The sequence below is a fragment of the Bradyrhizobium sp. BR 10289 genome (assembly GCF_019455385.1).
GTDB lineage: Bacteria > Pseudomonadota > Alphaproteobacteria > Rhizobiales > Xanthobacteraceae > Bradyrhizobium.
The window spans coordinates 389,616-444,478 of the sequence record NZ_JACOFR010000001.1 but is presented as its reverse complement, the minus strand read 5'-3'; the positions used below and the strand labels follow the sequence as shown (position 1 = coordinate 444,478).

The 54,863-nt window shown below is 65.4% G+C and carries 58 protein-coding genes and 1 pseudogene (2 of these 59 cut by a window edge); 29 read left to right on the top strand and 30 right to left on the bottom strand.

The window, feature by feature from the left end; genetic code table 11:
* The 13 genes and pseudogenes from pdxA to HYH08_RS02245 all read left to right on the top strand — a co-directional run.
* Positions 1–890 carry the 3' portion of a 4-hydroxythreonine-4-phosphate dehydrogenase PdxA gene (gene pdxA, locus HYH08_RS02300; protein WP_220008111.1) on the top strand. 139 nt of this gene lie to the left of the window's left edge, so only the last 890 of its 1,029 coding nucleotides appear in the window; its start codon lies off the left edge, out of view; it ends in the stop codon at positions 888–890.
* Entirely contained in the window at positions 887–1,744 is an 858-nt protein-coding gene (gene rsmA / locus HYH08_RS02295; protein WP_220008110.1) for a 16S rRNA (adenine(1518)-N(6)/adenine(1519)-N(6))-dimethyltransferase RsmA, read from the top strand. The genes pdxA and rsmA overlap by 4 nt, the downstream gene beginning before the upstream one ends.
* 22 nt (positions 1,745–1,766) lie before the next feature.
* Entirely contained in the window at positions 1,767–2,825 is a 1,059-nt protein-coding gene (locus HYH08_RS02290) for an alcohol dehydrogenase (RefSeq protein ID WP_220008109.1), read from the top strand.
* 124 nt (positions 2,826–2,949) lie between these two features.
* Positions 2,950–3,050, top strand: a pseudogene (locus HYH08_RS37770) (Flp family type IVb pilin); the annotation flags it as partial.
* A gap of 69 nt (positions 3,051–3,119) precedes the next feature.
* On the top strand, positions 3,120–3,350 hold the full coding sequence (locus tag HYH08_RS02285) for a hypothetical protein (RefSeq protein ID WP_220008108.1): 231 nt from the start codon (positions 3,120–3,122) through the stop codon (positions 3,348–3,350).
* A gap of 313 nt (positions 3,351–3,663) precedes the next feature.
* Positions 3,664–4,383: a Crp/Fnr family transcriptional regulator gene (locus tag HYH08_RS02280; RefSeq protein ID WP_220008107.1), complete on the top strand. Its 720-nt coding sequence runs from the start codon at positions 3,664–3,666 to the stop codon at positions 4,381–4,383.
* Positions 4,384–4,428: 45 nt separating this feature from the next.
* Positions 4,429–4,644 carry a DUF6894 family protein gene (locus HYH08_RS02275; RefSeq protein ID WP_220008106.1) on the top strand — a complete coding sequence of 72 codons (216 nt, stop codon included), beginning with the start codon at positions 4,429–4,431 and terminating at the stop codon, positions 4,642–4,644.
* A 132-nt stretch (positions 4,645–4,776) separates the two neighbouring features.
* Complete coding sequence (locus HYH08_RS02270) at positions 4,777–4,953, top strand: hypothetical protein (protein WP_220008105.1); 177 nt, start codon at positions 4,777–4,779, stop codon at positions 4,951–4,953.
* Between the two features lie 54 nt (positions 4,954–5,007).
* Positions 5,008–5,253 (top strand): hypothetical protein, encoded by a 246-nt coding sequence (locus HYH08_RS02265; RefSeq protein ID WP_220008104.1) that lies wholly within the window; start codon positions 5,008–5,010, stop codon positions 5,251–5,253.
* 79 nt (positions 5,254–5,332) lie between these two features.
* Positions 5,333–6,379: an alpha/beta fold hydrolase gene (locus HYH08_RS02260; RefSeq protein WP_220008103.1), complete on the top strand. Its 1,047-nt coding sequence runs from the start codon at positions 5,333–5,335 to the stop codon at positions 6,377–6,379.
* A gap of 156 nt (positions 6,380–6,535) precedes the next feature.
* Complete coding sequence (locus HYH08_RS02255) at positions 6,536–7,882, top strand: caspase family protein (protein ID WP_220008102.1); 1,347 nt, start codon at positions 6,536–6,538, stop codon at positions 7,880–7,882.
* Between the two features lie 24 nt (positions 7,883–7,906).
* Complete coding sequence (locus HYH08_RS02250) at positions 7,907–8,413, top strand: hypothetical protein (RefSeq protein ID WP_220008101.1); 507 nt, start codon at positions 7,907–7,909, stop codon at positions 8,411–8,413.
* A gap of 129 nt (positions 8,414–8,542) precedes the next feature.
* Positions 8,543–9,832: a hypothetical protein gene (locus HYH08_RS02245; protein WP_228747461.1), complete on the top strand. Its 1,290-nt coding sequence runs from the start codon at positions 8,543–8,545 to the stop codon at positions 9,830–9,832.
* Here the strand turns inward: HYH08_RS02245 and gmk are convergent.
* The 9 genes from gmk to HYH08_RS02200 all read right to left on the bottom strand — a co-directional run bounded on the left by gmk (position 9,765) and on the right by HYH08_RS02200 (position 18,493).
* Complete coding sequence (gene gmk, locus HYH08_RS02240) at positions 9,765–10,421, bottom strand: guanylate kinase (protein ID WP_220008100.1); 657 nt, start codon at positions 10,419–10,421, stop codon at positions 9,765–9,767. The two genes, HYH08_RS02245 and gmk, sit on opposite strands and share 68 nt — an antisense overlap.
* Positions 10,422–10,424: 3 nt before the next feature.
* Complete coding sequence (locus HYH08_RS02235) at positions 10,425–11,312, bottom strand: YicC/YloC family endoribonuclease (RefSeq protein ID WP_220008099.1); 888 nt, start codon at positions 11,310–11,312, stop codon at positions 10,425–10,427.
* Positions 11,313–11,486: 174 nt separating this feature from the next.
* Positions 11,487–12,761: an endolytic transglycosylase MltG gene (mltG, locus tag HYH08_RS02230; RefSeq protein ID WP_220008098.1), complete on the bottom strand. Its 1,275-nt coding sequence runs from the start codon at positions 12,759–12,761 to the stop codon at positions 11,487–11,489.
* A 125-nt stretch (positions 12,762–12,886) separates the two neighbouring features.
* Positions 12,887–14,152, bottom strand: coding sequence for a beta-ketoacyl-ACP synthase II (gene fabF / locus HYH08_RS02225; protein WP_220008097.1), 1,266 nt, complete (start codon positions 14,150–14,152; stop codon positions 12,887–12,889).
* Between the two features lie 108 nt (positions 14,153–14,260).
* Complete coding sequence (locus tag HYH08_RS02220) at positions 14,261–14,500, bottom strand: acyl carrier protein (protein ID WP_008130699.1); 240 nt, start codon at positions 14,498–14,500, stop codon at positions 14,261–14,263.
* A 326-nt stretch (positions 14,501–14,826) separates the two neighbouring features.
* Entirely contained in the window at positions 14,827–15,564 is a 738-nt protein-coding gene (fabG, locus tag HYH08_RS02215; protein ID WP_220008096.1) for a 3-oxoacyl-[acyl-carrier-protein] reductase, read from the bottom strand.
* 67 nt (positions 15,565–15,631) lie between these two features.
* The gene (gene fabD, locus HYH08_RS02210) at positions 15,632–16,591 is read right to left on the bottom strand and encodes an ACP S-malonyltransferase (protein ID WP_220008095.1); all 960 of its coding nucleotides are present in this window, start codon (positions 16,589–16,591) and stop codon (positions 15,632–15,634) included.
* A gap of 174 nt (positions 16,592–16,765) precedes the next feature.
* On the bottom strand, positions 16,766–17,791 hold the full coding sequence (locus HYH08_RS02205) for a fatty acid desaturase family protein (protein ID WP_220008094.1): 1,026 nt from the start codon (positions 17,789–17,791) through the stop codon (positions 16,766–16,768).
* 3 nt (positions 17,792–17,794) lie between these two features.
* Positions 17,795–18,493: a TetR/AcrR family transcriptional regulator C-terminal domain-containing protein gene (locus HYH08_RS02200; RefSeq protein ID WP_220008093.1), complete on the bottom strand. Its 699-nt coding sequence runs from the start codon at positions 18,491–18,493 to the stop codon at positions 17,795–17,797.
* Positions 18,494–18,831: 338 nt separating this feature from the next.
* Here HYH08_RS02200 and rpsF point away from each other — a divergent pair, with 338 nt between their 5' ends.
* The 4 genes from rpsF (at position 18,832) to rplI (ending at position 21,301) form a co-directional block, all read left to right on the top strand.
* Positions 18,832–19,299 carry a 30S ribosomal protein S6 gene (gene rpsF, locus HYH08_RS02195; RefSeq protein ID WP_220008092.1) on the top strand — a complete coding sequence of 156 codons (468 nt, stop codon included), beginning with the start codon at positions 18,832–18,834 and terminating at the stop codon, positions 19,297–19,299.
* Positions 19,300–19,304: 5 nt separating this feature from the next.
* Entirely contained in the window at positions 19,305–19,544 is a 240-nt protein-coding gene (rpsR, locus tag HYH08_RS02190; RefSeq protein ID WP_007592020.1) for a 30S ribosomal protein S18, read from the top strand.
* 131 nt (positions 19,545–19,675) lie between these two features.
* The gene (locus HYH08_RS02185) at positions 19,676–20,653 is read left to right on the top strand and encodes a YybS family protein (RefSeq protein ID WP_220008091.1); all 978 of its coding nucleotides are present in this window, start codon (positions 19,676–19,678) and stop codon (positions 20,651–20,653) included.
* Between the two features lie 48 nt (positions 20,654–20,701).
* Complete coding sequence (rplI, locus tag HYH08_RS02180) at positions 20,702–21,301, top strand: 50S ribosomal protein L9 (protein ID WP_220008090.1); 600 nt, start codon at positions 20,702–20,704, stop codon at positions 21,299–21,301.
* 36 nt (positions 21,302–21,337) lie between these two features.
* Here rplI and HYH08_RS02175 read toward each other — a convergent pair whose 3' ends face one another.
* The 3 genes from HYH08_RS02175 to HYH08_RS02165 all read right to left on the bottom strand — a co-directional run bounded on the left by HYH08_RS02175 (position 21,338) and on the right by HYH08_RS02165 (position 23,448).
* Positions 21,338–21,805: a PaaI family thioesterase gene (locus HYH08_RS02175; protein ID WP_220008089.1), complete on the bottom strand. Its 468-nt coding sequence runs from the start codon at positions 21,803–21,805 to the stop codon at positions 21,338–21,340.
* Between the two features lie 11 nt (positions 21,806–21,816).
* Positions 21,817–22,413 carry a TetR/AcrR family transcriptional regulator gene (locus HYH08_RS02170; RefSeq protein ID WP_220008088.1) on the bottom strand — a complete coding sequence of 199 codons (597 nt, stop codon included), beginning with the start codon at positions 22,411–22,413 and terminating at the stop codon, positions 21,817–21,819.
* A gap of 108 nt (positions 22,414–22,521) precedes the next feature.
* The gene (locus tag HYH08_RS02165) at positions 22,522–23,448 is read right to left on the bottom strand and encodes a hypothetical protein (protein ID WP_220008087.1); all 927 of its coding nucleotides are present in this window, start codon (positions 23,446–23,448) and stop codon (positions 22,522–22,524) included.
* Between the two features lie 278 nt (positions 23,449–23,726).
* Here HYH08_RS02165 and HYH08_RS02160 point away from each other — a divergent pair, with 278 nt between their 5' ends.
* On the top strand, positions 23,727–24,977 hold the full coding sequence (locus HYH08_RS02160; protein ID WP_220008086.1) for a cyclopropane fatty acid synthase: 1,251 nt from the start codon (positions 23,727–23,729) through the stop codon (positions 24,975–24,977).
* Between the two features lie 3 nt (positions 24,978–24,980).
* On the opposite strand, the gene HYH08_RS02155 is transcribed toward HYH08_RS02160, so the two are convergent.
* On the bottom strand, positions 24,981–25,187 hold the full coding sequence (locus HYH08_RS02155; protein WP_220008085.1) for a transcriptional regulator: 207 nt from the start codon (positions 25,185–25,187) through the stop codon (positions 24,981–24,983).
* Between the two features lie 555 nt (positions 25,188–25,742).
* Here HYH08_RS02155 and HYH08_RS02150 point away from each other — a divergent pair.
* Both HYH08_RS02150 and alr read left to right on the top strand, forming a co-directional pair.
* Positions 25,743–27,254, top strand: a complete 1,512-nt coding sequence (locus HYH08_RS02150) for a replicative DNA helicase (RefSeq protein WP_220008084.1) — start codon at positions 25,743–25,745, stop codon at positions 27,252–27,254.
* A gap of 63 nt (positions 27,255–27,317) precedes the next feature.
* Positions 27,318–28,565, top strand: a complete 1,248-nt coding sequence (gene alr / locus HYH08_RS02145) for an alanine racemase (protein WP_220008342.1) — start codon at positions 27,318–27,320, stop codon at positions 28,563–28,565.
* A 150-nt stretch (positions 28,566–28,715) separates the two neighbouring features.
* Here the strand turns inward: alr and HYH08_RS02140 are convergent, their stop codons facing one another.
* The gene (locus HYH08_RS02140) at positions 28,716–28,937 is read right to left on the bottom strand and encodes a cysteine rich repeat-containing protein (RefSeq protein ID WP_220008083.1); all 222 of its coding nucleotides are present in this window, start codon (positions 28,935–28,937) and stop codon (positions 28,716–28,718) included.
* Between the two features lie 40 nt (positions 28,938–28,977).
* On the opposite strand from HYH08_RS02140, the gene HYH08_RS02135 reads away from it, so the two are divergent.
* Entirely contained in the window at positions 28,978–29,754 is a 777-nt protein-coding gene (locus HYH08_RS02135) for an exodeoxyribonuclease III (protein ID WP_220008082.1), read from the top strand.
* A gap of 146 nt (positions 29,755–29,900) precedes the next feature.
* Here the strand turns inward: HYH08_RS02135 and HYH08_RS02130 are convergent, their stop codons facing one another.
* The 3 genes from HYH08_RS02130 to HYH08_RS02120 form a co-directional block, all read right to left on the bottom strand.
* Positions 29,901–30,716 (bottom strand): hypothetical protein, encoded by an 816-nt coding sequence (locus tag HYH08_RS02130; protein ID WP_220008081.1) that lies wholly within the window; start codon positions 30,714–30,716, stop codon positions 29,901–29,903.
* Between the two features lie 96 nt (positions 30,717–30,812).
* On the bottom strand, positions 30,813–31,181 hold the full coding sequence (locus HYH08_RS02125; RefSeq protein ID WP_220008080.1) for a GFA family protein: 369 nt from the start codon (positions 31,179–31,181) through the stop codon (positions 30,813–30,815).
* A gap of 74 nt (positions 31,182–31,255) precedes the next feature.
* On the bottom strand, positions 31,256–31,573 hold the full coding sequence (locus HYH08_RS02120; RefSeq protein ID WP_220008079.1) for a hypothetical protein: 318 nt from the start codon (positions 31,571–31,573) through the stop codon (positions 31,256–31,258).
* A 188-nt stretch (positions 31,574–31,761) separates the two neighbouring features.
* Between HYH08_RS02120 and HYH08_RS02115 the strand changes: the two genes are divergently transcribed.
* Positions 31,762–32,487 carry a sulfite exporter TauE/SafE family protein gene (locus HYH08_RS02115; protein ID WP_220008078.1) on the top strand — a complete coding sequence of 242 codons (726 nt, stop codon included), beginning with the start codon at positions 31,762–31,764 and terminating at the stop codon, positions 32,485–32,487.
* A gap of 6 nt (positions 32,488–32,493) precedes the next feature.
* Here the strand turns inward: HYH08_RS02115 and HYH08_RS02110 are convergent, their stop codons facing one another.
* Together HYH08_RS02110 and HYH08_RS02105 are read right to left on the bottom strand one after the other, a co-directional pair.
* The gene (locus HYH08_RS02110) at positions 32,494–34,551 is read right to left on the bottom strand and encodes a putative bifunctional diguanylate cyclase/phosphodiesterase (RefSeq protein WP_220008077.1); all 2,058 of its coding nucleotides are present in this window, start codon (positions 34,549–34,551) and stop codon (positions 32,494–32,496) included.
* Positions 34,551–35,699 (bottom strand): ABC transporter substrate-binding protein, encoded by a 1,149-nt coding sequence (locus HYH08_RS02105; protein ID WP_220008076.1) that lies wholly within the window; start codon positions 35,697–35,699, stop codon positions 34,551–34,553. Before HYH08_RS02105 ends, HYH08_RS02110 begins: the two co-directional genes overlap by 1 nt.
* A gap of 200 nt (positions 35,700–35,899) precedes the next feature.
* On the opposite strand from HYH08_RS02105, the gene radA reads away from it, so the two are divergent.
* The 6 genes from radA (at position 35,900) to HYH08_RS02075 (ending at position 43,098) form a co-directional block, all read left to right on the top strand.
* Positions 35,900–37,348: a DNA repair protein RadA gene (gene radA, locus HYH08_RS02100; RefSeq protein ID WP_220008075.1), complete on the top strand. Its 1,449-nt coding sequence runs from the start codon at positions 35,900–35,902 to the stop codon at positions 37,346–37,348.
* 170 nt (positions 37,349–37,518) lie between these two features.
* The gene (locus HYH08_RS02095; RefSeq protein WP_220008341.1) at positions 37,519–38,148 is read left to right on the top strand and encodes a CvpA family protein; all 630 of its coding nucleotides are present in this window, start codon (positions 37,519–37,521) and stop codon (positions 38,146–38,148) included.
* A 28-nt stretch (positions 38,149–38,176) separates the two neighbouring features.
* Positions 38,177–39,688 carry an amidophosphoribosyltransferase gene (gene purF / locus HYH08_RS02090; protein WP_220008074.1) on the top strand — a complete coding sequence of 504 codons (1,512 nt, stop codon included), beginning with the start codon at positions 38,177–38,179 and terminating at the stop codon, positions 39,686–39,688.
* Positions 39,689–39,739: 51 nt separating this feature from the next.
* Positions 39,740–40,480: an SDR family NAD(P)-dependent oxidoreductase gene (locus tag HYH08_RS02085; protein WP_220008073.1), complete on the top strand. Its 741-nt coding sequence runs from the start codon at positions 39,740–39,742 to the stop codon at positions 40,478–40,480.
* Positions 40,481–40,558: 78 nt separating this feature from the next.
* Positions 40,559–41,704, top strand: a complete 1,146-nt coding sequence (locus HYH08_RS02080) for an NHL repeat-containing protein (protein WP_220008072.1) — start codon at positions 40,559–40,561, stop codon at positions 41,702–41,704.
* A gap of 167 nt (positions 41,705–41,871) precedes the next feature.
* The gene (locus HYH08_RS02075; RefSeq protein ID WP_220008071.1) at positions 41,872–43,098 is read left to right on the top strand and encodes an ABC transporter substrate-binding protein; all 1,227 of its coding nucleotides are present in this window, start codon (positions 41,872–41,874) and stop codon (positions 43,096–43,098) included.
* A 102-nt stretch (positions 43,099–43,200) separates the two neighbouring features.
* Here the strand turns inward: HYH08_RS02075 and HYH08_RS02070 are convergent, their stop codons facing one another.
* The 8 genes from HYH08_RS02070 to HYH08_RS02035 form a co-directional block, all read right to left on the bottom strand.
* Positions 43,201–44,457 (bottom strand): TCR/Tet family MFS transporter, encoded by a 1,257-nt coding sequence (locus HYH08_RS02070; RefSeq protein ID WP_220008070.1) that lies wholly within the window; start codon positions 44,455–44,457, stop codon positions 43,201–43,203.
* Positions 44,454–45,836 (bottom strand): ribosome biogenesis GTPase Der, encoded by a 1,383-nt coding sequence (gene der, locus HYH08_RS02065; protein WP_220008069.1) that lies wholly within the window; start codon positions 45,834–45,836, stop codon positions 44,454–44,456. The genes HYH08_RS02070 and der overlap by 4 nt, the downstream gene beginning before the upstream one ends.
* A 47-nt stretch (positions 45,837–45,883) precedes the next feature.
* Complete coding sequence (locus HYH08_RS02060) at positions 45,884–46,435, bottom strand: hypothetical protein (protein ID WP_220008068.1); 552 nt, start codon at positions 46,433–46,435, stop codon at positions 45,884–45,886.
* Between the two features lie 34 nt (positions 46,436–46,469).
* Positions 46,470–47,123 (bottom strand): tetratricopeptide repeat protein, encoded by a 654-nt coding sequence (locus tag HYH08_RS02055; protein ID WP_220008067.1) that lies wholly within the window; start codon positions 47,121–47,123, stop codon positions 46,470–46,472.
* A 166-nt stretch (positions 47,124–47,289) separates the two neighbouring features.
* A complete protein-coding gene (locus HYH08_RS02050; RefSeq protein WP_220008066.1) occupies positions 47,290–48,882 on the bottom strand; it encodes a class I adenylate-forming enzyme family protein in 1,593 nt (530 codons plus the stop codon).
* Positions 48,883–48,953: 71 nt separating this feature from the next.
* Positions 48,954–49,538 carry an NnrU family protein gene (locus HYH08_RS02045; protein WP_220008065.1) on the bottom strand — a complete coding sequence of 195 codons (585 nt, stop codon included), beginning with the start codon at positions 49,536–49,538 and terminating at the stop codon, positions 48,954–48,956.
* 71 nt (positions 49,539–49,609) lie between these two features.
* Positions 49,610–50,188, bottom strand: a complete 579-nt coding sequence (locus tag HYH08_RS02040) for a UCP034077 family protein (protein WP_220008064.1) — start codon at positions 50,186–50,188, stop codon at positions 49,610–49,612.
* A 241-nt stretch (positions 50,189–50,429) separates the two neighbouring features.
* Positions 50,430–52,052 (bottom strand): peptide chain release factor 3, encoded by a 1,623-nt coding sequence (locus HYH08_RS02035; protein WP_220008063.1) that lies wholly within the window; start codon positions 52,050–52,052, stop codon positions 50,430–50,432.
* A 157-nt stretch (positions 52,053–52,209) separates the two neighbouring features.
* Here HYH08_RS02035 and sugE point away from each other — a divergent pair, with 157 nt between their 5' ends.
* Positions 52,210–52,524, top strand: coding sequence for a quaternary ammonium compound efflux SMR transporter SugE (sugE, locus tag HYH08_RS02030; protein WP_220008062.1), 315 nt, complete (start codon positions 52,210–52,212; stop codon positions 52,522–52,524).
* On the opposite strand, the gene HYH08_RS02025 is transcribed toward sugE, so the two are convergent.
* The 3 genes from HYH08_RS02025 to HYH08_RS02015 form a co-directional block, all read right to left on the bottom strand.
* Positions 52,517–53,524, bottom strand: a complete 1,008-nt coding sequence (locus HYH08_RS02025; protein ID WP_220008061.1) for an inorganic phosphate transporter — start codon at positions 53,522–53,524, stop codon at positions 52,517–52,519. The two genes, sugE and HYH08_RS02025, sit on opposite strands and share 8 nt — an antisense overlap.
* A 9-nt stretch (positions 53,525–53,533) precedes the next feature.
* Positions 53,534–54,178 carry a DUF47 domain-containing protein gene (locus HYH08_RS02020; RefSeq protein ID WP_220008060.1) on the bottom strand — a complete coding sequence of 215 codons (645 nt, stop codon included), beginning with the start codon at positions 54,176–54,178 and terminating at the stop codon, positions 53,534–53,536.
* Positions 54,179–54,333: 155 nt separating this feature from the next.
* A protein-coding gene (locus tag HYH08_RS02015; RefSeq protein ID WP_220008059.1) for a branched-chain amino acid ABC transporter permease crosses the window boundary here: on the bottom strand, positions 54,334–54,863 show its 3' portion. It continues 439 nt past the right edge of the window; only the last 530 of its 969 coding nucleotides appear in the window; its start codon lies beyond the right edge, outside the window; its stop codon occupies positions 54,334–54,336.

The following is a 54,863-nucleotide window of genomic DNA, read 5'->3' as shown; positions in this document are numbered from 1 at the left end:
GCGACGAAGCTTTCATGGCCCGCCGCGCCAAGGCGCTGGGTGCCGATGTCAGGATCGCTGGCGTCGACGCGTGCGAGGCCGTCGCCGCCTTCGCCGACTCCCTGCCCGTGGTCGCGACCGGCGAGCCCGCGACCGCCGAGCCCGGCAGGCCCGATGCATCGAGCGCGTCGGCCGCCCTTGCCTCGATCCGCCAGGCGGTGATCGACGTCCGCGCAGGCCGCGCCGGTGCCGTCGTCACCAATCCGATCGCCAAGAGCGTGCTCTACCGCGCGGGCTTCCGCCATCCGGGCCACACCGAGTTCCTCGCCGAGCTCGCAGCCGTGGACGGCCGCGTGCCGCAGCCCGTGATGATGCTATGGTCGCCGCGGCTCGCGGTGGTGCCTGTGACCATCCACGTCTCCTTGCGCGATGCGCTGGGCCAGCTCACCAGCGAGCTGATCGTCTCGACCGTGGGCATCGTCGCGCGCGAGCTGAAATCCCGCTTCGGCATCGAGCGGCCCCGGATCGCAATCTCCGGCCTCAACCCGCATGCCGGCGAGGACGGCTCGCTCGGCCATGAGGAGCAGACGGTGATCGCGCCGGCGCTTAAGGTTCTGCGCAACGACGGCATCGAGGCCCGTGGGCCCTTGCCGGCCGATACCATGTTCCACGACGCCGCGCGCAGCTCCTATGATTGCGCGGTCTGCATGTATCACGACCAGGCGCTGATCCCGATCAAGACGGTCGCCTTCGACGATGCCGTCAACGTCACGCTCGGCCTGCCCTTCATCCGCACCTCGCCCGATCACGGCACCGCCTTCGACATCGCCGGCACCGGTAAGGCAAACCCTTCGAGCCTGATCGCCGCGCTGAAGCTCGCCGGCCGCATGGCGGCTTCGACACACGAATGAGCGCGATCGACGACCTCCCGCCGCTCCGCGAGGTCATTCGCCAGCACGCGCTGTCGGCGCGCAAATCGCTCGGTCAGAACTTTCTGCTCGACCTCAATCTCACCGCGCGTATCGCGCGCGCGGCAGCGCCGCTCGAGCACGCCACCATCGTCGAGATCGGCCCCGGCCCGGGCGGGCTGACGCGCGCGCTGCTCGCGCTCGGCGCCAAACGCGTCATCGCGATCGAGCATGACGAGCGCGCGATCCCGGCCCTGCAGGATATTTCCGCGCGCTATCCCGGCAGCCTCGAGATCGTGCATGGCGATGCCATGACCTTCGATCCGCGCCCGCTGCTTGGCGGAGAGCGCGCCAAAATCGTCGCCAATCTGCCCTACAACATCGCGACCCAGCTGCTGATCAACTGGCTCACGGTCGAGCCCTGGCCGCCCTGGTACGACATGATGGTCCTGATGTTTCAGCGCGAGGTCGGCGAGCGGATCGTCGCGCGCGAGGACGAGGAGGCCTATGGCCGGCTCGGCGTGCTTGCCAATTGGCGCTGCGAGACCAAGATCCTGTTCGACATTGCGCCATCGGCGTTCGTGCCGCCACCGAAGGTGACCTCCTCTGTCGTCCGTCTGGTGCCGCGCGCAGAGCCGCTGCCTTGCGACCGAAAGCTGCTCGAGCAGGTCGCGGCCAGCGCCTTCGGCCAGCGCCGGAAAATGCTGCGGCAAAGCCTGAAATCACTCGGCGTCGATCCCGCGCGGCTGGCGCAAGCGGCCGGCGTCGATGCGACGCGGCGCGCCGAGACCATCCCGATCTCGGGCTTTGTTGCCATGGCTCGCGAATTGGCCGATATACGCAGCGAGGCCGAGTAACAGGAATTTCGGAGGAAGGAATATGGCGTTGATGCGTCGGCAGTCGCTGGTCAAGTTCGATGCCCCCCTGTGCGAGACCATCGTCGAAACGCCAAAGCCAAAGGGACGTGAGGTGCTGGTGCGCATCGAGCGCTGCGGCCTCTGCCACTCCGATCTGCACATCCAGGACGGCTATGCCGATCTCGGCGGCGGCAAGAAGCTCGACACCACGCGCGGCATGACGCTGCCCTTCACGCTCGGCCACGAGATCGCCGGCGTCGTCGACGAAGTCGGCCCGGACGTGCCGGCGGACCTCGTCGGCGCGAAGAAGGCGGTGTTTCCGTGGATCGGCTGCGGCCAGTGCCACGACTGCGCCAATGGCGACGAGAACCTCTGTGCGAAACAGCGTTTCCTCGGCGTCTCCATCGACGGCGGTTTCGCCACGCACGTGCTGGTGCCCGACGCCAAATACCTGCTCGACTACGATCCGCTGCCCGTCAACCAGGCCGCCACGCTGATGTGCTCGGGCGTCACCGCCTATGGCGCCCTCAAGCGCCTGGTGGACCGTCCGCGCCAGCGCAACCTGCTCCTGATCGGCCTCGGCGGTGTCGGCATGATGGGCCTGTCGTTCGCGCAAGCGATGTTCAAGCAACCGATCACGGTGGCCGATCTCTCGTCGGCCGCGCGCGAGACCGCGCTGAAGAACGGCGCCGCCAACGCCTATGATCCGTCCGAGCCCGATGTGATCAAGCGTATCCTGAAGGAGACCGAAGGCGGTTTTGACGAGGTCGTCGATTTCGCCGGCAATGAGAAGTCGATGGCGTTTGCGGTCGCCGTTGCCGCGCGTGGCGGCAAGGTCGTGGTCTCCGGCCTGATGGGCGGCCAGTTCACGCTGCCAATGGTGCAATGGGTCTACAAGCGCCTCACCGTCGAGGGTTTTATGGTCGGCACGCTTGCCGAGGCGCACGAATTGATGGCGCTCGCCCGCGCCGGCAAGATCAAGCCGACGCCGATGCGCGAAGAGCCGATGGGCGATGTCCAGAAATGGATCGACGAGCTGCGCGCCGGCAAGGTGGTCGGCCGCATCGTGCTGAAGAATTGAAGCGCACGGCGGCCCGCCTCCGTCGCCGCCGCGCATTCGCTCGCGCAATCGACTCGGAATTGGCGCAAGGCCCGGTTCCGCATAGAGGAACCGGCATCCCGCGGACGATGGTTCTCGCCAGCGCCTGATCGCAGCCGGCATCGCGCTCGCGATCATCGCCGTGGTCAACAATCCCGGCTCGACGCTGAAGGTCAAGTCGGCTCGATCAACACCTCACTGAAGTAGCGCCGCCTCCACGGTCGCGCCACTTCATCCCTGCACGGAACGCCGAAGCGTGGCCTGCGTTGGCAGCGCATGTCCATTCGCAGCACCGTCGAGAGCGCATTCTTCATTGCCTGGAGCTATCTGGAGCAAACCGGCGAGCTCGGCCCTCCCGACGAGACCGCGAACTTTCTCCTCGACGCCATCGAAGCGCAGCTCAGGCGCGGCGAGCGCCGGCAGCTGATGCTCGCCAACAAGGCGATCGAGGCCTGGCGCGCGCATGCGAGCACAAGCCTTCAGTCACAGAAATCGCGCTTCGGGTAATGGGCGATGCCCTCGGACCCGCCGGCCCGGCGGCGTATGAGAGATAGGGGCCGGCGGTCGTCGGGCAAACGCGCACGGGGTACGGCGCTTTGCAACCTGAGGCTACGCCGATCCGCCCGCACGTTGTGTTCACTCCTGAACAGAGCTGACGGCATTGAGGGCAGTTCGCGCGGCCTCGCGCCTTCCGAATTTCCGCACTCCCGCCGTCCAATTTTCAACGCCCGGAAAGGCCTTGTGTACACTTTGGAACGGTCGGTTCCGCTGCGGAAACGTAGGCTTCTGGCCGGTGCCGATTCCCGGCCAGAGAAAACAAGTGACCGGCCGGCCCCAGAACGACCTCCTTCAACTGCTCAGCCGTCACGATTTCGAGCTGCTCGCGCCGCATCTCCAGCCGGTCGACATGGCCGCCGGTCACGTCCTGCATCACGCCGGCGACACCGTCACGGCGGTGCATTTTCCCTGCGGTCCGGCGCTGGTGTCGTACGCCGTGCCGGTCGAGGATGACCGCGAAGTCGAAAGCCTGCTGATCGGTCGCGAAGGCGCGGTGGGCATAGCCGGCGGGCGCAGCCCCCAGCTCGCCTATTCGCGCGTCGTCGTCAAACTCGGCGGCACGCTTCTCCGGCTGCCGCAGCGCGCGCTCGAGCAGGCGCAGCAAAGGTCGGCAGCGCTTTCCGACGTGCTGTCGCGCTATGCCGATGGCCAGTTCGCACAGCTGCTTCAGAGTGCCGCCTGCAACGCCGCGCATTCGATCGAGCAGCGCGCCGCCAAATGGATCATGTCCGCGCACGAGCATATCGGCGAGGCCGAGATTCCCCTCACCCACGAACAGCTCGCCGGCATGCTCGGCGTCTCCCGCAGCTATGCCAGCCGCGTCATCCAGATGTTCAAGGCAAGGCGGATCCTGGCAACCCGCCGCGGCGCCATCCTAATCCTCGACGCGCCGGCGCTCCAGGCTCGGGCCTGCGGTTGCAACGAAGCGGTGACGAGACATTTTGGTGAGGTGCTACGCGGGACCGCATCGGCTGACGGCTAGCCGCGTTCCGCGCGGAACATATTCCGGCACGCCGCATTGCCCGGCATGCCGCGGTATTTTTTTCACTTCGAGGGGCAACAGCCCTACACCGACACAACAGGCGAAACGCTGGCCAGCGACGAGGCGGCCTGGCGCGAAGCGGTTCGGCTCTCGCGCGACGTCGAGCACGCGCTCCGCCCCGGCGATAGCTGGACGCTCGGCGTCTACGACGGCAGCGAGCCGGTGTTCATGCTGGCGATGGTGACGCGGCGGTTTCGCTGACGTGCACGATCACGTCATATCCGGCATTGGAACGACGCGCGGCGTGTGCGCGTTTGTCCCTCGTGAAGTCACTGGCAACAGACGCATGGGTTAGACGACAACCGGCGGGGGATCGACAGAGGAGACACGCGCTTGATCACTCTCGGCAAGTGGTACGATCCCATCTCGGAACGCTGGATCGCGCCGCGTGAGCCCCGCCCTGAAGCCACCTCTTCCCGTGGAAGCGAAAACCACGTCCTCGAATTCGAGAGGACGATCGAAGTCCAGCGCATCTGGCGTGCTTTGGTCGATTGCTGCGCGCGTGACTGATCGTCTCGCGCGCGCCGGCGAAACGCACCGCCAGCCGCATTGTTGGGACGCTGCATGAACAATCCCACATCGCCCGCAAGATCATCGGCAAGATCATCAGCAAGCCCGGTCGCTACCGCGATCCGCTATCTCTCCATCGCCGTTGGCAGCGCCTGCCTGCTGCTGGCCGCGATCTGCTTCGCCATCGCTTGCCAGGTCTTCATCCAGACCGGCGTGTTCGCACAGTCCTACGCGATGGTCTGTCTCATCAGCGCAGCGCTGGGATGTCTGGCACTGACGCTGGCGCGGACATGGAAGTAACCCATAGCGGTCAAGGCCTCCACGAAACACTCGATTGAGTGTTCGATGAACCACCTGAACTCGACCGGAGCGTTCGACCATGACGGACCCGTTTGAACCGATCGGTTCTGGAGCGCGGCCGACGCTCAACCCACGCCTTTTCAGCTCGCATCGTCATACAACGCACTACCTCGCATGCGGGCCGGCCGACGGACCGTTGATGATCTTCCTCCACGGCTGGCCAAGCATCGGCTTGATGTGGCGCGCTCAGATGGATGCGTTCGCCGCCGATGGCTGGCACTGCGTGGCTCCCGATCTGCGCGGCTTCGGCGGCTCTTCCGCGCCCGCGGCCAATGACGCCTACGCTATCGAGGAAGTCGTGACGGACATGGCCGAACTCCATGACCACCTCGGCGGCAAGCCTGCGATCTGGGTTGGCCACGACTGGGGCTGCGTCGTGGTCGGTGAGCTGGTCGCGCATCAGCCCGGGCGCAGCCGTGGCGTCGTGCTGACTTCGCTTGCGTATCAACCCGACGGGCACGCCCTGCGCACCATCGTCCCGCTGGTCGACCGGACGATCTATCCGGCTGACCAATATCCGGATGGTCAATGGGACTACTACCGCTACTACACGACGCACTTCGAAGAGGCGGTCGCCGACCTCGATGCGGACCTCGCAGCATCGCTGGCGTCGATCTTTCGACCAGGCAACCCCGCCGGCATCGGCAAGGTTTCGCCGAATGCGATGTTCACGCGCAACGGCGGCCGCTTTGGCGCCGCGCATCGCGCCCCGCCGACGGAGCCTGATCCGGCGCTCTCGCCGCCGGCCGATTTCGACGTGCTGGTGCGCTCGTTCGAGGCTCACGGCTTCCGTCCATCCTGCGCATGGTACCTGAACGACGACGCCAACATCGCCTACGCTCGCAAGGCGCCCGATGGCGGCCGCCTGTCGCAGCCGGTGCTGTTCGTCAACGGCGACTTCGATCAGATCTGCAGCATCACCGGAAATCGGCAAGGTGAGCCGATGCGCGCGGCCTGCCCGGACCTGACCGTGACAAGTCTGCCCGCCGGGCATTGGCTGCCGCTGGAACGCAAGACGGAACTCATCGCGGCCATCAGGATCTGGCTCCGAAGCAAACAGCTCTGATGGCATCACGCCGCGACTTGCTATGGCCGCCTTAAATTCCGCGCCGTCATGACCGGCCTTGTCACGGCCGTCCAATGACGCCCCCGAGGGCTGCCGCACCGCTTTTCCCCAACGCACGCAACTGTTAGACTGACGGCATTATTTTGGGGAATTTTGATGCGCGCGAGTATTTTCAATCGCGTCTTGGGGCTGGCGACGCTGGTCGCAGCCTTGCTTGTCACCGCTATCGCACCGGCCTCGGCCGAGAAGCGCATTGCGCTCGTGGTCGGCAACTCCGCCTACAGGAACATCACGCCGCTCGACAATCCCTCGAAGGACGCGAGCCTGATGGCGGAGACGCTTGGGGCGCTGGGCTTCACGCTCGTCGGCGGACGCGCGCAGCTCGATCTCGACAAGGCCGCGATGGACATCGCGGTGCAGAGTTTTGGCCGGCAAGTGCAGGGCGCAGATGTCGCGCTGTTCTATTATGCCGGCCATGGCGTGCAGGTCGCCGGCTCCAACTATCTCGTGCCTGTTGGCGCCAACCCGACACGCGAGGCCGACGTCGATTTCCAGATGACCGACGTCAATCTCGTGCTGCGGCAGATGCAGGGTTCCGGCACGCGGCTCAACCTCGTCATCCTCGATGCCTGCCGCAACAACCCGTTTGGCTCGCGCGGCTTGCGCTCCTCCGACGGCGGCCTTGCGCAGATGCGCGCGCCCGAGGGCACGCTGATCTCTTACGCGACGCAGCCCGGCAATGTCGCGCAGGACGGCAGCGACGGCCACAGCCCCTACACCAAGGCGCTGGCCGCGACGGTGCGCACCGCCGGCCTCGACGTGTTCCAGACCTTCAACCAGGTCGGTCTTGCGGTGAAGCGCGCCACCGCGGGCGCACAGCAGCCCTGGGTATCGTCATCGCCGATCGACGGCACCTTCTACTTCGTGCCACCAACGCAAACCGCGCCGCCGCAGGTCGCGGCGATGCAGCCCGATCCGCTGCCGGCCGATCGCCTGCGCGCTGATCCCGACCGCGTCCCCTTGCGCGATGCCGCGCTGCTGAGCGAGCTCAACGAACGGCTCTACGAGCTCAATTTCGATCCTGATACGTCTGATGGACTGACCCGCGCGATCACGAAACTCCAGCAGCGGATTTCGATGGCGCCGACCGGGGAAGCCACCGAAGGCCTGCTGCTCCGGATGCGCAAGATGGAGGACCTGAGGCCCTGGGGCTCGATCGTCTACGGCCCCGACAGCAGCAAATGGGGCATCTCATGGAATCACGCCTCGCGGCGCGCGGCGGTGGCGGATGCGCGTGGCAATTGCGGTGGCGCGAAGTGCCCGATCGAGCTGTCCTTCTATGGCAAGAGCTGCGGCGCCTTCGCGATCTCGGACAAATCCTGGTCACTGGTCCAACGCGACAACGTGCAGCGGGCAAGAGACGCCGCGCTTGACGAATGCGGCAAGGCTGGCAAAGCTTGCCGAATTATCGGCTCCGTCTGTGCCGACGGCTCCGGCCGCTGACATTTTTCATTTGGGATTTTGCTCATGCTCCATGCCGTCCCGCGCGCGTGTGCGCTCGCCGCCCTCCTTACCGCCGCCCTCGCCTCGTCATCCGCGCACGCGCAGTCCGGCAGTGCCGGCGGCGCGATCGGCAATGACGAGAAGTCACTGTCCGGCTCGCGCCAAGGCTCCTCACCAGACCGCTCGGCCGAGCCCGCAGCGCCCGCCCGCCGGAGCAAGCCGGCCGCCGAGGAGCGCTCCTCGCCGCGGCGAAGCGGCAGCGGAGGTGGCGGCGGAAGTTTTGACGGCGCCTGGATCGTCACCAGCGTCGGCTGCGGCGGCTCGACCTCGGGCGCGGTGGTGGTGAGCTCGGGCCGGGTGATCGGCGAAGGCGTCACCGGCAGCGTGAGCGCGAACGGGACGGTCAACACCTCCGGCGCGGGCAATGGCACGACCTTCACGGGTGCCGGGCGCCTCTCGGGCCGCAGCGGGTCCGGAACCTGGCGCCGCTCCGACGGCTGCGGCGGAACATGGACCTCGGCCAAGCAATAGCGCGGGAAATCGCCTGATTCACGGCGGAACGAACGCCGGGCAGGCCCAATTCAGGCCACATCCTCTCCGGATTTGCGGCTCATTGCCACCCAAGTCTTTGATGACAAAGGGACGGTAAAGAGTTGCGTCATGCGTAACCGGGAGACCAGGATGGGCAACCGCACCGCAAAGTTCATATCCGCGCTGGTCGGCAGCATCATTGCCGGGGCGCCGCTGGCCGCCGTGTCGCAGAATGCGCCGAGCGCGGCCAGCACGGCGAGCGACTGTCTCGCCTCGCCAAAGGGCGCCGCGCCGCAGGGCCAGCACTGGTTCTATCGTCTCGATCGCACGACCAAGCGGAAATGCTGGTATCTGCGCGCCGAAGGCGCCAAGGCACCGCAAGCGACACAGGCGACAGCCGATGCGCGCAATACAGATCCCACGACGCCGTCCGCGGTGCAGAATGCGCGCGCCGAATACATCGCGCCGCAGACCGCCCCGAACGTGACCGCGCCGGCGCCGGCCGCGACAAGTGCGCCGCCGGTCCCGCAGCAACCGTCGAGCACGGACGCGGACAACGATGCGCAGCAGCCCGCCGTCGCCACGCGCTGGCCTGATGCGTCCGCAACGACCACGGCGCCCGCACCTGTCGCGGCAGCTACGCAGCCGAGTGCGAAGCCGGCGAAGCCCGCAGCTCCCGTGGCGCTCGCCGCGGCCGAAGCTCCCGCCGACAAGCAGGACGGCTCGCTGCAAATGCTGCTGCTCGTGATCGGCGGCGCGCTGGCGCTCGCAGGCCTCCTCGCCAGCGTCATCTATCGCTTCGCCGGCGGGCGCGTCCGCCTCCAGACAAGCGACCAGCGCCGCGGACATTGGGACGATTGGGACCCGCAGGATCTCGACGACAGCCGCGCGCCCTGGCTCAATGCCGCGCCGGCGGAGACGCCGCGCGCGCAGCCGCCGCAGCCCGTGGACTTCGACGCGGTACGTCCGCAAGACTCGCTTCCACAAGCCTCGCGTCCACAAGCCCCGCACATCGCGGCGTTCAGCGACGAGATCGGCCGGATCGCGGCACAGTCCCGCTCCCCCCACCTCGAGGCCGCGCAAGGCCTTGAGCATGACCTTGAGCAAGATCTCGACCAAGGCCTCGACGAGGCCGACATCTTCAACGGCGAGTTCGAGATCGAGACGTCAGCACCGCGGCTCGCGGCCAATGATGCTCACGACGAGGAATTTGTCGAAGACGCGTCCGCCGGGCACGACGAAGACGATCGCGAGAAAGACGTGGAGAGCGAGGACGCCGTCGACATCGACGTCGTCACGGCGATGCTGGAAAAGCTGGCCCAGCAAGGGCCGCGGCTGTCGCAGTCCGAGCTTAACCCTGAAGCTGTCCTTGTAGACCTCGCACGAAGCCCACGAGCCCAATCCGCCGCTCGCGCTTGAGACGCTCGGCCTTCAGGATCGACTGCACTTCGGCGAAGGCTTCGTCCACATCGTGGTTGATCACGATGTAGTCGTACTCGGCCCAGTGGCTCATCTCGTGGCTGGCGCGGCTCATGCGCTTGCGGATCACCTCGTCGGAATCCTGCGCGCGCGAATGCAGCCGCTTCTCGAGATCGGCCGCCGACGGCGGCAGGATGAAGACGCTGACGACGTCGGCGCGCGCTTTCTCGCGCAGCTGCTGGGTGCCCTGCCAGTCGATGTCGAACAGTACGTCCTGCCCGGCCGACAGCGCAGCCTCGACGGGCGCGCGCGGCGTGCCGTAGCTGTTGTCGAACACGGTCGCCCATTCCAGCAGTTCGTCGCCCTTCACCATCGCGTCGAACCTGGGCTTATCGACGAACAGATAGTCGCGGCCGTCGACCTCGCCCGGCCGCATCGAACGCGTGGTGGCGGAGACCGACATCCGCAGGCCCGGCATGCGGTCGATCAGCATGCGCGACAGCGTCGTCTTGCCCGCGCCCGAGGGCGAGGACAGCACGAACATCAATCCGCGCCGCTCGACACCGTCAGTGTGACCGCCCGTCGTCATCGATCACTCCAGATTCTGGACCTGTTCGCGGAACTGCTCGACCACGTTCTTCATGGCGAGCCCCGTATTGGTCAGCTCGATGTCGTTCGACTTCGAGCAGCAGGTGTTGACCTCGCGGTGAAACTCCTGCGCCAGGAAATCGAGCTTGCGGCCGATCGGACCGCCCTTGCCGATCAGCTCGCGCGCCTGGGCGATATGCGAGGCGATGCGGTCGAGCTCCTCGCGGATGTCGGCCCTGGTGGCGATCAGGATCGCCTCCTGCATCAGGCGGTCGGAATCGAAACGGTCGGACGTGTCGAGCAGGCTGGCGATCTGCTCGGCGAGCCGCGCCTTGATCGCCTCCGGCTTGCGGCCGGGCGCAGCCTCGGCGCGTTTGGCCAGCTGCTCGACCTCGTCCACGCGCTGGGTCAGGATCTGGCCAAGCGAGGTGCCCTCGCGCTTGCGCATCGCGACGAGTTCGTCGAGCGCCTTGTCGAAGGCCTCTGCTGCGGCGAGACGCGCGGCCTTGTCCTCCTCCTCGTCGCCCTCGGGTTCGGCGACCTCGATGACGCCCTTGATCGCCAGAAGCCCGTCGATGCTGGGCGCGACCGCGTCGACCTTGCCGGAGATGGCGGCGGCAGCCTTGAGCACGGCGTTGAGCACGTCCTCGTTGACGCGGACGGAGGCTGCCGCATTGGCACGCTTGACCGTGAGATTGGCATAGACGGTGCCGCGCGAAAGGAGCTCGCCGGCGCGCTTCTTGGCGTGGGCCTCGAGCTCGTCGAAGCCCTGCGGCAGCCGCACCCGAAGGTCAAAGCCCTTGGCGTTGACCGACTTCAACTCCCATTCGAACGTATACGGCCCGCTCGCGCCGTGGCTTCGAGCAAAGCCGGTCATGGACGACAGCGCCATCAGGTCAAATTCTCCGGAAACGAAAGGATTCGCGAGGCATCAAGCCACGCGAATCTTAAGACTATTTTGCAGGAAAGTGGAATCCGCAAAGTCCCGTAGGCAGGCCTGCATCTGGATTCCTGTTTTGACGCGTTTTCTTCACGCGAACCGGCATCCACTTCGCTGGAAAACGCTTTACCGCTGGATCACCGGCGGCGTCGGCTGCACCGCACCCTGGCGGGCGGGCGCAGGACCCGCCGGGCGCGCGGCCGGCGGCTTCTTCTGCTGATTGGGCCGGGCCGGCGCGGTCGCGGTCGGCGCATCGGCGGCAGCAGGCGCGGCCGCAGCGGGCGCCTGCGCGTCGTCCGCGGGCTCGACCGTGTCGTTCTGGATCTGCTTCTCCATCGCGCGGAGCTTCGCGACGTTCTTCTGGTGCGCGTCGTAGGTCTCGGTGAAAGCGTGCCCGCCGGTGCCGTCGGCGACGAAATAGAGGTCGCGGGTGCGGGCCGGATTGGCGGCGGCCTCCAGCGAGGCGCGGCCGGGGTTGGAGATCGGGCCCGGCGGCAGGCCCTCGATCACATAGGTGTTGTAGGGCGACGGCTGCGTGATCTCGCTGCGCTTGATCGGACGTCCGAGCGTACCCTTGCCGCCGACGAGACCGTAGATGATGGTCGGATCGGACTGCAGCTTGATCTTCTGCCGCAGACGGTTGGCGAACACGGCGGCGACGCGGCTCCGCTCGTCCGGCTTGCCGGTTTCCTTCTCCACGATCGAGGCGAGCGTCACCAGCTGCTCCGGCGTCTTGACCGGAACGTCCTGGCTGCGGCGTTCCCAGATCTCCGCGAGCACGCGCTTGTGCGCCTGCTGCATGCGCTGGATCACCTGATCGCGCGGGGTCCCGCGCGGGAACTTGTAGGTCTCGGGCAACAGCGTGCCCTCACGCGGCAGCTCCCGCACGCTGCCGGTGAAGATGTCGTTCTCGGACAGCCGCGCCACGATCTGCTCGGACGTCAGGCCTTCCGGGATCGTCACGGAATGCTGCACCACCTTGCCTTCGACGATGGTGCCGATGACGTCACGCAAGCTCGCGTTCTTCTGGAACGAATATTCACCCGGCTTGAGATCCGAGCTCGCCTTCAGCGCGGCGACGCTGGCGATGAAGATCCAGGGATTGACGTCGGTGACGCCCTCCTTGTTCAGCGTCTCCGCGATGTCGCGCTTGCCGGCGCGCTGCGGGATGTTGACGATCTTGTCTTCCTTCAGCGGGCCCGGGGCCTCGAGCACCTGCCGGCCGTAATAATAGACCGCGCCCGCACCGATCATGGAGATCAGCAGCAGCGTGATGATGGCATTACCGACGATCACGAAGGGGTTGCGTGCCCGATCCGATCGCTTCGGCGGCGGCGGGAGCTGCTCCGGCTCAAGCGCTGCCCGCGGGCTCCGGGGCGAAATGGGCGGCCTTTCACTCATCGAAGCAACCTGAATCCTGCCGGTTCAATCGCGGCCTGACAATCATTTGCCCTGCCAAATGCACGCGCCCACTTCGATAACTATCGCCGAATACGGCAAAACGGTGGATTCGTCTCAAAAGCAAGCTAACTGGCCAAACGCCGGACGACGACCGACGCATTGGTACCGCCAAAACCAAAAGAATTCGACAATGCCACGTTGACCTCGCGCTTCTTCGCGACGTGAGGCACGAGATCGATCGCCGTCTCGACCGACGGATTGTCCAGATTGATCGTCGGCGGCACGACATTATCGCGAATCGCGAGAATGGCGAAGATCGCCTCGATCGCACCGGCCGCGCCGAGCAGATGCCCGGTCGATGATTTGGTCGAGGACATCGCGACCTTGGAGGCGGCGTTGCCAAGCAGGCGTTCGACCGCACCGAGCTCGATCTCGTCGCCGAGCGGTGTCGAGGTGCCGTGCGCGTTGATGTAGTCGAGATCGGAGGCCGTCAGCCCGGCGCGCTTGAGCGCGGCCGACATGCTGCGGAAACCGCCATCGCCATCGGGCGACGGCGACGTAATGTGATAGGCATCACCCGACAGACCGTAGCCGATCACCTCGGCATAGATCCTGGCGCCGCGGCGCTGGGCGTGTTCGAGCTCCTCGAGCACCAGGACACCGGCGCCCTCGCCCATGACGAACCCGTCGCGGTCCTTGTCGTAGGGACGCGAGGCCTTCTCGGGCGTCTCGTTGAAGCCGGTCGAGAGCGCACGCGCGGCGTTGAAGCCGGCAATGCCGATGCGGCTGATCGGTGACTCCGCGCCGCCGGCGACCATGACGTCGGCATCGCCAAGCGCGATCAGGCGCGCAGCATCGCCGACCGCATGCGCGCCGGTCGAGCAGGCCGTCACCACCGAATGGTTCGGGCCCTTCAGGCCATGAGCGATCGAGACGTAGCCGGAGGCGAGATTGATCAGGCGGCCCGGAATGAAGAACGGCGATACCCGGCGCGGTCCGCGCTCCTTGAGCAGGATCGCGGTGTCGGCGATGCCGGTGAGGCCGCCGATGCCGGAACCGATCATGGTGCCGGTCGCGCACTTGTCCTCTTCGGTCTCGGGATGCCAGTCGGCATCGTCGAGCGCCTGGCCGGCTGCGGCCATGGCGAAGATGATGAAGTCGTCGACCTTGCGCTGGTCCTTCGGCTCCATCCACTTGTCGGGATTGAAGGTGTCGTTGCTGCCATCGCCGCGCACGACGGTGCAGGCGTATCTGGTCTGAAGATCGGAGACGTCGAAGCTCTCGATCTTGCGCGCACCGCTTTCGCCGTTGAGGATGCGTTTCCAGGTCGGCTCGACGCCGCAGCCGAGTGGCGACACCATACCAAGACCAGTGACGACAACCCGCCTCATATCCGAAAACTCCGCATCGAAAGATTCACGGCCAATAACAAGAAACCGGCTGGCCGCTGCGAAGCGGCCCGTCCGGTTTCAATGTTGTCCCCGCGAAAATGAAGAGCCTTAGCTCTTCGCGTTCTTCTCGAGAAACTTCGTGGCGTCGCCGACGGTGAGAATCGTCTCGGCGGCGTCATCCGGAATCTCGCACCCGAATTCCTCTTCGAACGCCATCACCAGCTCGACGGTGTCCAGACTGTCGGCGCCGAGGTCGTCGATGAAGCTCGCTGCGTCGACGACCTTCTCGGGTTCAACACCAAGGTGTTCGACCACGATCTTCTTAACCCGCTCGCCAATGTCACTCATTGCATAACCTCGTGTTGTTCCCTGTAGACCCGACCCCCCGGGACGATACGAGCCGTCGTGGTCGTGTTACTTGCCTTTGCTTACGTACTTTGATTTGGCCCCATCCAAACCGATGCAGGGCCCGGCGAACGACGGCCAAGGCACCCCATCGCCAATATACAGGGTTTCAAAAACCTGCAATGGCGTTCTTTGCCCATCCGTTGAAGGTCCGGTTATCATACTTCAACTGCCTTGACTACAAGCCTCATTTCGCTCCGGAAACGGCCGTTTGCCGCATCCCGCACCGCCCAAGTGGACAGTCACGTGGGCAGTGCGGAATGAGGGCTTCAGATCATGGCCATGCCGCCGTTGACGTGGATGGTCTGGCCGGTCACGTAGGCTGCTTCGTTCGAGCTGAGGTAGACCGCCGCCGCCGCGATGTCCTCGGGCGTCCCCAGACGGTTGGCCGGAACCTTGCTCAGAATCGTCTCGCGCTGCTTGTCGTTGAGCGCGTCCGTCATCGGCGTCTTGATGAAGCCGGGCGCGATGCAGTTCGCGGTGACGCCGCGCTTGGCGTATTCGGCCCCTAACGTCTTGATCATGCCGATCAGGCCCGCCTTCGACGCGGTGTAATTACCCTGCCCGGGATTGCCGGTGACGCCGACCACCGAGGTGATGGCGATGATGCGGCCGAAGCGCTTGCGCATCATCAGTTTGGTGGCGGCGCGCGCCAGGCGGAAGGTCGAGGTCAGGTTGATGTTGATGACCTCCTCCCAGTCCTCGTCCCGAAGCTGCACGAACAGATTGTCACGGGTGATGCCGGCATTGGCGACGAGGATGTCGACCTGTCCCATCGCAGCTTCCGCCGCGGGCACCAGCGCCTCGACCTCGTCGGCCTTGGAGAGATTGCAGGGCAGCACATGGGTGCGCTCGCCAAGCTTGCCGGCCAGCTCATCCAGCACCTCTTTCCGCGTCCCTGATATCGAAACGGTGGCACCCTGCGCATGCAGCGCCTGCGCGATCGCGCCGCCGATGCCGCCGGTCGCACCGGTGACGAGCGCCTTTTTGCCAGTCAGATCGAACATCAAAAACTCCTCCAAAGCACGATCCGGAAAAGTGTGCAGCGGTTTTCCGGAAAGATCGTGCGTAAACTTAAGCCTGCTTCGCAGCGGCCAATGCATCCTTGGCGGCGGCAATGTCGTTGGGACCGCCGACCGACACGCCGACGGCGCCGTCCGCAATGCGCTTGACGAGTCCGCTCAGCACCTTGCCCGCGCCAATCTCGAAGAAACGGGTGACGCCCTGCCCTGCCATATAGGCAACCGACTCGCGCCAGCGAACCGTGCCGGTGACCTGGTCGACCAGGCGGCGGCGGATCTCGTCGGGATCGGTGATGGCGCTCGCCAGCACGTTCGACACCAGCGGCGCTGCCGGCGCCTTGATCGTGACCTTCGCCAGCGCCTCGGCCATCGCGTCGGCCGCGGGCTGCATCAGCTTGCAATGGAACGGTGCGGACACCGGCAGCAGCATCGCGCGTTTGGCGCCCTTGGTCTTGGCGATCTCGACCGCGCGGTCGACCGCGGCCTTGTCGCCGGAGACGACAACCTGGCCGCCGCCATTGTCGTTCGCGGCCTGGCAGACTTGCCCCTGCGCCGCCTCGTTGGCGACGGCCATGGCGGCCTCGTAGTCGAGGCCGAGCAGCGCGGCCATCGCGCCGGCGCCGACCGGGACGGCCTTCTGCATGGCGAGACCGCGAGTCCGAAGCAGCCGTGCGGTATCGGACACCGTCAGGCTGCCGGCGGCAGCCAGCGCCGAATATTCACCGAGCGAGTGGCCGGCGACGAAGGCAGCATCCCGCCCCACGGAAAAACCGGCTTCGGCTTCCAGCACGCGCAGGGTCGCCACAGATACCGCCATGAGGGCTGGCTGGGCGTTCTCAGTGAGCTGGAGGGTTTCGGCCGGGCCATCCCAGATGGTCGCCGTCAGCTTCTCGGAAAGCGCGGCATCGACCTCGTCGAACACGGCGCGCGCCACCGGGAAGGCGTCGGCCAGGGCCTTGCCCATGCCGACTGCCTGGGAACCCTGCCCAGGAAATGTGAATGCAGCCGTCATCGGCGCTCCCTGCTTGTCCAGCACGACCCCTGCGAGAAACCGGGCAGCCGATTACGCACGGCCTTGGGCCATGGTTCCGGATCGTGCTTCAAAGGGGGCCGTAGACACCGTCAGGGCAGGCACTGTCAAGCCACGATGGGAACCCTGGTGAGCCTTCAACCGAGGTTCGGCCTGTTAAAAACCGCCTGCCTTCTGATCCGCCCCGACCTCGGCGCCGGCCTGCGCGCGGCGCGCGCTGCTGGCCAATTGGCCCGGCCGATCGTCGCCGTTCGGCTTGGCGGTCGCGAGACGAAGCACCGCCGCGTAGCTCGGCTGCACCTCCATGCGACCGGCATGCCGGCTCTCGCTGAGCAGGCGGTGCACCTTGGGCAGATTGTAGCAGGGCACGTAGAACAACAGATGATGCTCGAGGTGGTAGTTCACGTAATACGGCGCGATGAACAGACGCTCGAAAAAATTCGCGTGCGTGGTGCGGGTGTTGCGCAGGGGATCGTTGCTGTCGGGGACAACGGCGTGCTCGGCGATGTTGCGGATGCGGGTGATCACCATCATCCAGGTGAGCAGCGGCACCAGCCATAGCAGCGGATAGGCCCACCACACGCCGGCCGCCGCGCACGCAGCGAACATGATCGCATTGACCACGCATTGCGGGCCGAGTTTCTCCCAGAAATGCGCGGCACGCTGGCGCCACGGCCAGTCCTTCGGCCCGAGGGCGTTGAGCAATTGCGCCTTGCGCTGCTGGTAGCCGGTCTGCCCGGTGATATCGCGGATGAACTTGCGGCGATAGCTCAGTTGCGTGATCGGAAACGGCGCCGACAGCACGAGATCGGGATCGTCCTCCTGCTGGGTGCGCGCATGATGCTGAAGGTGATAGCGGCGATAGCTGCGCGTCTCCGCAAACAGAGGATAGGCGCAGAACCACTGGCTCAAAGCGAGATTGGTCTTCTCGTCGGCAGACAGGCAGCCATGGGCACCGTCATGCATGAGGATCGCAAGGCCGAGCTGACGCGAGCCGATGATGGCGACGGCGACAACATAGGTGACCGGATTGGGCCACCACGCGACCAGCGCGATCGCGCCAATGATGAGCGCCCAGGCGTGGGCGATCATCGCAACGCCCTTCCATGTCACGCGCCGGCGCACGTCGGCGAGTTGATCGTCGGTCAGGAAATCGCGGGCACGCATGCGAAGCGCGGTCATGGCCTAGCCCTCCTCATTCGAATTGCCGGATGTGTCGTCGACGAGACGCAGGCGCGCGGCATCCCCCGTAACCTTCGCCTGCTCGCCGAGCACGCGCAGCATCTCCGCGCACAGGGCCTCGGGCGAACGGCCCATCGCGTAGCCTTCGAGGATGACACCGATGGCAATGGCCCAGAACCGCCGCGAGCTTTCGTCGGGCGCGCGGAGGGAGCGCCAGCCATGCCGTGCGACCTGGCTCGCATAGGCGCGCGTACCCTCGCTATGCAGTCGCTCGATCGTGCGTTCGACCAGCGGCGCAAGATCCTGACGCCGCCGCGTCAATGTCAGGGCTTCAGCGAAGAAGGCGATCGAATCGCTCGCCGTCACGGTTTCGGCCAGCGCGTGGGTGTATTCTGGGGGTGTGCGCGCCTTCAGCGCGGCCTGCTCGGTCGCGCGCGCCAGATACAGCAGGTCGCGGCAGGCGCATTCCACGAACAGCGCCTCCTTGGTGCGGAAGTAATAGGTGATCTGGCTCGGAAATGCGTCCGCCGCAGCGGCGATGTCGGTGATCGAGGCGCCGGAAAGTCCCCGCTCGCGGAACAGCGGGCTCGCCGCATCCAGCAGCAGCGACCGCATCTTGCGACCGGCCGAGCGCGTCGCCCGCGCCGCATGCTTGGGGTCGCCTGCCGCATCTGATGGTGCATGGGCAGATTTGTCTGCCATTGGATCCTCTCGCTCGCTTATTTGTATGCTATACAAACAAATAAATCAAGCGCTGTGGTATCTGGAGATGGCCCGCCCGGCGGGACCGCAACCATCCGGGTCGGAAGTAAGGCCGCCAACCTTGCAAAGCCGGCCAAAATCCGTATAAGGCGCGCATCCGCAGACCCCGGCCGGGAGCTGAACGGACGGTCTCAACAAATCATTCGTGATTTTGGTGTGGCAGGGCCAGTCGGCCCGTCGTCCCGTGTTTCCGCCTTCTGAGCTTAATCCCAGAGTCCTTTCCGAAGGCCTCTTAAGGGCTTGACGCCGGGCGATGCGCCAACAAGGAAAGGACCATCATGGCTCTCTATGAGCATGTTTTCCTCGCGCGCCAGGACGCGAGCCCGCAGCAGGTCGAAGAGCTGACTGCGCAGATGACCGGCATCGTCGAGGGTCTCGGCGGCAAGGTCACCAAGACCGAGAACTGGGGCGTTCGCTCCCTCACCTACCGCATGAACAAGAACCGCAAGGCGCACTTCGTGCTGCTCAACATCGACGCGCCCTCGGCGGCGATCGCCGAGATCGAGCGCCAGGAGCGCATCAGCGAGGACGTGATCCGCTATCTCAGCGTCCGCGTCGAAGAACTCGAGGAAGGCCCGTCCGCGATGATGCGCAAGGCCGATCGCGATCGCGAGCGTGATGATCGTGGCGGCGGCTTCCGCGGTGAGCGCGAAGGCGGCTTCCGTGGCGACCGCGACGGTGGCTTCCGCGGTGACCGCGGCCCGCGCCGTCCGCGCGACGAAGCTGAATCCACGGATGGGGAGTAAGATCAATGGCTGAAGCTGGTGCACGCCGTCCGTTTTTCCGTCGTCGCAAGAGCTGCCCGTTCACGGGCGCCAATGCTCCGAAGATCGACTACAAGGACTCCAAGCTGCTGATGCGTTACGTCTCCGAGCGCGGCAAGATCGTGCCGAGCCGCATCACCGCGGTGTCTGCGAAGAAGCAGCGTGAGCTCGCCCGCGCCATCAAGCGCGCGCGGTTCCTGGGCCTCCTGCCCTACGTCATTCGCTGATACGACCTATTCGACCGGCGGCCTCGAGCCGCCGGTCGCGACTTTTCTGAACTCATAAGGCTTCCGGGTCGTCCGGTCGCCGATGGTTGGGGCGAGACGCCTCTAACCGCTCGAAGGGAGCGGGACAGCTGATGATGGCATTTGCACTGATCGCCCTGATCGCCGGCGCTGCGTCGGCCCTGATGTTCGCCTCGATCGTGTCGGGCGCGCTGATCTCGCTCGTCCTGTTCTATCTCGCGCCGCTGCCGCTGATGGTCGCCGCGATCGGCTGGGGCCCGCTGTGCGCGAGCATCGGCGGGATCGCCGCCGCGGCCGGCCTCGGCGCCCTGTTCGGCCTGCCCTACTGCATCGCCTTTGCCGTCACCGTCGCGCTGCCGGCCTGGTGGCTCGGCCATCTCGTGCTGCTCAGCCGGCGCGTCGGGCCTGCTGCGCCGGAGGGCGCGACCGAGCCGGCGGCGGAGCCCGAGCTCGAATGGTACCCGGTCGGCCGCATCCTTTTGTGGATCGCGGGCTTCGCCGCGCTGACCACGATCGCCGTCCTGCTCACGCTCGGGACCGACGCCGACACCATCATCGGCACGCTCAAGCGCGGCCTGATGCGCCTGCTCCGTGCCACCGATCCGCAAGCCTCGGGCGAAGCCGACCAGTTCGTCGATGCGCTGGTGCGCGTGGCGCCCGCCGCGGCCACCATCGTGGCGATGATGACGCTGACGCTCAATCTCTGGCTCAGCGCCAAGGTGACGGCGACGTCGGGCCGGCTGCACCGTCCCTGGCCGGACATGAAGACGGCGGAGCTGCCGCCGATGACGCTGGTGGCGCTCTGCATTGCCCTTGCCTTCTGCTTCACCGGCGGGCTGCTCGCGATCGTCGCGCAGATCGCCACGGCGGCGCTGATGATGGGTTACGCGCTCACCGGCTTTGCCGTGCTGCATACGCTGACACTGGCCCTGAAGAGCCGCACCTTCTGGCTCGGTTCGGCCTACGCCGTCGTCGTGGTGTTCGGCTGGCCCGTCATCGCGATGGTGATCCTCGGCCTTGCGGACGCCGTGTTCGGCTTTCGCGAGCGCTTCCTGCGGACGCGGCAGCCACCGCCGCTGCCGACCCCTTGAGTTCAAGTCCGAAAATCCAACCCACCAACACTACAAAGGAGAACGAATATGGAAGTCATTTTGCTGGAACGCGTAAACAAGCTCGGCCAGATGGGCGAAGTCGTGAAGGTTCGCGACGGCTACGCCCGCAATTTCCTGCTCAAGCGCGGCAAGGCGCTGCGCGCCACCGCCGACAACAAGGCCAAGTACGAGGGCATGAAGGCCGATCTCGAGGCCCGCAACCTCGCCTCCAAGGCCGAGGCCGCCAAGGTCGCCGAGAAGATCGAGGGCAAGAACATCATCGTGATCCGCCAGGCCTCGGAGGCCGGCCAGCTGTTCGGCTCGGTCAACGTGCGTGACATCGTCCTGGCGTTCGAAGCCGACGGCATCTCGCTGGCCCGCCCGCAGGTGCAGCTCGACGCACCGATCAAGACCATCGGCAAGCGCTCCATCACCGTCGCCGTCCATCCCGAGGTCGAAGTCGAGATCACCGTCACGGTGGCGCGCAGCCAGGACGAGGCCGAGCGCATCAACCGCGGCGAGGACATCTCGACCCGCAACGAGGACCGGGATGCTGCCGCCGAGGCGATCGCCGCCGCCGGCGAGTTCTTCGATCCGGAAGCCCAGCACGACGAGGTCGAGCCGGCCCCGGCTGCGGAAGAGAAGTAAGCCTCGCATTCATGTGCGAAGCGAAGCCCGGTCGCCTCAGGCGGCCGGGCTTTTCGTTTGGGCGGCGACATCTTCGCTCAGCATCGCGATCGAGGCGAGCGCCGTGGCCGTGTGCTTCTCCACACCGTCGCGGACGCAGAACACATCGGCCGCGACCACCGCGACCTGACGCCCCGGCTTGATCACCCTGGCGCGGCAGATCAGTTTGTCGCCGACCGCGGGCGAGAGCAGATTGAGCTTGTACTCCGCCGTCAGCGCCGCCTGGCCGCGCGACGTCGCAGCGGCAATCGTCGTGGCGTTGTCGACCAGAAAGGCGGTGACGCCGCCGTGGAAGAAGCCGTGCTGCTGCAACAGCTCCGGCCGGCGCTCGACTGCGATCGTGCAGGTGCCGCGCGCCAAATCCGAGAGCTCGGCGCCAACCAGATTCATGAACCCCTGGCGGCCGACATTGGCGTGGATGCGCTCGGCGATCGGCTCAAAGTCGGGATCTGCTTCGGTTCGCATGGCACCTCTCCTTATGGCTTGTTGATGCGGTCTGGCGGCACCAGGGCGCGGATGGCGCAGGCGATCAGCGTGTCGGCCTCAACGCGCGGATCGGCGCGGTCGCGCCCCGAGAGGAACGCGCGGCAAAAAATCTGCGCGGGACCGATCAGCTGGCTGACGAACATCACCGGCGCCATCGGCAGCAATGCACCATCGGCGACCAGCGGCGCGCGCCAGCGCTCGATACCGTCGGCAAGCCGCGCATTCTGCGCGCGCTGGGCATCGCGCATGTCCTCGCCCCACTCGCTGCGCGAGATCTCGAACAGGTAGCGCGCCTCGCGGCGGCTCGTGACCACCCAGTCCAGATGCGCCCGGATCAGGCGATCGATGCCCTGCTCTGCATCGGGGACAGGATCCAGCGCGGCCAGCACGGCGGCGTGATAATGCCTGAGCACATTGAGGAACAGCGCGCCCGCGAGCTCCTTCTTCGATCCGAACACATGAAAGAAGCTGCCGTTGGAGGCCCGTGCCCGGGTGCGGATCGCCGCGACCGTCGCGGCCTCGAAGCCGACGCGGTCGAACACGGCAAGCCCCGCCGCCAGCAGATCGTCACGCACGCTCGTCGTCACGGGAACCTCCTAGAGTAACACTCTAGAGTGTTACTCTAATTGAGGTCAAGACGACGCTGAGGCCACGATGGGCGCGGCCTCAGCAAGTCGATCTGGGAATGTCGAGTGTTACCGCGAGATCGGCGGCGCGGGCGGTCCGGAGGACTCCGCCGGCGCCGCAGCGGTCGGGGCCGGCGCGGCTTCCTGCGGTTTGGGCGCGGGGGCCGGCTCCAAGCGGGCGGCGGGCGCAGCCGGCTTGGGAGCCGCCTCTTCCACCGGCTTAGACGCCGCGGCCGCCGGCGGAGCCGGCGTCACCTGCGGCACCGGATCGGGCCGCAGCGCCGGAGCATCGCTGCTGCGCGGCTCGACCTTGGCGCTCTCAGGCTTCGTTTCAGAAGGTTTGGTTTCAGCAGGCTTCTCTGCCGGTTTGGCCTCGGGCTCGACCTTCACACTCTCAGGCCTGGACTCGCCCTTCTTGTCGTCAATGGCCGGCGCGTTGGCATCGACCTTCGGTGCGTCCTCGGTGCCGGGCCTGGCGCGACGCTTGCCTTTGCGTCCCTCAGGAGTGGCCTGTCCCTCCGGCTTTGCACCTTCCTCGCTCGGCCGGGCCGCGCGCTTCTGGCGGCCTTCAGCAGGCGGCGCTGCGCCCTCGGCGTCCGGCTTGGCGGCGTCCTGCGAACGCTGGCGGCGGCCCTGATGCTCCGGCGACTGGCCAGGTGCGGTGTTCGCTTCCCTGTCCCTGGCGCCGTCCTTCTTGCCGTCCTTGGCCTGGTAGCGGGTGTCGGTGGCCCCGTTGGAGACGAGATAGGAGGCGAGGATGCCCGCCATGTCCGAGCTCGTGGTGTAGTGCTGGCGCAAAAATCCCGGCAGCGAGCCCGGCGCCACGGTCTTCAACAGGCCGCGCGGGCTCTTGTGGCATGCATTGCAGGTCTGCGCGAAAATCTGGGATGGGCTTTTGCCGGCCTCGAGGTTCGTCGCCTGCGCAAGAACGGTATCGGCGGAGCCGAAGCCGATCAGAAGCAATACCGTCGCGAGGCTGAGCGCTCGGCTCGACATTCCCGTCATCTCCATTGAATTTCCGCGAATTGCAGCCGGCATCGGCGCGGCGGGTCACCTTTTAGCGGATTGAGCCGCGAATGGAAGCAGCCTCCACGCGCAAGGATGTGATTAAGCGCTTTTGGAATATCGGCCGTGATCACAGCGCAATAGCGCGACCGGAACACCCTCCCCAGATTTAGATGCAAACGCATAGGAACCAGAGTGGGACCTGGGCGTCGGATGTGAAGGCCGGGTTAGTCGCATTCCCTTCGCGTTCGCTCGAGAGGAAGGTGTCGATGGACCGTTTGTTGCGTCAATTCCTGTCTCAATTCATCCGCCGCGGCTCGTTGACGGTGACCACGGCAAAAGGATCGAAGTTCACCGTAGGCGATGGCTCAGGCCAACCGGTCGCGGTCCGTTTCGTGACCACGGATGCAGAACGAAGGATCCTCATCAATCCCGAACTCGGGCTTGGCGAGGCCTACATGGACGGCGAGTTCATCGTCGAGCGCGGCAACATAGCTGATGCCCTCGCAATCCTGCTGGATCAACCCGACCTATTGCCGCAGTGGGCAAAACCCTTCTGGCATCTGCGCTATCTGACGCGGCATCTGAAGCAGTTCAATCCACGCCCGCGCTCGCGCAAGAATGTCGCGCATCACTACGATCTCGACGCGCGGCTCTATTCGCTCTTTCTCGACGCCGACAAGCAATACAGCTGCGCCTATTTCGAGACGCCGGACGCAACCCTCGACGACGCCCAGCTCGCCAAGAAGCGGCACATCGCCGCAAAGCTGCGTCTCCAGCACGGCCAGCGCGTGCTCGACATCGGCTCGGGCTGGGGTGGGCTCAGCCTCTACCTCGCCGAGATCGCCGGCGCCGACGTCACCGGCGTCACCCTGTCGACCGAGCAATTGCAGGTCGCCAATGCGCGTGCGGCCGAGAAGGGCCTAACCGGCTCGGTTAAATTCAAGCTCCAGGACTATCGCGACATTGACGGCCCATTCGATCGCATCGTCTCGGTCGGCATGTTCGAACACGTCGGAGAGAGGTTCTACGACACCTATTTCCAGCGCTGCGCGGAATTGCTGAGCGAGGACGGCGTCATGCTGCTGCACTCGATCGGCCGTTCGCAGGGGCCGGACTCCACCAATCCCTGGATCGCCAAATACATCTTCCCCGGCGGTTACATCCCTGCTCTGTCCGAGGTGCTGCCGGCGATCGAGCGCGCCGGCTTGCTGGTCTGCGACATCGAGATCCTGCGCCTGCACTACGCCGAGACGCTGAAGGCCTGGCGAGAGCGCTTCATGGCGCGGCGTGAGGACGCGGTGCAGCTCTACGACGAGCGCTTCGCCCGGATGTGGGAATTTTACCTGGCGGCTAGCGAGATGACCTTCCGCAAGCAAGCGATGATGAATTTCCAGATCCAACTCACCAAACGTCAAGGCGTCGTGCCGATGACGCGCGACTACATCGCGCGCGAGGAAGCCCGGTTGCGGGCCATCGAAAGCGGCACAAGGCCCACGCTGAAGCTGGCTGGTGAATAGATCCTAGTGACGCAGGGTCGAGATCGGCGAGGCGCCGAAAGGCGCCGTTAACCCCAGTTGCGCCCGAAACTCCGCGAGAATCTCGGGTGCGACCGGCTCGCGGCGCACTTCGGGCCGCTCGGCATGCTGCATGGCCGCGATCAGCCCGGACAACCAAAGCCGGCTGCCTGCCTCGCTTCGCCAATTCTGGAGCTGCCGTTCTGGCCGCATCGCTCTGCCTCGTTCCCTGTTGGCGGGGTCGCGAGGGACAATTCCCTGCCCGCCTGCCTGTTCCGGCTACTTGCCCCGAAAGAATCCGGGGAGATGTGATCTGCTTCACATAAGTCTGTTCGGGTCTGGCTTAGACCGTCGCCATGAGCAAAGAGACCCGAACCTCATTCGACGTGCAGGACGACCTCCGCACAGATTATGCCCTGATCGCCACCGGCGTCGGAGCGGCCCTGATCGCGCTGGTCTATCTCCTGCTGGTCTGAAGGTGAGCCAAAAGCTCCCGGCGCGCGTCGTTTCGCCCGCTTCTCGATACGTCTTCGCGTCATTTCATTAGGTTCACGGTTTCCGGATTTTTCCATGGCGCGGTCGCGGCCGGTTTCGGGCCGGGCGAGTTCCGCAAAAATCCGTCAAGCACGGCGCATGCTGCGGCTGCTAATCATCCACCATTTTCACTGAGCGGTTGATAGCGGTCAGCTTTCGCTTCCGCTTTGAAGCGGGGCGGCGCTTTATCCCGGCCCCGCATCTGCCCAAGAAAATTGCTAAGCACGTCCGACCATGGCCCTGACTGATTCGAACGTCCTCAAACTCGCGCCCGAGCCGGGAACTCCCGCCTACCGGAGTGCGCCGCATAATATCGAGGCGGAACAGAGCCTTCTGGGCGCAATCCTGGTCAACAACGATGCCTTCTATCGGGTCTCCGACTTCCTGGAGCCGAAGCATTTTTTCGAGCCGCTGCACCAGACCATCTACGAGACCGCCGGCAGCCTGATCCGGATGGGCAAGATCGCCACGCCCGTGACGCTGAAGACGTTCCTGCCCGCCGACACCGATGTCGGCGGCATGACCATCGGGCAATATCTGGCGCGCCTTGCGGCTGAAGCCACCACCATCATCAACGCCCAGGATTATGGGCGCACCGTCTACGATCTGTCTTTGCGCCGCGACCTGATCGGCATCGGCGAGGACATGGTCAATGTCGCCTACGACGCGCCGGTCGACTTCCAACCGCGTGCCCAGATCGAGGACGCTGAGCGCAAGCTCTACGAACTCGCCGAGTCCGGTCGCTATGACGGCGGCTTCCAGAAATTCTCGCAGGCCCTGGCGGTCGCGGTCGATCTCGCTGCCAAGGCGTTCCAGCGCGACGGGAAGCTGTCCGGCATCTCGACCGGCATGCGCGACCTCGACACCAAGATGGGCGGATTGCAGCACTCCGACCTCATCATCGTCGCGGGCCGTCCCGGCATGGGCAAGACTTCGCTCGCGACCAACATCGCCTACAACGTCGCCAAGGCCTACGTTCCGGAACTCCAGGCCGACGGCACCACGAAGGCCGCCAATGGCGGCGTGATCGGCTTCTTCTCGTGCGAAATGTCGGCCGACCAGCTCGCCACGCGTATCGTGGCCGAGCGCACCGGCGTTCCCTCCTCCCACATCCGCCGCGGCGGCATCTCGGAAGCCGATTTCGAGAAGATCCGGGAGGTCTCGATCGAGCTGCAATCGCTGCCGTTCTACGTCGACGCGACCGGTGGCCTGTCGATCGCGCAACTGATGGCGCGCGCGCGCCGGCTGAAGCGGCAGAAAGGCCTCGACCTGCTGGTGATCGACTACATCCAGCTGCTCTCGGGTTCGAGCAAGCGCGCCAGCGACAGCCGCGTGCAGGAAATCACGGAGATCACGACCAGCCTGAAGGCGCTCGCCAAGGAGCTCAACGTTCCCGTGATCGCGCTGTCCCAGCTCTCGCGCCAGGTCGAATCCCGCGACGACAAACGGCCGCAGCTCTCCGACCTGCGTGAATCCGGATCGATCGAGCAGGACGCCGACGTCGTGCTGTTCGTGTATCGCGAGGAATACTACCTCGCCATGAAGGAGCCGCGCCCGGGCACGCCTGAGCACGAGAAGTGGCAGCTCGACATGAGTCTTGCGCACGGCAAGGCCGAAGTCATCATCGGCAAGCAGCGCCACGGCCCGACCGGCACCGTCGACCTCGCCTTCGAAGCCTCGGTCACGCGGTTCGGCGACCTCGCGCCCGACAGTCAGATGCCGGCCCGCAGCGGCAACGACTACTGAGTTCCTCGCTAAGTTCCCTGGGTTGAACCGCGCGAGCCTCTTGCGTACAACGGCGCCATGACAATGGCGTCCGACCCCAAAATGATCCCGCAATCCGGCCTTCTCTCGGCGGAGGCCAATCAGGCTGCCGCGCTTGCAGCTTACGGCGGTGTGCTCACCGTCGATCTCGATGCGATTATCGCCAATTGGCGCAAGCTCGAGAAGACCGCGGTGCCGGCCGAATGCTCGGCCGTGATCAAGGCCGACGCCTATGGCTGCGGCGCCGCGGAGGTTGCGCGGGCCCTCAACAAGGCCGGCTGCAAGACCTTCTTCGTCGCCACCATCGAGGAAGCGCGCACCGTGCGCGCGGCGGTGCCGGACGCTGCGCTCTACGTGCTCGGCGGCTACTTCCAGAACACCGGCGAGCACTACGCCAAGATCAACTGCCGTCCCGTGATCGGCGATCTCAACGAGCTCGCCGAATGGGACGTGTTCTGCCGCCGCAGCGGCTGGAACGGCGGCGCCGCGATCCATATCGACACCGGCATGAACCGGCTCGGGCTGACGCTGTCCGAGGCGCAGGCCATCATCCCCCGCATCAATGCCGGCGACCACGGCATCACGCTGGTGATGAGCCATCTGGTCTCGGCCGAGCAGCTCAACAGCCAGATCAACGCCAGGCAGCTTGCCGCCTTCCGCGCCATCGCCAGCGAATTCTCCGGCGTGCCGGCGGCGCTCGCCAACTCGTCGGGAATCTTCCTCGGCGCGCCCTACCAGTTCGACCTGGTGCGGCCGGGCGCTGCGCTCTACGGCGTCAACCCGACGCCGGAGGCTGACAATCCGATGCAGCCGGTCGTCGACCTCAAGGCGCGCATCGTGCAGATCCGCAATGTCGAGCGCGGCGACACCGTCGGCTATGGCGGCACCTGGTCCGCGCGGCGGCCGACCAGGCTCGCGATCATCGCGGTCGGCTATGCCGACGGCTATTTCCGCGCTGCCAGCTCGAACGACGGCACCCGCGGCGCCGAGGTGATCGTCGCCGGCAAGCGTTGCCCGGTCGCGGGCCGCATCTCCATGGATCTGATCGCGATCGACATCACCGATCTGCCGCCGAACGCGGCGCGGCGCGGCCACATGGTGACGCTGATCGGCGAGGGCATCACCGTCGACGAGCTCGCGCATCATTTCGGCACGATCGGCTATGAGGTGCTGACCAGCCTCGGCCACCGCTACGCCCGCATCTACAAGGGCGGCAACGTGGTGGAGCCGCTGGTCAAGCCGGAGCCGCTCCCTGCGGCCGAGCAACCGCCCTCCGCGCCACTGCCGTCTTAACAGCAGAGACGCGCTCGTGCCCCGGACGCAGCGCAATGCGCCGCGCTTCGCAGCGTCGTGCGCTGCAGAGCCGGGGCCCATGTCTCTACGGAATTCGTGGCCGTCTGGGTCCCGGCTCGCGCTGCGCACGTCCGGGACACAAGTGGTCGCTTACTTCTTCTTCCGGTCGTCGAGCGCCGTCTTGCAGGATGCGCTGAGCTGATCGCGCTTGGCCTCGAGGCAGGCGATGATCTTGCCGCCGCCCGGCGCGATGCCCGCACAGAATTTGTCGTAATCCGCCTTGCAAGCCCCGCGCGGATCGGAGGATTGTGCCGAAGCGACACCGGAGATCGCGACGGCGACGAGGAAAGCAGCAAAGTTCAATTTGGACATTGTATCTCCGGTGACGGCAGGCAGGAGCCGCTAGCTCTACATGAAGATCGCGACATTCAACATCAACAACATCAACCGTCGCCTGCCCAATCTGTTGGCATGGATGAAAGCGGCAAAGCCCGATGTCGTCGCGCTTCAGGAGTTGAAGGCAAGTGATGGCGAATTTCCGGCGGCCGCGATCGAAAAGGCCGGCTATGGCGCGGTCTGGCGTGGACAAAAGACCTGGAACGGCGTCGCTATCCTCGCCCGCAACGCGAAGCCCATTCTGACCCGTGAACGCCTGCCGGGAAAACCTGCCGATCTCGAAGCCCGCTACATCGAGGCCGCCGTGCGCGGCATCATCGTCACCAGCATTTACCTGCCGAACGGCAATCCGCAGCCGGGGCCGAAGTTCGACTACAAGCTCGACTGGTTCGCGCGGCTGAGGCGCCACTCCAAAACCTTCATCAAGCAGGACCTGCCCGTCGTGCTCGCCGGCGACTACAATGTCGCGCCAACAGAAATCGACATCTATCCGACGCGCTCATGGGACAAGGATGCCTTGATCCAGCCGAAGAGCCGCGCGGCGTTTGCCTCGCTGGTCGAACAAGGCTGGTGCGATGCGATCCGCGAGCTACATCCCGACAAACGCATCTACACGTTCTGGGATTACAAGCGAAACCGCTGGCCGCGCGATGCGGGCCTGCGGCTCGATCATCTGCTGCTGAGCCCTGCCCTGGTCTCGCGCCTCGCCAAGGCCGGCGTCGATAAGGCGGTTCGCGGCGAGGACGGCGCCAGCGATCACGCGCCGGCATGGGTGGTGCTGAAGCAACAATGACGGTGGCATAGGGTGGGCAAAGCGACTTGTCCGCCATAGCTCGAAGAGCGACGGCGGAAGCGTGCCCACCAATCTTTCTTGTAGGAGACAGATCGTGGGCAAGGCGCAAGAGCGCCTTTGCTCACCCTACGACAGCGTGCCGTTGATCACCGCCCGTAATAGTCCTGCACCGTATCCCAGGCCGCCCTTTGCAGCAGCTCCGCCGTCGGCGCATCCAGCCCCATGGTGTAGGAATTTCCGACCGGCGAGCGGCCCGTCAGCGCGGCGAACGTGACGCAGGTGGCCAGATACGTGCCTGCCGGACTCGGATGCCGCTTGTCCGGCGCGTAGAGATTGAGCTCGGGCTGAAGCTTTCGGACGCGTGCGAACGCAAGGCCTGCAGGAATGACCAGCGCGTCGTTGGCATTGCCTGCCACCGTGTAGGCCTCGGCAAGTCCTTCCGTCATCTCCGGCTTGTCGGAATAGGCCCAGGACATGAACAGCACCGGCCGCATGCCATGCGCGCGCACGATCTCGCTGTCCTTTTTCACGAAAGTCGTGAATGCGTCTTTCAATTGCGGATGGATCGGGCACTGGCTGCAATCCATCATCACCACCGCGTCGAACTTCTTGCCCGGCTTGTTGAACACTACGACGTTCTGGTCGTCGAAGGAGTAAGCGCCGATGCCGCCCGGGCGCAGCAGGTTGTCCATGTCGTGCCAGTCGAGGCCGGAGCCGCCGATCGTCGCCATAGTGTTGCGATAGGCCGCCTTGTTCTCGGCATCCGCCGCCCGCTCCATGAAGGAGAGATGCCCGGGCATGCCGTTGTTGTAGTAGAAGAAGCTGTTGCCGACGAAGAGCGCCGCCTTGGGGAAGTCAGGTCCAGCCGTTGTGACCTTTGGTTTGGTCTGCGCCTGTGCCGCGAAGCCGGCTGCAACGAACAGACACATTGCGAGCATCACTCGCGTAAAAAGACGCATCATGGCCTCCTCCCCCTTTTATCGGGCCGGAACCAAATCAGCTTTTCCAAAAGCGCTCAAGCGCACGGACGTACAGCAGATATGCGTGAGCCAAAATGCTCACCACAAATTCCTGCCGTCGATCACGTTGACAGGCACGGCCTCCAGATCGAAATCGTCGAACAGGCGCGCGTTCACGGCGACCTTGGGATTGTCGAAATCCGGCTTGCCGCTCGACCAGTCCGGCGACTCCGAATAGGTGCCGCAGCCGCAACTCGCGCAGAAATGATGTTTGACGGTGCGGCTGCCCCAGAGATAGGTGGCAACGTTGTCCGCGGGCGACAGCAGGCGAAACTGCGCCGGCGTGTAATAGGCCCACAGCGCACCGCGCTTGGCGCAGAGCGAACAGGTGCAGCGTGTCACATGCGAAGGCGCCTCCGTCACCTCGAACACCGTCTCACCGCAATGACAGCTTCCCTCGAACGGCATGACCCGCTCCCTTTTGTCAGGAGATGGTCGTAGCCGGCCCCTGCTGCCAACATGCTGTCAGCAGCGCGACGCCGTCAGGGAGCTTCGTTCGCGGACAGCCGCCTGGCATTGGCGGCGACGTGCTCGCGATAGCGGTGGATGACGGCGGCTGGCGTTGCGCCGGACAGCAGATTCATGGTCGCCTCGAAAGCCGCGGCGATCTTCTCGCTGACCATCAGCACAGCTTCCCGTCCGGCGGCCTCGTCGCCATGGCTGAGCTTCTCGCAGCGCAGCCGCACCACCTCGCCCGCCTCAAACGCCAGCATCGCGCCGGCAACCCAGGGAAAGCCATTGTCGGATCCGCTTAGCACCGCATGGCGGTCGAGGGCGGAGAAGGAATGATGGTCGGGCATCGAAAGACCTCAAGTTCTTTGAGCGAACGCTCCGATCAATACGCTTCAAATTTGAAGGATCCGGCCGGGGAACCCGTCGAATTGGTGGCCGGCGGGGTACCGCCGGTTAACCACCGCCCGCCATCCCTGCGCCGTTCGCGCCCCATCCCTGCTCCGGCTACACTCCTCCGATTCCCGGAGCCTGTCCCTTGGCCTTCCTTTTCGTCCTCATCGTCGGTCTCGTTGCCGGCACCGTCTCGGGCATTGTCGGCACGGGCTCGTCGATCATGCTGATGCCGGTGCTGGTCTACGCCTATGGGCCGAAGGAAGCCGTGCCGATCATGGCGGTGGCCTCGGTGATGGCGAATTTTTCGCGCATCCTGGCATGGTGGCGCGAAGTCGACTGGCGGGCCTGCGCGGCCTATTCGGCGACGGGCATTCCAGCCGCAGCGCTCGGCGCGCGCACGCTGCTGGCGCTGCCCTCGCACGCCGTCGATCTCGCCATCGGCCTCTTCCTGATCGCGATGGTGCCGGTGCGGCACTGGCTGGCGCGGCACGATTTGAAGGCCAATCTCTGGCACCTCGCGGTCGGCGGCGCGATCATCGGCTACCTCACCGGCATCGTGGTCTCGACCGGTCCGCTCAGCGTGCCGCTCTTCCTGTTCTACGGCCTCTCCAAGGGCGCGTTCCTCGCGACCGAGGCCGCCGCCTCGCTCGGCCTCTATTTCGCGAAGTCCGTGACCTTCGAACGCTTCGGCGCGTTGACGCAGGAGGTCTTCGTCAAAGGCCTGATCGCGGGCGCTTCGCTGATGTCAGGCGCCTTCATCGCAAAACGCTTCGTGCTGCACCTCAAGCCGGAGATGTTTCGCCTGTTGATGGACGCAATCATGATCGCGGCCGGGCTGTCGATGCTCTGGAATGCGACGCAGCCGTAACCGCGTTCAGGCGGCGAATTCGGGGGCAATCGACGGACTCTCGGCGAGGACGCGGCTCCCGGGCTGTCCCTCGAGCCATTGCCGGACTGCCTCGAGCGGCTGCGGCCGATGATAGAGGTAGCCCTGCCCGAGGGTCACGCCCATCTCGCGCATCGCCTGCGCCTGCTCGGCCCGCTCGATGCCTTCGGCAACGAGCGTCAGGCCCAGCGTTCCGGCGAGCGAGGCGATGACCCCGACGATCGCCTTGTCCTCGGCGCTGTCGGGGATCTCGCTGATAAAGGCCTTGTCGATCTTGACCTTGTCCAGCGGGAAACGCCTGAGATGGGCGAGCGAAGAGTAGCCCGTGCCGAAATCGTCGAGCGCGATAGTGGCGCCAAGGCGCCGCAGACGGTGCAGCGTCTCGGAGGCGCTGGCGATGTTGTTGATCAGCGAGCCCTCGGTGATCTCGAGCTCCAGCGACGAGGCCGCGACGCCGAAGCGCAGGCATGTCGCGCGCAGCTCGGCGGCGAGCGAATGGTCGGCGAGCTCGGACGGCGGCAGGTTGATCGCGATCCGGATCTGCGGCCGGCCGGCGGCGACCAGATGCTTCAGCGCACGGCAGGCGTCGGTCAGCACATAGCGCGTCAGTTGCGCATTGTTGCCGCTGCGCTCGATCAGCGGCAGGAATTCGCCGGGGCCGATGATGCCGTGCTCGGGATGGCGCCAGCGAATGAGCGCCTCGAGACCCACGACCGCCTGGCTCTCGATGTCGACCTGGCTCTGATACCAGACCTCGAATTGCCCCTCGGAGAAGCCGGTGGGAATGGCGAGCTCGAGATCCCTGCGGCGGCGATAGTCGTGCTGGAGCGCTTCGTCCAGCACCGCGACGGTGCCGGGCGCCTTGCTCTTGGCATGGTAGAGCGCGATGTCGGCGAGCGCCGGCAGATGCGACAATTCAGGATCGCCGGCGCGGCGCACGGCAAGGCCAATGCTGGCGCGCGGCACCACCTGCTTGTCGTGCAACCGCACGGGCTTTGAGATCGCATCCAGCAGCTGGTGCGCGAACGCCTGTGCGGTCGCCGCGTTGCTGACCTCGGGGCGGATGACGACGAACTCGTCGCCGCCGAGCCGCGCCACCCAGTCCTGCGGCTCGATCGCGTGCCGCAAACGCTCGGAAATATGCACCAGGAATTTGTCGCCGGCATCATGACCAAACGTGTCGTTGATGCCTTTGAAATCGTCGAGATCGATGAAGCAGAACGCAATCAGCGAATCCGGCGAACCTGCATGATGGCTCAGCGTGACCAGCTGCTCGGACAGCGAGCGGCGATTGGGCAGCCCGGTCAGCGGATCGTGCGCGGCCATATGCCCGAGCCGGTCGAGCGCACCCGACGTCGTGTGCTGCATGGCATTGAAGGCGCGCGCGAGCTGGCCGAATTCGTTCAGCGATTTGATCTCGGCCGGATAGGCACGGCCATCCTGCTTGCTGCGCTGGATCGCCGACATGATGGCGGCGAGCGGCTTGCCGATGAAGATGTTCGCCGAGATCCGCATCGCGATCAGCGTGGCGAAGGTTGCGAGCAGGCCGACGACCAGCAACAGCAGCAGCCGGCTGCCGGTGTCCGCATAGACGGTCGCGTAGGAATAGGCGATCACGATGCGGCCGGCCTGCACGGCGATGTTGTCGTTGATATAGGTGATCGGACGCGACACCTCCGAGACCGACTGGTCCGACGGGCGCGCCACCACGCGCGCAATCGCAACGCCGGTGTCATCGTAGACAGCCGCGGCGGAGATGGTCTCGTCGTGCATGATCTCGTTGAGCACGCTCGTGACCCGGTCGTAGCGCATCTTCCACAACGGCTCGGCGATCAGTTCGCCCCTGCTCTCGGCGACGCGGGCAATGCGCGCATCGAGCTGCCGGATCTGCGACCAGAAGCTCGCGAGCTCGACACCGGCGGAGGCCAGCAGCTGCACCACGAGCAGCACCGGCACCGTGGCCCATATCATCGCGCGGATCACCGAGCGCGAGGACGTCGCCGGTGCGCTACGTTTCGGATCGGTCATGTCGTCAGCGTTTCGCATCAGTCAGCGGTGCCTTCCGGGGGCGCCAGCGACGAGACGAGCGCATCGATGGAGAAATCGTACTGGCCGCAACGTCCCGGCTTCGCCCTGAACCGCGCGAAGTCGATCCGGTCGAAAGCGCGGTCCTTGATGAGGTCGCCGACCGAGCCGAGATTGGCGCGGCTGATCGCCGATGTCTTGACCTCGACATGAGAGGAATTGGTCGCAAAGTCGCAGCCATCGGCATAGTCGCGGAGCAGCACGATCGACCAGCCACCGAGCAGGAAGTGGCCGCCGTCGGTCAGAAGCAGACGGCCCGCCCTGATCGCGCGCAGCGCGTCCTCCGACCAGTTGAGGCCGACCACCTGAATGTCCTCGCCGGGGACAAGACCTGCCGTCGAGATGGCCTTGATGGCGCCGAGCGCCATCGGATCGTTGCCGGCCCAGATGCCGGCGGGCCGGATCCCCTTGCGCGTGGCCCAGCTCAGATAGTTCGCGGTGACCTGCTCGGCCTCGGACTGCGTCCAGTTGGCGAACAGCATCCGGTCCACCACCACATCGGGCGCAGAGTCGGCGGCAAGCTTGAGGCCGGCGTTGCGGGCGATCGAGGCCGGCGTGATCTCGTCGCCGCCGATGCCGAGAATGTGGATCTTGCCGTCCGGGCTCTGCCATTTCTCGGCCCGCGCCGCGCTGATCAGCGCGTCGGCCATGCGCGCACCCGCGGTCTCGAGATCAGTCGTGATATCGCCGAGCCAGGTCTTGAGCTTCTGGCGCGGCGGTCCAAGGCGCACCGCATCCTCGCCGATCAGCGTGTTCGACAGCAGCAGCGTCTTGATCCCGGCAGCCTCGGCCGCCTCGAGGATCGGAACGGCAGCGGATTCCTCGTTCGAGAGGATGAGGAAATCGGGCTTGTCGGGACGCGCCACCACGCCGAGCCCGAGCTCCTGCATGGTGCGGTAATTGCGCTCGCTGGTCAGCACCTCGACATGCGCATCGAGCTTGCGGCCGGCGGCCTGCATGGTCAGCGCGACCATGTCCCAATAGACCTCGCCGGTCTTGCCGGGATTGACGAAGACGATGTTGAGAGGCTTTGCGACGGCGCCGCCAGACGGCACAAGCACGCCGCAGGCCATGCTCACAGCGAGCAATATGCGCAATAGCATCGTCATTCGTTTCGCCACCCCGTCTTGGTTCCGAAACTGGACCCGCGTCCGCTAATATTTGGCAAAGTCCGGAAACCAGCGCCGGCGTAGAGCTAACAAAGGATGTATCGGCGACGGTGAATTGCGCTAATTGGAGCGTCGGGGATCCCCGTCATGCCCCGCCGTTCCATGCTATCAGCGAACCAGCAACCTCCGACTCGGTCCCCATGGCCAAGAACACGCTCTCCTTCGTCTGCCAGAACTGCGGCGCGGCCTATAACCGCTGGCAGGGCAAGTGCGAGTCTTGCGGCGAGTGGAATACGCTCGCCGAGGAGGACACGGCCGGCAGCGTTCCGGTCTCGATCCGCTCCAAGCGCAAGGGCCGGACGTTCGCGCTGGAGAGCCTCGCCGGAAAGAGCCCCGACGCGCCGCGGCTGTCGTCCGGCATGACCGAGCTCGACCGCGTCACCGGCGGCGGTTTCGTCCGCGGCTCGGTGCTGCTGGTCGGCGGCGATCCCGGTATCGGCAAGTCGACGCTGCTCACGCAGGCCACCAGCCTGATGGCGCGCGCGGGCCACCGCATCGTCTACATCTCCGGCGAAGAAGCCATCGCCCAGGTGCGGCTGCGCGCCGAGCGGCTCGGGCTGTCGGATGCGCCGGTACAACTCGCCGCCGAGACCTCCGTCGAGGACATCGTCTCGACGCTGTCCGAAGGCGCCGTGCCCCGGCTGATCGTGATCGACTCGATCCAGACCATGTGGACCGACACGGTGGAATCGGCGCCCGGCACGGTGACGCAGGTGCGCGCCTCGGCGCAGGCGCTGATTCGCTTCGCCAAGAAGACCGGCGCGGCCATCATCCTGGTCGGCCACGTCACCAAGGACGGCCAGATCGCCGGCCCGCGCGTGGTCGAGCACATGGTCGATGCCGTGATGTCGTTCGAGGGCGAAGGCTCGCAGCAATTCCGCATCCTGCGCGCCGTGAAGAACCGTTTCGGTCCGACCGACGAGATCGGCGTGTTCGAAATGACCGGACTTGGCCTGCGCGAGGTGACAAATCCCTCCGAGCTGTTCCTGTCCGAGCGCGACCTCGGCACGCCCGGCACCGCAGTCTTTGCGGGCATCGAGGGCACGCGGCCCGTTCTGGTCGAATTGCAGGCGCTGGTGGCGCCGACCTCGCTCGGCACCCCACGCCGGGCTGTGGTCGGCTGGGACCAGAGCCGGCTCTCGATGGTGCTGGCGGTGCTGGAGGCCCATTGCGGGGTCAAGCTGTCCGGCCACGACGTCTATCTCAACGTCGCTGGGGGCCTGCGCATCCACGAGCCGGCGGCGGACATGGCCGCCGCGGCCGCGCTGGTGTCGTCCCTGGTTAATGCGCAGTTACCCACCGATGCCGTTTATTTCGGCGAGATTTCGCTCTCCGGCGTGATCCGCCCGGTGGCGCAGACCCCGGCGCGGCTCAAGGAAGCGGTCAAGCTCGGCTTCAAGCGCGCGGTGCTGCCCGAATCGGCCCGGGGCGGCGATGCCGGCGGTGACGCCGGACTGACCCTGAACGCCGTTAACAGCCTGACCACGCTGGTCGCCGAGATCGCTGCCAAGGGCTCCCGCCGCGGCGATCAGAACCCACCGGCGGAGAAAAATGCCACACCGGCAAGATTCCGCCGCGGAGAGGGTTAGCCGGAGGGTGACGTTGACCGTCCCCGCCGCTATACAGCCGTCACAAAAGCAGCATGGGATTGCGTGGTTGCGGCCTTGCCGGGAACGCCGTCTGGCCCTCACTTAGGGGCGGCGGCCCAACACCGATTCGGCTAGAGCACCTTCAAAGTACGAGCGGACCCGACCAGCCGATGCCAGTAACACTCCTCGACCTGATCCTGCTCGGTGTGATGCTGATCTCGGGCCTGCTTGCCATGGTCCGCGGCTTCATGCGCGAAATCCTGTCGATCGCGGCCTGGGGCGCCGCGGCGATCGTGACGCTGTATTCGTTCTCGAAGCTGCTGCCGACTGCCAAGACCTATTTCAACAACGACACGGTGGCGAGCGTCGTCGTCGTCGCCGGCGTATTCGTCGGCACCCTGGTCGTGGTCTCCGTCATTACGGTCCGGATTTCGGACATGATCCTGGATTCGCGCATCGGCGCGCTGGATCGCACCCTGGGCTTCCTGTTTGGCCTCGCTCGCGGGCTTTTGATCGTCGTTGTCGCGTTCCTGTTCTTCACCTGGCTGGTGCCGGACAAGCAGCGCCCGGACTGGGTGACGGGAGCGAAATCCCGCGTGGTGCTCCAGGGAACCGGGGATTGGCTGATGGCCCTCTTGCCTGACGACCCCGAGAACACCATCTTGAAGAGATTCAAGAAAAACAAACCAGATGATGATCAAGCTGATTCCGAGCAGCAGCCTTCGGGCAGTGGCGACGGATACAGTAAAACTGCTCGTGACGGCATGAAGAAGCTGATCGAGAAACCTGCGGCGCGTTGATTTGGCCCTAAAGAGAGGCGCGGACGAGATGCGACACCCTGACCAGGACGCCCACACTGAACTCGATCCCGGCTCCGCCGCGCTAGAGCTTCAGAACGACCTGGACGGAGACACGGTCCGCGAGGAATGCGGTGTCTTCGGCATCTACGGACATCCTGAAGCGGCCGCCATCACGGCGCTCGGCCTCCACGCACTCCAACACCGCGGACAGGAAGCCGCCGGTATCGTCTCCTACGACGGCAGCCGCTTCCACTCGGAGCGCCGCCTCGGCCTCGTCGGCGACACCTTCTCCCGCCGCGAGGTGATCGACCGCCTGCCCGGCACCATGGCGGTCGGCCATGTCCGCTACGCCACGACCGGCGCCACCATCCTGCGCAACGTGCAGCCGCTGTTCGCCGAGCTCAATGCCGGCGGCCTCGCGGTCGCCCACAACGGCAACCTCTCCAACGGCCTCACGCTGCGCCGCGAACTCGTCAAGAGCGGCGCGATGATGCAGTCGACCTCCGATACCGAGGTCATCCTGCACCTGGTGGCGCGCTCTCGGCGCAGCCGCTTCATCGAGCGCTATATCGACGCGCTGCGCGAGATCGAGGGCGCCTATGCGCTGGTCTCGCTCACCAACAAGAAGCTGGTCGGCGCGCGCGATCCGCGCGGCATCCGCCCCTTGGTGCTCGGCGAGCTCGACGGCTGCCCGATCCTGACCTCGGAGACCTGCGCGCTCGACATCATCGGCGCGCGCTTCGTGCGCGACATCGAGCCCGGCGAAGTCATCGTGTTCGACGAGAACGGCCAGGACATCCACAAGCCGTTCCCGCCGATGGCACCGCGTCCCTGTATCTTCGAATACATCTACTTCTCGCGTCCGGATTCCATCGTCCACGGCCGCTCGGTCTACGAGGTGCGCAAGAACTTTGGCGCGCAGCTCGCGCGCGAGAGCCATGTGCCTGTCGACGTCGTGGTGCCGGTGCCGGACTCCGGCGTGCCCGCCGCGGTCGGCTACAGCCAGCATTCGGGCGTGCCGTTCGAGCTCGGCATCATCCGCAACCACTATGTCGGCCGCACCTTCATCCAGCCGACGCAGGCGATCCGTGAATCCGGCGTGCGTATGAAGCACTCGGCCAACCGCGCCGCGATCGAGGGCAAGCGCATCATCCTGATCGACGACTCCCTGGTGCGCGGCACCACGTCGAAGAAGATCGTGCGCATGATGCGCGATGCCGGGGCCAAGGAAGTGCATTTCCGGCTCGCTTCGCCGCCGATCCTTTACCCTGATTATTACGGCATCGACCTGCCCGACCGCGGCGGCCTCCTGGCCGCGACGCACTCGCTGGAGGAGATGCGCGAGCTCATCGGCGCCGACTCGCTCGCCTTCCTGTCGATCGACGGCATGTACCGCGCGATGGGCGAGCCCGGCCGCGACCCCGCCAATCCGAAGTTCGCGGATCACTGCTTCACCGGTGTCTATCCGACCCACCTCACCGACCAGACCCAGATCGAGCCGCAGCCGCGGCAGCTCTCGCTGCTGGCGGAGGCGAGCTGACGGGTGCGCGTGGGGGCTTGTGCCGGTCACCCACGCCTGTAAAACCCCGGCATGACAAAACCCCTCGCTGACCGCATCGCTCTTGTCACCGGCGCCTCGCGCGGCATCGGCTATGCCACGGCCATCGCCCTCGCCAAGGCCGGCGCGCATATCGTTGCGACGGCGCGGACGCAGGGCGGGCTGGAAGAGCTCGACGACGAGATCCGGAAAGACGGCGGCAGCGCCACGCTGGTGCCGCTCAACCTCACCGATTCCGACGGCATCGCGCGGCTCGGCGCCGGCCTGCACGAGCGCTACGGCAAGCTCGACATCCTGGTCGGCAATGCCGGCGTGCTCGGCCCGTCCTCGCCGATCGGCCATATCGAGCTGAAGACGTTCAATGACGTCATGGCGGTCAACGTCTCCGCCAACTTCCAGCTGATCCGCTGCATGGAGCCGCTGCTGAAGCAGTCCGATGCCGGCCGCGCCGTGTTCATCACCTCGGGCGCCGCCAACAAGGCGACTGCCTATGTCAGCCCCTACGCCGCCTCCAAGGCCGCGCTGGAGACGCTGGCCCGCGCCTGGGCGCAGGAGACTGCGAACACCAAGCTGCGCGTCAATTTGTTCAACCCCGGTCCGATCCGCACCCGCATGCGCGCAACCCTGATGCCGGGCGAGGATCCGGCGACGCTCGACACGCCTGAGCAGGTCGCCGAATTCATCGTGCCGATGTGCGCGCCCGCCTGGACCGAAACCGGCAAGTTCTACGACTACAAGACCCGTACCCTGATGAGCTTCCGCGCGCCGGCCTGATTGACTCAAATGCCTCCCCGCGATTGACTGCCCGCGCTCAAGCGGCAGCAAAGCCGCAAGCCAACAAGGGAGGTCGCCATGGCACCATGGCATCGCGCAGGGCTCCGCCGTGCGCTCGCAAAAGTCTCTCGCGCGTCGTCCATCCTGATCGCAGTGATCGCGCTCGTGCCTCTTGGCTCGGCGACGGCGGGCGACGTCCCGACCTTCGCGGTCGATCCCTCCTGGCCAAAACAGTTGCCGAACAACTGGATCCTCGGCCAGGTCGGCGGCATCACCGTCGACTGGCAGGGCCATATCTGGGTGATCCATCGCCCGCGATCGCTCACGGACGATGAGAAAGGCGCAAGCCTCACCCCGCCCCGCTCGAAATGCTGCGTCTCGGCGCCTCCCGTGCTCGAATTCGACGCTGACGGCAATCTGCTGCGTTCGTGGGGCGGTGCCGGCGAAGGCTATGAATGGGTCGGCCGCGAGCACGGCATCGAGGTCGACGAGCGCGGCTTCGTCTGGGTCGGCGGTAATGCCGACAACGACAACGCCATTTTGAAGTTCACGCTCGACGGCAAGTTCGTGGCACAGATCGGCAAGATAGCGCCGAGCCTCGGCAGCAACGACACGACGCAGCTGGGCAAGCCCGCCGAGACCGCGATCGACAAGGAGGCGAACGAGATCTACGTAGCCGACGGCTACGGCAACCGCCGCGTCATCGTGTTCGATGCGACGACGCTCGCCTACAAGCGGCACTGGGGCGCCTACGGCAACAAGCCCGACGATGCCAAGCAGGCGGCTTACGATCCCAAGGCGCCGGTATCACAGCAATTCGGAAATCCGGTTCACTGCGTTAAGCTCGCGAGTGACGGACTGGTCTACGTCTGCGACCGCATCAACAACCGCATCCAGGTCTTCAGGAAGGACGGCTCCTTCGTGAAGGAGTTCTTCTTCGAGAAGAACACGCTCGGCAACGGCGCGGTGTGGGACATCGCGATCTGGCCCGACCCGAAGCAAACCTATTTGCTCAGCGCCGACGGCGAGAACAACGAGATCCGGATCATCAGGCGCGAGGATGGCAGCGTGGTCGGCAGTTTTGGCCACAACGGCCGCAATGCCGGGCAATTCCACTGGGTGCATGCCATGGCGGTCGACGCGATGGGTAACGTCTATACCGCCGAGGTCGATACCGGAAAGCGCATCCAGAAATTCAAGCTGACCTCGGACGCGCTGAAATAGCGTCTCAACGCATTTTGCACAAAAGTTAACCGACGGATGACACCGCGACGAAACCGTCATCCGGCTTTAGGCGCATTGCCGGGACCTGCGGGACACGGTAGAGCCATCAGCCGGACCAAGGCTTCGCAAGAAAGCCGTCCGCATATTTGACAATGGAGGAAACCTTTATGACGACGACGTTCGCGCGCCTCTCTGCCGCCCTTCTCGCCGGTGTCGCTTTCGGTTTTACATCATCCGCTCACGCCCAGGATAAGAACGTCAAGATCGGTGTCCTCACCGACATGTCCAGCCTCTACGCCGACATCAACGGACCCGGCGCCGTTGTCGCGATCAAGATGGCGGTCGAGGATTCCGGCCTGCTAGCGAAAGGCTGGAAGATCGACGTGCTCGGGGGAGATCACCAGAACAAACCCGACGTCGGCGTCAACCTTGCGAGGCAATGGATCGACACTGAGAAAGTCGACGTGATCTCGGACACCCCGAACTCCGGAGTGGCGCTCGCCGTCAGCAACCTCGTCAAGGAGAAGAATGCCATTCTGCTCAACTCGGGAGCGGCCAGCGCCGATCTGACCGGCAAGGCTTGCAACGCCAACACCATCTCCTACACCTACGACACCTACATGCTCGCCAACGGCACCGGCAAAGCGCTCACCAAGGCCGGCGGCGACAGCTGGTTCTTTCTGACCGCCGACTATGCCTTTGGTGCGGCGCTCGAGCGTGACACCACGGCCGTGGTGAGCGCCAACGGCGGCAAGGTGGTGGGCGGCGTGAAGCATCCGCTCAATACGTCCGATTTTTCGTCCTTCCTGCTGCAGGCACAGAACTCCAAGGCGAAGATCATCGGGCTTGCCAATGCCGGCGGCGACACCACCAATTCGATCAAGCAGGCGTCCGAGTTCGGCATCGTCGAAGGCGGTCAGAAGCTCGCAGCGCTCCTGCTGTTCGTCAACGACGTCCACTCCCTCGGCTTGAAGGTTGCGCACGGCCTCACCTTCACCGAATCCTTTTACTGGGATTTGAACGACAACACGCGCGCCTTCGCGACGCGTTTCCAGGAGAAGGCGGCCAACAAGGCAAAACCGTCGATGACACAGGCCGGCAATTATGCAGCCGTGCTGCATTACCTGAAGGCGCTCGATGCCCTCGGCGGCAATCCGCATGACGGCGCCAAGGTCGTCGCCAAGATGAAGGAGCTCCCGACCGACGATCCGCTGTTCGGCAAGGGCCCGCTGCGTGAGGACGGCCGTCGTATCATTCCGGCCTACCTATTCGAGGTGAAGAAGCCCGAGGAATCGAAGGGTCCGTGGGACTATTACAAGCTGATCGCGACGATCTCGGCGGAAGATGCAGCCAAGCCGCTCAAGGACAGCGAGTGCCCGCTGGTGAAGAAGTAAGCCAGTCGACGCTGCCGTAAGGTGGGCAAAGGCGCCCAAGCGCCGTGCCCACCTTCTCGATATAATTGCGAGAAGTCGTGGGCACGCTTCGCTTTGCCCACCCTACGAGACCGTCTTCGCAGCTGCCAGCGTCCGCATCGCGATGGCCACGCACACCACCATCAAAGCTGCTGCCAACAAGAACGGCGCGCCGGGCAGATGCAGCGGCGCGCTGGCACCAATGAAATATGAGAACGTCAGCGTAAACAGGAACGGACCGACGAGTTGCGACACGCTCTGGACGCTCGCGGTGGCGCCCTGCAACTGGCCCTGCTGATCGGGCGCGACCAGCCGCGTCATCAGCGCCTGCGAGGCAGCGCCCGAGATGCCCCATAGCGACAGGACGGGAATGCCGAGCCAGGACAGCGGTCCGGTTGGCGCAACGCCGAGGATCACGAAGCCGAGCGCGCCACAGCCAAGGCCCAGCACCAGCGCATTACGCTCGCCGAGCACGCGCACGATCGGGCCGATGGCGAGACCCTGCACCACCATGGCGCAGATGCCGACCATCGCGAGCGTCAATCCCACCGTCTTGGAATCCCAGCCGTAGCGATAGGTCGCATAAAGCACGAAGGTCGATGGCAACACGACGTGTGCTGTCTGCGCGATGAAATTGACGATGGACAAGGCCGCCAGCGCCGCGTTGGACCGCAGCAGGTGCAAGGCTCCGATCGGACTGGCAGTGGCCCAGCGGAACGGCGCACGCTTCTCCGGCGCCAGCGATTCCGGCAGCACGAAGAGCCCGTAAAGCGCATTGGCAAAGCTCAAGCCGGCCGACGCCCAGAACGGCAAATGCGGATCGATGTCGCCGAGCAGCCCACCCAGCGCCGGGCCCAGGATGAAGCCGGCGCCGAACGCAGCACCGATCTTGCCGAAGATCGCTGCGCGTCGCTCCGGCGGCGTGATATCGGCGATATAGGCAAAGGCGGTCGAGATGCTGGCCGAGGTGATGCCCGAAATCACGCGGCCGATGAACAACCAGACCAGTGACGGCGCCAGCGCCATCAGCACGTAGTCGGCAGCTAACCCGAAATTCGACAGCAGCACCACCGGCCGTCGTCCGAACCTATCCGACAGCGCGCCGAGCATCGGCGAGAACACGAACTGCATCAGCGCCCAGGCGGTGCCGAACAGGCCGAAGATGCGGGCCGCGTGCGCGGTGTCGTTATTGACGAAACCTTCGATCAGCTTCGGCAACACCGGCATGATCACGCCGAGCGCGACCATGTCGAGCAGGATCGTGACGAAGATGAAGGCGACCGCACCTCGCCGCGCGGGCGCTGCGCCTTGCGCCATCGCCTCGCCGGCTTCGCCGCTCACGACGGCCGCTTGCGCTTGTGTGCGAAGGGGTTGGCCTTTTCACGCAGCGTGATGCGCACAGGCGTGCCCGGCAGATCGAATGTCTCGCGCATGGAATTGGTCAAATAGCGCAAGTATGATTGCGGCACCGCATCCGCGCGCGAGCAGAACAGCACAAAGCTCGGCGGGCGCGCCTTGTTCTGGGTGATGTAGTTCAGCTTCAGCCGGCGGCCGGACACCGCCGGCGGCGGATTGGCCTGGACCGCCTGCTCGAACCAGCGATTGAGCGCAGAGGTCGGCACGCGCCTGTTCCAGACCGCGTAGGCGTCCTGGATCGCTTGCATCAGGCGATCGATACCCTCGCCCATCAGGCCCGACACCGCAACGATCGGCACGCCCTTGAGCTGCGGCAGCCAGTGATCGGCGTCACGACGCAGCGTCGAGATGGCGCCGCCGCCTTTGGTCTCCATCAGGTCCCATTTGTTGACGGCGAGCACGACGGCGCGGCCCTCGCGCTCGATCAGATCGGCGATCCGCAGATCCTGCTCCTCGAAGCGATTCTGCGTGTCCATCATCAGCACGACGACTTCGGCAAAGCGCACCGCGCGCAGCGCGTCGGCCACCGAGAGCTTTTCCAGCTTCTCCTCGATGCGCGAGCGGCGGCGCAGACCCGCGGTGTCGAACACGCGAAAATCGCGGCCCTTCCAGTTGATTTCGACCGCGATGGAATCGCGCGTGGTGCCGGCTTCCGGGCTCGTCAGCAGACGCTCCTCGCCGAGGAGATGGTTGATCAGCGTCGACTTGCCGGCATTGGGCCGGCCGACGATCGCAACCCGGATCGGGCGCGTTGCGGCCTCTTCTTCCGAGAGCGGCGCGTCGTCCTCGCCCTCATCGTCCTCAACGGGCTCCGGCATCAGCTTGGCGAGCGCGTCGTAAAGCTCGCCCATGCCCTCGCCGTGCTCGGCCGAGATCTGGATGGGATCACCGAGGCCAAGCGCGAAGGACTCCATCGCGCCGATGTCGCCATGCTTGCCTTCGCTCTTGTTGGCGACCAGCAGCACCGGCTTGTTGGCCTTGCGGGCGAAATCGGCGAAGGCACGATCGTTTGGTGTCAGGCCGGCGCGCGCATCGATCACGAAGAACAGAGCATCCGCCTGTGCGATCGCGGTCTCGGTCTGCTCCTGCATGCGCGCGGTCAGCGAGCCTTTGGGGCCCTCGTCGAGGCCGGCGGTATCGATGATGGTGAATTCGAGATCGCCGAGCCTGGCCTCGCCCTCGCGGCGGTCGCGGGTGACCCCGGGCAAATCATCGACGAGCGCGAGCTTCTGCCCAACCAGGCGGTTGAACAGCGTCGATTTGCCGACATTGGGCCGGCCGATGATGGCGATCGTAAAGGACATCGGTCATTCGTGCGCTGCGGAGGCTGCGCCTGTCAATTCAGGTGAGACTATTGGCGCGAGAAGCTGCCGCTGGGCATCGGCGCCGGGAAGGCCCCTTGCGTTTGCTGCTGTGTGGTCTGGGTCGGTTGCGCCTGCTGGACGGTCTGGTCCGGCGGCGGTGCGGTGGTGCGCTTGCGAACGATCTTCTGCTTCGGCGGCGGAGCGGCCGACGCCGGGGCGGCCTCCGGCTGGGCCTCGCCATCGACTTCGCCAGCGGGCGCCTCGGCCGGCGCCGCTGCGGCCGCCGGCTGCTTGCTCTTCTTGGCCTTGGCACCCCTCGCCGGCTTTGCGGGCTCGGGCGGCTGCGGCTCCGCGGGCAGAGAGGCGACCGCAGGCGCATTCGGATCCGGCTGCTGGGCGCCCTTGTACATCTCCTTCGGCACGCCCTGCTCGAGGCCCGGGACGCCCTCCGGGAACACCGGCTTGCGGTCGCCCGGCAGCTTCTTCTTGGTGTCGAGGAAGTCGAGCAGGTCGCTTGGATCGAAGCTGGAGCAGCCGCCCAGCACGCCCGTGAAGGCGATCAGGACGGCGGCTGCGATCAAGCGTGGCGTACGGCGCATGTTAGGTCTCGTCTCGCGTCAGAGGGCCCGAAGGTCAGCTTTTGGCGACGGGCGGCAGCAGGGCCTGGAGCGCCTCGGCGCGCGAGCGCAAACCGGACGGCGTCTCGCCATCCTCGGCGATCGCGTCGAGCCATTTGCGGGCTGCGGTGGCATCGTTGTTGCGCCAGGCCGACAGCGCCAGCATCTCGCGGGCACTGTGGCGGAAGGTCGATTTGGGCGCAGCGGAGGATTCCAGCCGCTGCTGCATGTCGGCATAGGACGCGCTGTCGACCAGGAGGCCGGCGGCGCGGATCTTGGCCAGATCCTGCCACTCCCCGCCGATGCTCCGATCGGCGGCGATGTCGTCATACATCTTGGCCGCGGCCTTGGGATCGCGGGCGGCAGCCTCGGCCGCAGCACGCAGCCGCGCCAGGGTGCGGTAACCCGAGGGCGCCTTGGCGGCGAGCTCGGTGAAGGCCGTCTCGGCCTCCGCATGCTTATCCTGCTCGGACAGCTCCACGGCCTTCTCGAAGGCGGCGCCAGCCTCGGCGGCCTTCTTGGCCTCCAGATATTGATAGCCGCGCCAGCCGCCGACCGCAGCCACGATCAGCACCATCAGGGCGATGAAGTAGATGGAATATTTGTCCCACAGCTTCTTGAGCTGTTCGCGACGTACTTCCTCGTCGACTTCGTCAAATAATTCAGACACTTATGCTAATCCCATGCCCTGCCCGGGTGCGCGCGCCAGAGCGTTCGCGCCAGAATCCCGTCCCCGCGTGGCGGCGAGGTACCCTAACGATATGGCGGTGGCAAGGCAAAGCGAGCCCGATCAAGGCGTTAACCACCCGCAAGAGCCCGGGGACCGCCCGCCCCGCTCAGGCCCCCAGCAGCTCCCGCAGCTGCCGTTTCAGCACCTTGCCGTTGGCATTGCGCGGCAGCGGATCGGCAGTGACCGCCATGGTCTCGGGGACCTTGTAGTCGGACAGGCGCTCGGCGCACCAGGCCCGCAAGGCCTCGCTGGCCACAGGCGCGCGCGTCACCACCACGGCGTGGACGCGCTCGCCCAGCACCGGGCAGGCCCTGGCAATGATCGCGCTCTCGATCACCGCGGGATGGCCGGCCAGCACGGATTCGACCTCGGCCGAATAGATTTTCAGACCGCCGCGATTGATCATGTCCTTTTGGCGATCGAACACGCGGACGAAGCCTTGCGCATCGACCGAGCCGAGATCCCCCGAATGCCAGAAGCCGCTCGTGAAACTGTCCGCGGTGGCTTTCGGGTTATTCCAATAGCCCTTGATGACGGAGGCGCTCTGGATCCAGAGCTCGCCGATCTCGCCGGAGGGCAGCTCGCGCCCGTCAGGTCCCATCGCGATGATGCGCGCACCGGGGCAGGCTAAGCCGACGCTGTCGATATGGCTCGCGGTCAATTCGCCCGGCATGATCGTCGAGGGCGACGTCGTCTCGGTGGCGCCGTAGCAATTCGCAAGCTTCAGGCCGGGAATGGTCGCCTTGAGCCTCTCGATGGTCGCGACCGGCATCGGTGCGCCGCCAAAGCCGCCGATTCGCCAGCTCGACAGATCGTAGCTGTCGAAATCGGGCTGGAGCAGGCAGAGATTGTACATCGCCGGCACCATCACCGTGTAGGTGACGCGCTCGCGTGCGGCGAGCTTGAGGTAATCAGCCGCCTTGAATTCCGGCATGATGATGAGCGTGCCGGCGCAGCGGATCATGGTGGTGATGTTGGCGACGACGCCGGTGACATGGCCGAGCGGCACGGCTGCGATCGAACGGTCGGCTTGCGTCAGTTCCAGGCAGGACACGAACACCATCGAGGAATGGACGATGTTGCAATGGGCCAGCATTGCGCCCTTCGGCTTGCCCGTCGTGCCCGAGGTATAGAGGATCATCGCGGTATCCTCTTCGCTCACCTCGACCGGCGCAGGCGCCGGCGCATTGTCGGCGAGCATGTCGAAACGCGACAGCGCCGGATCGCTGTCGATGGCGATGCGGTGGACCAAGTCGGGTACATCCTGCGCATCGGGCAGCCGCTCGGCAAGCGCCGCTTCATGGATCAGGATTTTCGCGCCGCAATCGGCAAGTACATAGGCGATCTCCGGCTTCTGCTGGCGCGTGCTGAGCAGCACCGTCACGAGCCCCTCATGCGCAGCGGCGAACAGCAGCAGCGGGAATTCGATGCGGTTGCCAAGCAGGATCGCAACGCGGTCGCCCCGTTGCAGGCCGAGCTTGCGGAAGCCCGCCGCGATCCGCGCGGATTGCTCCACGGCCTGCCGCCAGCTCAGACGGACATCGCCTGCGATCAGCGCCTCGCCATCGGGATGGCGGGCGCGCGCGTCCGCGATCATCGCCCACAGGCTCGCCGGGCGGTCGCAGAAGGCCGGCACCACGCGATCGCCAAAACGCGCCTCGAGCCGCATCGGCGGGATTTTTGAATGCGACCGGTCCATGGGAGGCCTCGGCTTGTTGCTCTTGTTACCTTCCGCGCACGGACGTGCGGCTGCTGTCTTGCGTCGATCGGCTAGACGCCCACGACGGGAACACCGATCACGACAGGATGGAACGCGAAGGCCAGGGCCAGATAAGCGACGATGCCGACCGCAACCGCGATCAAATCGTTGGTGACGCCGCCCACCGGGATCGGCGGGCCGCCGCCATCGGTGCGATGCTTCAGCGAAATGCGGTCATACACCGCCCAGCCGAGGAACGAGCCGAACAGGATGATGGAGCCGAGATCGCCATTGGCGAGCAGATGCGCGGCGGCCCACAGCTTGATGCCGGCCAGCATCGGATGCTTCAGCGTCGCATAGATGCGGCCGCGCATATAAGAGGCGACCACCAGAATGACGGCGGGCAGCATCAAAGCGAGCGTGATGTGCTTCAGCGCCTTCGGCGGATACCAGACGTCGATCCAGCCGGTCGCTCGATAATGCGCAAAGCCCCAGACGATCAACGCAAGTCCCGCGAGCGAGGCCACGGAATAGAGGATCTTGTAGGTCCCCTCGCCCAGCCTCGCGATCGCCTGCGCACGCGCGTCGCGTTTCGTCGTGAAAATATGGGCCGCGAAAAACAGCACCAGCCCCAGGATCATGACCAGCAGACCCACGACATCCTCCCCTCGACCAACGCCCCCGCTCATGGGGTATCATCGATTGGCCGCCCGTCGCAACTGATGCGCTACTTGTCCAGCACGCGATTGTCGACATAGCGGATCGCGATCGGCCGCCCGGCCAAGGCGCCGCCGAGACCACTGGTGAATTTCAGCGGCAGGCAAGCCTTCAGCGATGAATTGATCGCGTCCAGATAGGTCGTCCGCGTGTCAGCCGGAACGCCGGCAGTCGCGTAGGTTAGGCGCGGCGGGCCGATCAGGCCGCCATTCTTGTTGAAGCTGAAGCGCACAGACGTCTGCATGCCGGCCCGCGCATTGTCCGACGGCGGCGACCAGCAGGTGCGCAGCTCGGCAAAGAGGTCGCCGATCGTGTCGAGATCGTGGTCGGGCTTCTGGTATTTGGCGCGGTCGGCTTCCGCCGGAACGCTCTCAACCGTGAGCTGGAGATTCTGCCCGTAGGGATAATCCATCTCGGGAATGCAGGGCCCAGGCTCGAGCGGGCTGCAATAAGATGGCGTGCAGGGCCGGCCGTCGAGCACGCTGCACGGCTCGTGCGCAAACGGGATCGGATTGATCTGCCGGTGCTGCGCATCGGCCGCGACGGCCGAGATCGCCAGCAGGATGAGAACCAGAATGCCGCGCCACATGATGCGAACTCGCAATGTCACGCAGACCAACGTGGTACCGCGGATGAAAGGGTCAAGCCCGCGCGCGTTCACATCCGCGCGCTTAGGCACGCTGTCGTCGTCCGGCTTGACCGGGCGACCCAGTATTCCAGAGACAGCTGTTGTTGAATCGAGGGGCTGCGGCGTACTGGATGCCCCGGTCAAGCCGGGGCATGACAGCGGTGGGGTTTGGCTGCGCTGCAGCGGGCGCCAGGAGCGCGCCCTACCCCTTCTTCTTCACGTCCTTGACGTTGGTGAACTCGATGCCCTCGGCACGCTCCCTGGTGTAGCCGAGATAGAACTCGTTCCGCGCCAGATACACGGGATCGCCGTCGACATCGTCGGCGATGCTCGACGTGTTGGCGGCGATGAAGGTGTCGAGCTTCTTGCGGTCGTCCGAGGAGACCCAGCGCGCGAGCTGGAACTCGCTGACCTCGAACTCGACCGGCAGCGAATATTCGGCCTCCAGCCGCGCCTTCAGCACGTCGAGCTGCAGCGCGCCGACCACGCCGACCAGCGCCGGCGCGCCGTCGCGCGGGCGGAACACCTGCACGACGCCCTCTTCCGACATCTGCTGCAGCGCTTCCTTCAGCTTCTTCGCCTTCATCGCGTCCGTGAGACGGACGCGGCGGACGATTTCCGGTGCAAAACTGGGGACGCCGACGAAGTTGAAATCCTCGCCCTCGGTCAGCGTATCGCCGATCCGCAGCGTGCCGTGATTGGGAATGCCGACGACATCGCCAGCGAAGGCCTCATCCGCGACCGAGCGGTCCTGCGCAAAGAAGAATTGCGGGCTCGACAGCGGCATGCTCTTGCCGGTGCGCACGAGCTTCGCCTTCATGCCGCGGCTGAGCTTGCCCGAGCAGAGCCGCGCGAAGGCGATGCGGTCGCGGTGGTTTGGATCCATGTTCGCCTGGATCTTGAACACGAAGGCGCTCATGCGCGGATCGGTCGCTTCGATCTTGCGCTGGTCGCTGTCCTGCGCGCGCGGCTCGGGCGCGAACTTGCCGAGGCCTTCGAGCAGATCGCCGACGCCGAAATTGCGCAGCGCGCTGCCGAAATAGACCGGCGTCAGATGGCCCTCGCGGAACGCTTCCAACTCGAACGGCTTCGAAGCATCGGTGACGAGTTCGAGTTCGTCCTTCACCGCCGACGCGTCGAGATTGGCGTTGAGCTTGGCCAGTTCCTCGATCTCAATCTGCTGCGCCGCGCCGGTCTTGGCGCCGCCGCCTTCGAGCAGGCGCACGCCACCGTTGATGACGTCATAGGTACCGAGGAAGTCGCGGCCGCGGCCGACCGGCCAGGTCATCGGCGTGGTGTCGAGCGCCAGCGTCTTCTCGATCTCGTCGAGCAGCTCGAACACGTCGCGGCTCTCGCGGTCCATCTTGTTGATGAAGGTGATGATCGGGATGTCGCGCAGACGGCAGACCTCGAACAGCTTGCGGGTGCGCGCCTCGATGCCCTTGGCGGCGTCGATCACCATCACGGCGGAGTCGACGGCGGTCAGCGTCCGGTAAGTGTCCTCCGAGAAGTCCTCGTGGCCCGGCGTATCCAGCAGGTTGAAGACGAGGCCCTCGAACTCGAAGGTCATGACGGACGTCACGACCGAGATGCCGCGCTCGCGCTCGATCTTCATCCAGTCCGAACGGGTGTTGCGCCGCTCGCCCTTGGCCTTGACCTGACCGGCCAGATTGATGGCGCCGCCGAACAGCAGCAGCTTTTCGGTCAGCGTGGTCTTGCCGGCGTCGGGATGCGAGATGATCGCAAAGGTGCGCCGCCGCGACACTTCAGCGGCAAGCGGAGAACGGGCCGGCGATTCGGCTGTGGTGGCGGCAATGTCGGACATGGCGGGAGCGTTTGGCAGGGAAAATGGGCCGGATCAAGCCTGATGTGGTGATTGCGGAGCCTTCCGGCCAGTCCCATATCGGCCGTGGGAGGGACGGCCCTCCTATTCATCAGCAAGTCAGCCGCGGGGACGACCCTGCCTTGAATGGAGGGTCGTCATGGCCTGGAGCATCCTGTTCGTCGCCGGTCTTCTCGAGATCACCTGGGCGATCGGCCTGAAATACACGGAAGGCTTCACCCGGCTGGTTCCGTCGATCATTACGCTCGCGGCCATGGCTGGCAGCGTCATCCTGCTCGGGCTGGCGCTCAAATCGCTGCCCGTCGGAACCGCCTATGCGGTCTGGACCGGCATCGGCGCGGTGGGGACCGCGACGCTGGGCATCATTCTGTTCGGCGAGCCGGCGACCGCATTACGCCTCGCCAGCATCGCCCTGATCATTGCCGGCATCGCCGGGCTGAAATTCGTCACCTGACGAAGATCTTTACCCCCCACCAGGTCAGTGCCGCCACGATCGCCGAGGCCGGGATGGTGATCACCCAGGCATAGACGATCGAGCTTGCGACGTTCCAGCGCACCGCCGAGACGCGGCGGGCCGCGCCGACGCCGACGATGGCCCCGGTGATGGTGTGGGTGGTCGAGACCGGAACGCCGAGAAAAGTCGCCATGAACAGCGTCGCGGCACCGCCGGTCTCGGCGCAGAATCCCTGCATCGGCGTGAGCTTGGTGATGCGCAGGCCCATGGTGCGGACGATGCGCCAACCACCCATCAACGTGCCCATCGCCATCGCGGCCTGGCAGGACAGCACCACCCAGAACGGCACGGAAAACTCGCTGCCGAGATGGCCCTGCGAATAGAGCAGCACGGCGATGATGCCCATCGTCTTCTGGGCGTCGTTGCCGCCATGGCCGAGCGAATAGAGCGAGGCGGAAGCGAATTGCAGGATGCGGAAGGCGCGGTCGACCGCGAACGGCGTCGAGCGCACCGACAGCCAGGACACGACCGCGACCAGCATCATCGCAAGCAGGAATCCGACCAGCGGCGACAGCACGATCGCCAGCACCGCCTTGGACAGACCGCTCCACACCGCCGCCGAGATCCCCGCCTTGGCCATGCCGCCGCCGACGAGACCGCCGATCAGCGCGTGCGATGACGACGAGGGAATGCCGAGCGCCCAGGTTACGAGGTTCCAGACGATGGCGCCAACGAGAGCCGCGAAGATCACCTGGGCATCGACGATCGCGGGATCGATGATGCCGGTGCCGATGGTCTGGGCGACGTGCAGGCCGAACACCATGAAGGCGACGAAATTGAAGAACGCGGCCCAGAACACCGCGAATTGCGGCCGCAGCACGCGGGTCGAGACGATGGTCGCGATCGAATTGGCGGCGTCGTGCAGGCCGTTCAGGAAGTCGAACAGCAGCGCGACGGCGATCAAGCCGACCAGGACGGGAAGACCGAGCGCAGCATCCACGGTCCTGCCCTACACCTGCTCGATGACGATGCTGTTGATCTCGTTCGCGACGTCGTCGAAACGATCGGCCACCTTTTCGAGGTGATCGTAGATCTCGACGCCGACGATGAAATCCATCGCGTTGCCGTCGCGATGCTTGAGGAACAGTTCCTTCAGCCCGATGTCATGGAGATCGTCGACACGACCCTCCAGCTTGCCCAGCTCTTCCGTGATCGCAGTCAGCATGGCGACGTTCTTGCCGATCTCCTGCATCAGCGGCAGCGCGCGACCCACCAGATTGGCACATTCGATCAGGAGCCCGCCGATCTCGCGCATCGGCGGCTCGAAGGTCCGGACCTCGAACAGCATCACGGCCTTGGCGGTCTGCTGCATCTGGTCGATGGCGTCGTCCAGCGACGTGATCAGGTTCTTGATGTCGCCGCGGTCGAAGGGGGTGATGAAGGTGCGGCGGACCGCCGTCAGCACCTCACGGGTGATGTTGTCGGCGTCGTTCTCGAACTGGTTGACGCGCTGGCAGAAGACCGGCGTCTCCTCGCCCCCGTTGAGCATCCCCTGGAGCGCGATAGACCCCTGGATCACGGTCTGGGCATGGCGGTCGAACAGGTCGAAGAAACGTTCTTCCTTGGGCAGGAACGCGCGAAACCATCGCATCATGGGGATAGGCTACCGGTTGGAAATGGCTCGGCCCGAGGGGCCGTCATGAAACTGTCATAGACCATTTTCGATCCGCATGCGTGTCATCTCACGCCCGCGGAGCCGGATCATCCACCGCTTTCACTCGACGGATAAGCTTGTGTTAGATCAATAACTTAGAGTGATCTCCGGAAGTAGTGGGCGATTTCGCCGATGACGCCGCGGCGGAAGGTGAGCACGCAGATCACGAAGATCGCGCCCTGGATCACCGTCACCCATTGGCCGAAGCCCGCTAGATATTGCTGCATGGCGATGATCACGAAGGCGCCGACGACGGGCCCGAAGATGGTTCCGAGGCCGCCCACCAGGGTCATCAGCACGACCTCGCCGGACATCGACCAGTGCACGTCGGTGAGCGAGGCATTCTGCGCCACGAATACCTTCAGCGCGCCGGCGAAGCCCGCCAGCGTTCCCGACAGGACGAAGGCCAGGAACTTGTACTGGTCGGTCCGGTAGCCGAGCGAGATGGCGCGCGGCTCGTTCTCGCGGATCGCCTTCAGAACCTCACCGAAGGGCGAGTTGATGATGCGGTAGATCAGCAGAAAGCCCGCGAGGAATCCGACCAGCACGACGTAGTACAGCACGGTCGGCTTGGAGAGGTCGAGCACGCCGAACATGTACCCCTGCGGAATACCCTGGATACCGT

What these genes read in the sequence shown, in the direction of transcription:
- rsmA (WP_220008110.1), top strand. Translation starts at nt 887, where the DNA reads ATGAGCGCGATCGACGACCTCCCGCCGCTCCGCGAGGTCATTCGCCAG.
- HYH08_RS02290 (WP_220008109.1), top strand. Translation starts at nt 1,767, where the DNA reads ATGGCGTTGATGCGTCGGCAGTCGCTGGTCAAGTTCGATGCCCCCCTG.
- HYH08_RS02285 (WP_220008108.1), top strand. Translation starts at nt 3,120, where the DNA reads ATGTCCATTCGCAGCACCGTCGAGAGCGCATTCTTCATTGCCTGGAGC.
- HYH08_RS02275 (WP_220008106.1), top strand. Translation starts at nt 4,429, where the DNA reads ATGCCGCGGTATTTTTTTCACTTCGAGGGGCAACAGCCCTACACCGAC.
- HYH08_RS02265 (WP_220008104.1), top strand. Translation starts at nt 5,008, where the DNA reads ATGAACAATCCCACATCGCCCGCAAGATCATCGGCAAGATCATCAGCA.
- HYH08_RS02260 (WP_220008103.1), top strand. Translation starts at nt 5,333, where the DNA reads ATGACGGACCCGTTTGAACCGATCGGTTCTGGAGCGCGGCCGACGCTC.
- HYH08_RS02255 (WP_220008102.1), top strand. Translation starts at nt 6,536, where the DNA reads ATGCGCGCGAGTATTTTCAATCGCGTCTTGGGGCTGGCGACGCTGGTC.
- HYH08_RS02250 (WP_220008101.1), top strand. Translation starts at nt 7,907, where the DNA reads ATGCTCCATGCCGTCCCGCGCGCGTGTGCGCTCGCCGCCCTCCTTACC.
- HYH08_RS02245 (WP_228747461.1), top strand. Translation starts at nt 8,543, where the DNA reads ATGCGTAACCGGGAGACCAGGATGGGCAACCGCACCGCAAAGTTCATA.
- gmk (WP_220008100.1), bottom strand. Translation starts at nt 10,421, where the DNA reads ATGACGACGGGCGGTCACACTGACGGTGTCGAGCGGCGCGGATTGATG.
- HYH08_RS02235 (WP_220008099.1), bottom strand. Translation starts at nt 11,312, where the DNA reads ATGGCGCTGTCGTCCATGACCGGCTTTGCTCGAAGCCACGGCGCGAGC.
- mltG (WP_220008098.1), bottom strand. Translation starts at nt 12,761, where the DNA reads ATGAGTGAAAGGCCGCCCATTTCGCCCCGGAGCCCGCGGGCAGCGCTT.
- fabF (WP_220008097.1), bottom strand. Translation starts at nt 14,152, where the DNA reads ATGAGGCGGGTTGTCGTCACTGGTCTTGGTATGGTGTCGCCACTCGGC.
- HYH08_RS02220 (WP_008130699.1), bottom strand. Translation starts at nt 14,500, where the DNA reads ATGAGTGACATTGGCGAGCGGGTTAAGAAGATCGTGGTCGAACACCTT.
- fabG (WP_220008096.1), bottom strand. Translation starts at nt 15,564, where the DNA reads ATGTTCGATCTGACTGGCAAAAAGGCGCTCGTCACCGGTGCGACCGGC.
- fabD (WP_220008095.1), bottom strand. Translation starts at nt 16,591, where the DNA reads ATGACGGCTGCATTCACATTTCCTGGGCAGGGTTCCCAGGCAGTCGGC.
- HYH08_RS02205 (WP_220008094.1), bottom strand. Translation starts at nt 17,791, where the DNA reads ATGACCGCGCTTCGCATGCGTGCCCGCGATTTCCTGACCGACGATCAA.
- HYH08_RS02200 (WP_220008093.1), bottom strand. Translation starts at nt 18,493, where the DNA reads ATGGCAGACAAATCTGCCCATGCACCATCAGATGCGGCAGGCGACCCC.
- rpsF (WP_220008092.1), top strand. Translation starts at nt 18,832, where the DNA reads ATGGCTCTCTATGAGCATGTTTTCCTCGCGCGCCAGGACGCGAGCCCG.
- rpsR (WP_007592020.1), top strand. Translation starts at nt 19,305, where the DNA reads ATGGCTGAAGCTGGTGCACGCCGTCCGTTTTTCCGTCGTCGCAAGAGC.
- HYH08_RS02185 (WP_220008091.1), top strand. Translation starts at nt 19,676, where the DNA reads ATGATGGCATTTGCACTGATCGCCCTGATCGCCGGCGCTGCGTCGGCC.
- rplI (WP_220008090.1), top strand. Translation starts at nt 20,702, where the DNA reads ATGGAAGTCATTTTGCTGGAACGCGTAAACAAGCTCGGCCAGATGGGC.
- HYH08_RS02175 (WP_220008089.1), bottom strand. Translation starts at nt 21,805, where the DNA reads ATGCGAACCGAAGCAGATCCCGACTTTGAGCCGATCGCCGAGCGCATC.
- HYH08_RS02165 (WP_220008087.1), bottom strand. Translation starts at nt 23,448, where the DNA reads ATGTCGAGCCGAGCGCTCAGCCTCGCGACGGTATTGCTTCTGATCGGC.
- HYH08_RS02160 (WP_220008086.1), top strand. Translation starts at nt 23,727, where the DNA reads ATGGACCGTTTGTTGCGTCAATTCCTGTCTCAATTCATCCGCCGCGGC.
- HYH08_RS02155 (WP_220008085.1), bottom strand. Translation starts at nt 25,187, where the DNA reads ATGCGGCCAGAACGGCAGCTCCAGAATTGGCGAAGCGAGGCAGGCAGC.
- HYH08_RS02150 (WP_220008084.1), top strand. Translation starts at nt 25,743, where the DNA reads ATGGCCCTGACTGATTCGAACGTCCTCAAACTCGCGCCCGAGCCGGGA.
- alr (WP_220008342.1), top strand. Translation starts at nt 27,318, where the DNA reads ATGGCGTCCGACCCCAAAATGATCCCGCAATCCGGCCTTCTCTCGGCG.
- HYH08_RS02140 (WP_220008083.1), bottom strand. Translation starts at nt 28,937, where the DNA reads ATGTCCAAATTGAACTTTGCTGCTTTCCTCGTCGCCGTCGCGATCTCC.
- HYH08_RS02135 (WP_220008082.1), top strand. Translation starts at nt 28,978, where the DNA reads ATGAAGATCGCGACATTCAACATCAACAACATCAACCGTCGCCTGCCC.
- HYH08_RS02130 (WP_220008081.1), bottom strand. Translation starts at nt 30,716, where the DNA reads ATGATGCGTCTTTTTACGCGAGTGATGCTCGCAATGTGTCTGTTCGTT.
- HYH08_RS02125 (WP_220008080.1), bottom strand. Translation starts at nt 31,181, where the DNA reads ATGCCGTTCGAGGGAAGCTGTCATTGCGGTGAGACGGTGTTCGAGGTG.
- HYH08_RS02120 (WP_220008079.1), bottom strand. Translation starts at nt 31,573, where the DNA reads ATGCCCGACCATCATTCCTTCTCCGCCCTCGACCGCCATGCGGTGCTA.
- HYH08_RS02110 (WP_220008077.1), bottom strand. Translation starts at nt 34,551, where the DNA reads ATGCGAAACGCTGACGACATGACCGATCCGAAACGTAGCGCACCGGCG.
- HYH08_RS02105 (WP_220008076.1), bottom strand. Translation starts at nt 35,699, where the DNA reads ATGACGATGCTATTGCGCATATTGCTCGCTGTGAGCATGGCCTGCGGC.
- radA (WP_220008075.1), top strand. Translation starts at nt 35,900, where the DNA reads ATGGCCAAGAACACGCTCTCCTTCGTCTGCCAGAACTGCGGCGCGGCC.
- HYH08_RS02095 (WP_220008341.1), top strand. Translation starts at nt 37,519, where the DNA reads ATGCCAGTAACACTCCTCGACCTGATCCTGCTCGGTGTGATGCTGATC.
- purF (WP_220008074.1), top strand. Translation starts at nt 38,177, where the DNA reads ATGCGACACCCTGACCAGGACGCCCACACTGAACTCGATCCCGGCTCC.
- HYH08_RS02085 (WP_220008073.1), top strand. Translation starts at nt 39,740, where the DNA reads ATGACAAAACCCCTCGCTGACCGCATCGCTCTTGTCACCGGCGCCTCG.
- HYH08_RS02080 (WP_220008072.1), top strand. Translation starts at nt 40,559, where the DNA reads ATGGCACCATGGCATCGCGCAGGGCTCCGCCGTGCGCTCGCAAAAGTC.
- HYH08_RS02075 (WP_220008071.1), top strand. Translation starts at nt 41,872, where the DNA reads ATGACGACGACGTTCGCGCGCCTCTCTGCCGCCCTTCTCGCCGGTGTC.
- der (WP_220008069.1), bottom strand. Translation starts at nt 45,836, where the DNA reads ATGTCCTTTACGATCGCCATCATCGGCCGGCCCAATGTCGGCAAATCG.
- HYH08_RS02060 (WP_220008068.1), bottom strand. Translation starts at nt 46,435, where the DNA reads ATGCGCCGTACGCCACGCTTGATCGCAGCCGCCGTCCTGATCGCCTTC.
- HYH08_RS02050 (WP_220008066.1), bottom strand. Translation starts at nt 48,882, where the DNA reads ATGGACCGGTCGCATTCAAAAATCCCGCCGATGCGGCTCGAGGCGCGT.
- HYH08_RS02040 (WP_220008064.1), bottom strand. Translation starts at nt 50,188, where the DNA reads ATGTGGCGCGGCATTCTGGTTCTCATCCTGCTGGCGATCTCGGCCGTC.
- HYH08_RS02035 (WP_220008063.1), bottom strand. Translation starts at nt 52,052, where the DNA reads ATGTCCGACATTGCCGCCACCACAGCCGAATCGCCGGCCCGTTCTCCG.
- sugE (WP_220008062.1), top strand. Translation starts at nt 52,210, where the DNA reads ATGGCCTGGAGCATCCTGTTCGTCGCCGGTCTTCTCGAGATCACCTGG.
- HYH08_RS02020 (WP_220008060.1), bottom strand. Translation starts at nt 54,178, where the DNA reads ATGATGCGATGGTTTCGCGCGTTCCTGCCCAAGGAAGAACGTTTCTTC.